The following is a 57671-nucleotide window of genomic DNA, read 5'->3' as shown; positions in this document are numbered from 1 at the left end:
AAAATTTTGTCCAAAAAGCTGAGTCAGCGCTCTATTCTGAGGGTCATTGGGTGTCCATCGGCGGGTTACTTTACCAATTCACTGGCACTTACTATGAGGAGCGGCCTGAAAAGTTAGAGAAGCGGCGTATCAGAGATTGGCTGAACACCTACTCGGAGAAGAATCGCAACGGTATCTATGTCTGCAACCGTGCCAAGTCGGGAAGTATTGACGAGATTTTTAATTGGGTGGTTTTGGGTCGCGCTGTAGACATTAAAGAAGTCAATCCACCGGGGTTAAATTGCTCCAACGGTGTAGTGCTCATTCACGATGACGGCTCTCACTCCCTTGTCCGCCACAGTCCCGACAAAATCTATACGTATGTAGGCTGCAAGTATGACCCGAACGTAAATCCGTCAGATTGCGATCGCCTTCTTGAATGTCTCGACCCAGTGGAGCGAGAAATTATTCTCCGAACCTTTGCCGCTTCCCTTTGCTTGTCACTGGTTCGTTTGAAGATGTCAAGAGTAAAAGGCTTGTTACTACATGGTGAAGGTCTGAACGGCAAAGATACTTTGCGGATTGTGCTTCTTGTGATTCTTGGGCGGGGGATGACGGGCAAAACTCTTAAGGATTTCCAGATTTACGACACCGGCCGGAAGTTTCCTCTTGCTGGTCTGGAGAATTCACTCTGTAACTGGTCGAGCGAAAATTCTGAAGCAGTGAGACTTGATAAGCTCCAAAGCCTCAAACAGTTCATCACGGGAGACGAGCTAACCATTGAACACAAGGGACGCGGGGAATATCCTTATGAACCTCAAGCTACGTTTTTAGCGAACTGCAACGCGGTGCCATCAATTACCAGTGATGCGGAAGCAATCAGGAGCCGATACTGCATTGTCAGTTTCAAAAAAACTTACGCGGTCAAGGCGGATGCAAGTCGAGGGCAGTTAGAGGCAGACCCTCGCTTCAAACAGGACAGAGATTTCGTCCTCAAGTTCGTTGCCCCTGCCATGCTCAACATGATGTTGGCTCGGATTCCTCTGATATTGACTGAGGGTATCGACTATAGTTCTGGCGAAGCTGCTTTACGGGAAGCTCAAGAAAAATCAAATCACCTGTGGCAATTCATGCGAGACAGGGGGTATGAGGCCGGCAAAGGCGATCGCCTTTACGCGAAAGATGCGTGGGCTGACTTGGTGGACTGGTACATAGAGACGGGGACTCTTGAGGTTGAATATGACCGCGACGGTAAGGAGAAACGAGTTTGGAATGAGCTACCAGGGCGGGATACTCCTGTAAAAGCTATCAACCAACTGTATGCCCGGTTGAGCGAGTTAGCCCCCAACTTGGAGAAGTATCGCCATAATGAACGGGGTTTTGATTGTGATAGGACGAAAGGAGATTTTTACTACATCGGCCTTACAAAACAAAAAACTGAAAAAAGTGGAAAAAGTGCTCCACCATCTCCTCCACTAGACACAGCAAGGAATTCGTCTCCTCCAGTGCTCCACCAAGAAATTACTGGAGGAGCAGTGGAGGAGCACACAATCCTTACGCAGAGCGTTGGAGGAGATGGTGGAGCACTAAACCCTACTATTTTGGAATTCTGCAATTCTTTCTCCAAACTCTCGGATTCCGACAAACAAAAACTGACAGAGTTACTCACAGGCGTCCCTTGCTCCGACCCGCTCAAAGCATTTAGAGTCGGAGACAAAGTGGCTGGCAACAAACCGGAGGCTTCCAGTTACAACTGGCACGGTCGCATCGTTGAGATTCACACAAGCATCAGTTGCAAGGTTGACTGGCAAGAGCGCGAAGGCATGAAGGGCGGACGGGTAATCTCAATGCTCTTCTGCGACCTGCGGAAAATTTAGCCACTGCCTGACAACTAACGGCTCAATCCCTATCCCCCTTAATTGGGGGATTTTCGTGTCTAGATACGTACTAGACACATACTAGACAAATGACGCTAATTTTCTAGAAATACTAGACAAATACTAGACATAATGCTAGTATTTAACTAGACAACCACTAGACAGGCACTAGATATGACAGATAGATGCCAGCTTAACTTGAGATTGGACGGCCGCCGAGACTTGCTCGAAACCATTAAAGATGTCGCAACAGCAGAGGGTTTGAGCGTTAATGCTTGGGTAGTGCGAACCTTAGAGCAAGCAGCCAACCAGGCGATAGCAGCGCCGCCAATCCAACCTCAGACACAAGTGTCCGAAATTTCGGACATTGAGCCAGTGCTAGACAAATTGCTAGACAGGAAGCTAGACACACTGCTAGCGGCTAAATTAGCAAGGATTGAAGAACGCTTGGGAAAATTGAGTGCCTGAGTGAGGGCAACGATGAATCACTCAGGCAGGAATTGAAAGCGGCCAACAAGCAGCTTGCAGAATGGGATGCAGAACTCAATCAGTTACACGAGCGCAACGGCGATTTGGGACTGAAGGTTCAGATGCTGGAGCAAGAACTCAAGGAAGTGCGGCGCGATCGGGAGGAAAGCAAAAACTCGGCTCCGACCGTCGCAGAATTTCCAGAGCCGGCAGACTTGCTCAACCAGTTGAAAGCCAGACGCAAAAAGTCGGGCGCAAACTTGGCAGATATGGAGGTGGTTTTGGAGATACTTGGAACAGATGGGAGCGAAATTTGAGCGGAAAGTAGGATTATCGGTAATACAATTAACCTGAAACCCTTACTCCGCAAAAGACATACAAAATGAGCACGGAGGGATTTGAACCCCCGACCCTCAGGACCGGAACCTGATGCTCTATCCACTGAGCTACGTGCCCTCGACTTTCTGAAGTATAACACGTCTTGCGGAAAATGGCGAGTGCCGATCGCAAATTTCCTAGCCGGCCTCCAAATCGCTTGGCCTACCGGGGTTGAACTCGGCCCCGCGATCGCGTTTATTAGGTAGTTCTCGAAGCCAGGGACTAAAAATTCTACCTAAATTATCAAAATAATACGACAATGGGGTAAAATAACAGCCTTTAATATAGCAAAAATTAGGTTCACATTCGATCGGGGTCGAGCATCTACCACAGCTAAAATAGCCCGCATCAATTCCCCCCAGCTAAGCGGCAGTAAATAAATGGTGCGACAGTTAAGACAGGTTGTGCAAATACGGTTCTAGGCTAAGTTCACCAAACCTCTGAATCTTATGGTTTCTAAAATTTTAGACAAATTACCGCTGCGAACTGTTCTCATAGTTCCATTTATACTGCAAATCCTGGGAGCCGTGGGACTCGTAGGATATCTGTCTTTTAGAAACGGACAAAAAGCAGTTAATAACCTTGCCAGTCAGTTAATGACCGAGGTGAGTTTGCGTGTCGAGCAAAACCTGCAAATTTACCTGACAACTCCCCATCAAATCAATCAAACCAAGCTGGATGCTGTCAAGCTCGGCTTGTTAAAGATGGAAAACTTATCAGCTTGGGAGAAATATCTTTGGCGGCAAGTACAATTATATCCCTATATCAATTTTACCTCGGTTGGCAACAATAAGGGAAATTATAGAGGCGGTCAACAACTTTCTAACGGCTCCCGAATGATTAATGTGATAGACCCCTCTACTGGGTTAAATTTTAATTCTTACAATACGAACGCTCTCGGCGATCGCACTACAGTTACCACCCTTGCCAAAAACTATGATCATCGGCAACATCCTGCGTACCAAAAAGCCGTAAAAGTCGGCAAACCTACTTGGAGTTCGGTTTTTGTTTCATTACTAGAACCGACATTACTTATCAGCGCTATCCAAGCCGTATACAGCGACAAAAATCAGCTAGAAGGAGTCTTATTTACTGCCTTGCGTCTCGACCATCTTGGGAGATTTCTCAATAGTCTCAAAGTTGGAAAATCCGGTCAAACATTTATTATCGATCGCCAGGGTACTTTGTTAGCAACTTCCACAACAGAAAAACCGTTTCGCACTAAAGGTAATGAAAGACAATTGTTTAAAGTGGAAGAAAGCAGCAACCCTTTTACTCAAGCGACAGCTAAATATTTGACTGCAAAGTTTAAAAAATTAGACCAAATTAAAAAATCCGAGTTATTGAGCTTTGAAATAGATGACAAGCGACAATTTTTAAAAGTCTTGCCGTTCCAAGACGGCAAAAGTTTAGACTGGCTGATAGTCGTAGTTGTTCCCGAAGCTGATTTCACCAAAGAAATCGATGCCAATACCCGCACAGCGGTTTTGCTTTGTTTCGCAGCTTTAGGAGTAGCGGTGGGGATCGGCATTCTGACTTCTCAGTGGGTGACAAATCCTATCTTGAGCTTAAATACAGCAGCCAAAAATATTGCTAAAGGTGAATGGGACAAAACAGTAGAAAGCGAACGATCAGACGAATTGGGGGAATTAGCCAAGTCATTTAACAGCATGGCTCAACAACTGCAACAATCTTTTGAAACTTTAGAACAGCGAGTGCAAGAGCGGACGGCAGAATTGCCTATAGCTAAAGACAAAGCGGAAGTAGCGAATCAAGCTAAAAGCACTTTTCTTGCTAATATGAGCCACGAATTGCGATCGCCTCTCTATGCAATTCTCGGCTTTTCCCAACTGATGACTCGCAGCCAAACTCTATCTCCAGAAAATCAAGAAAATATTAGCATAATTAGGAGCAGCGGAGAACACCTCCTTACCCTGATTAATAACGTGCTGGATTTCTCTAAAATTGAATCGGGGCGCACCACCCTCAATCCCCATAAAATCGACCTCTATCACCTGCTCAATGAATTAGAAGATATGTTTCAACTCAAAGCAGATGACAAGCACTTGCAGTTGGTTTTTGACCGCAGTCCCGATGTGCCACAATACATAGAAACTGACGAGTTAAAGTTGCGGCAAATCTTAATTAATCTGCTCAATAACTCTCTTAAGTTTACCCATGAGGGCGGTGTAGCGGTCAGAGTTAGGAAGCAGTCATTAGGCAGAAATCAGCAGGCAGAAGGGGGAAATATTGAGCACTCCGAAGTATCACCAAATACAGAACTTTCCGCCATTAATGGTCTTAAAATATCTCAATTCAGTCAGTCGAACAACCAGATCATTGCCACCCCAAATGACGATTCAGCTTCAACCTCTTCCTTCTTCCTTCATTTTGAAGTGGAGGATACTGGCCCCGGTATTGCTACCAAGGAATTAGACGTTCTTTTTGAACCTTTCGTGCAAACCAAGACAGGCAAAGATTCGCAAGAAAGTACCGGCTTGGGATTGCCAATCAGTCGCAAATTTGTAGAATTAATGGGCGGCGAAATGAGCGTCTGTTCTACTGTTGGTAAGGGAACTAATTTTAAGTTCGACATTCAAGTTATTGCGGTCAAGGCGGCTGATATTGAAAGCCCAAAACCGAGCCGGAATGTTATAGCCCTGGTTCCCAACCAACACACATATCGAATTTTGATAGTAGACGATAAACCGCTCAACCGCCACCTGTTAATTAAAATCCTCTCTCCTCTGGGTTTTGAACTAAAAGAAGCTACTAACGGTCAAGAAGCTATTGAGATTTGGGATAGTTGGGAACCCCATCTCATTTGGATGGACATGAGAATGCCTGTGATGGACGGCTACGAAGCTACGCAATACATTAAAGGTACTATTAAAGGTCAAGCTACTGCGATTATTGCGCTGACAGCGAGCGTTTTGGAGGAAGAACGGGCAGTTATTTTATCGGCGGGTTGCGATGCTTTTATGAGGAAGCCTTTCCGGGAAGCCGATATTTTTGATGCTATGCACAAACATATCGGAGTGCGCTATATTTATGAAGATCCGGCTCAAAGTGATTTATCGGCAATCAAAGAGGGCGATCGCGCTATGAGTGCGGCTGATTTCGTAAAATTGCCTGATTCACTGGTAGCTGATTTAAAGCTAGCGATACTGAATGCAGATATGGATTTAATTGATACCTTGAGCGAGCAAATTAGATTAAAGGATGCAGTAACTGCAGGTGCGATCGCAAATGGTATAGAAAATTTTGAGTACGACAAAGTTTTAAATTTAATCTCTGAAGCAATATCACATGAATAACGACCTTCTTAGCACCGATCGCGGTAATATTTTAGTAGTTGACGATACCCCAGCTAATTTGCGGCTGCTAGCCGGAATTTTGAACAGCAAGGGCTATAAAGTTCGCCCGGTACCTAGCGGTGAGTTAGCGCTTTCGGCGGCAAAAGGTATGCCTCCCGATTTGATTTTGCTGGATATTATGATGCCCGAAATGAATGGGTATGAAGTTTGCGAAAAGATCAAAGCTGATGAACGAACTTGCGAAATCCCGGTAATTTTTATTAGCGCGATTAATGACGTACTTGATAAGGTCAAAGCCTTTGCTGTGGGCGGGGTAGATTATATTACCAAGCCCTTTCAGGTGGAAGAGGTTCTAGTGAGGGTAGAAACCCATTTAGCAATGTGCCAGTTGCGAAAAAAACTCCAACAGAAAAACCATGAACTTACAGTTACTTTAGACCAACTGCAAGCTACTCAGAATCAATTAGTGCAATCGGAAAAAATGGCGGCATTAGGGCAACTGATTGCGGGAATTGCTCACGAAATTAATACGCCGTTGGGGGCGATTCGGTCGTCGATTGGAAATATTACCAGCTTTTTGGATAACAATCTCGAAAGTTTGCCAGTTTTTTTTAAAGAACTGTCAGCAGAACGCCAGCACGATTTCTTGCGTTTGATGTACAGTTCTAGTCAACAAAATTACTCTTTATCAACTCGAGAAAAACGGGTATTGAAAAAAGGAGTGAAGCAGCAACTAGAGTCGGAAGGCATTGACAATGCTGACAGCCTTGCTAGCATTTTATTCAATATCGGATTGCAAGGAAATCTGCAAGAATTCTTGTCGTTGCTCAAAGATCCTGACAGCGAAAATATTATAAAAACAGCCTACGAATTTGCTAGCATTCACAGAAGCGCCCGAACCATCGCTACCGCTACTGAACGCGCTGCAAAAGTCGTCTTTGCCCTGAAAAATTATGCGCGTTATGATGTAAATGGGGAAAAAATACAAGTAAATATTACGGAGGGAATTGAAACTGTATTAACTCTTTATCAAAACCAAATCAAGCAGGGTGTGGAAGTGATCAGAAACTATCAAGATAAATTGCCTGTGGTACTGTGTTATCCAGACGAACTCAATCAAGTTTGGACAAATTTAATTCACAATGCCTTACAAGCGATGGACAATCAAGGAACTTTAATAATTGACGCGGTACAACAAGATACCAGCCTCTTGGTAAAAATTATTGACAGCGGTAAGGGTATTCAACCAGAGATTATTCCGAAAATTTTTGAGCCTTTTTTTACTACCAAACCTGCCGGAGAAGGCAGCGGGTTGGGACTGGATATTGTCAAAAAAATAATTGAAAAACATCAGGGTAAAATTGATGTGGAGTCGAAGCCCGGTAAAACAGCATTTACCGTGTCTTTGCCGATTAATTTAACTGAGTAGGTACAGGGTCGGAGACTGAAGTCTGGGGCGAAAATTTGCAGTCTACCCGCGCAGAATGTAGAATTTGGAAAACGGTGTGCTGCCCATGAGGGTGCACCCTGCCACACTAAAGAAGGAAACTAGCGATGTCTAAATCAGCAATTTTGTGTGTGGACGATGAAGTAGGAGTGTTGGAAAGTCTGGAAATTGAACTGCAACAGGCATTTAACGGTAAATATCTTTGCGAATTTGCTGAAAGTGCTGCCGAGGCCCTGGAAATTATTGAAGAGCTCTGTGAAGCTGAGGTTAATATTTTAGTAATTGTCTCTGATTGGTTGATGCCCGGAATGAAAGGAGATGAGTTGCTGATTAAAATCCATCAAAAATATCCGAAAATTGTGACAGTGATGCTGACAGGACAAGCCGACAAAGAAGCAATCGAACGCACAAAAAATCAAGCTAATCTTCATGCTTTCATAGAAAAACCTTGGCGAAATCAAGAATTAATTGAAGCGATTAAGTCTGGTCTAGCAAATTTATGAAAAAACCAGTCATTATTTGTGTGGATGATGAGCAGACTATACTCGATAGTCTGGAAATAGACCTGCTAAAAGCCTTTGAAGATAAATATTTAATTGAAACGGCCCAAAGTGGCGAAGAAGCTTTAGAGTTGCTGTCAGAACTTTTAGCAGAACAGTATGAAGTTCCTTTGGTTATTTCGGATCATATTATGCCTAGTATGAAAGGAGACGAACTATTAAGGAGCGTTCATGCTATCTCGCCGAACAGTCTCAAGATTATGCTGACGGGGCAGGCAGATTTGGATGCGGTAGCCAATGCTATTAACTATGCTAAATTGTACCGATATATACCTAAACCTTGGCAATGTGATGACTTAAAATTAACTGTCACTGAGGCAATATATAGATATTTTCAAGATAAACAATTAGCGGAAAAACAAAAAGAACTTCAGGAAATGAATCAGGAGTTGGTAAAATTAAACCGCAAGCAGGCGATGCTGATTGCCAAACTCCATGAAAACGAAAGTCGCTTGACGCAATATCTAGAAGCTATGCCATTGGGCGTGTGTGTGCTTGATGCAAACGGGCAATCTTTCTACGCTAACCAGAAAGCGCGGGATGTATTTGGCAAAGGCACTGTGCCGCATATTAATTCCGAGCAAAAAGCAGCACTTTATCAATTCTATAAAGCCGGGACTAATCAAAGATGCCCCGTTGAAGAATTGCCAATTATGCGGGCGCTTAGGGGCGAAAATGTGCGGACTGAGGGTGTAGAAATTCGTACAGCTAATAAGATTATTCCTGTAGAGAGTTGGGCAACTCCAATTTATGATTCTACAGGAGACATTTCCTATGCGATTATTGCTTTTAGTGACATAAGTGAACGCAAGGAAGCTGAAGCGGCGCTAATTCAAGCTGAAGAGAAGTATCGCGGGATATTTGAAAATGCTCTCGAAGGTATTTTTCAGACGACGCCGGACGGACATTTTATCAGTGCGAATCCTGCTCTGGCGGAAATTTACGGCTACGATTCTGCGTCAGAATTGATAGAAAGTATTAATGATATTCAGCAGCAATTGTACGTGGAACCGAACCGCCGTCAAGAGTTTTTGGGGCTGATGAAACAGCACGGTACTCTGTGTGAGTTTGAGTCTCAGGTTTACTGTCGAGATGGCAGCATTATCTGGATTTCTGAGTATGCGCGCACAGTTTATGATGCTAACGGTGAAGTGCTTTACTATCAGGGTTTTGCTAAGGATATTAGTTTGCAAAGACAGGTGGAACTAGAACGAATTAGGTTTACTAATGATTTAGAAAAAGCTTTGGCAGCCGAAGAAAAGTTAAATGAGGCACTGTCAGAAAACGAAAGCCGATTGACTCAATTCCTGGAAGCGATGCCAGTGGGAATATTTGTTGTCGATGGTAAGGGTAAACCTTTTTACATGAATTCTTGGGGCGAAAGGATACTAGCCCAAGGTTTAATTTTTGATGGGGGTACTGAGCAATTTCCTGAAGCTTATCATTTTTACGACGCTGGAACTAATCAATTGTATCCGAGGGATAGCCAACCGATTGTTCGGGCGTTGCGGGGAGAATTTGTGCGTATGGACGATCTAGAAATTCATGGGTCGGATCGGATTGTGCCGATCGAGGTTTGGGCGACTCCAATCTACGACGAACGGAAAAACATAGTTTACGCCATCGCGGCTTTTCAAGACATCACGGAACGTCTAGAGGTAGAAACCGAGCGCCGCCAATTCACAGACGAGTTGCAAAAAGCTTTAGCAGCAGAAGAAAAATTAACAGATGCTTACGGGCGGTTTGTACCGCACCAATTTCTCCACTTTCTGGGATATGAAAGTATTCTGGAAGTCAAATTAGGCGATCAGGTGCAGAAAGAAATGTCGGTGCTGTTTTCAGATATCCGCGATTTCACTTCTCTTTCGGAAAGGATGAATCCCGCAGAAAATTTTCAATTTATTAATGCTTATTTGTCGCGGATGGAACCTGCAATTACTGACAATTTTGGTTTTATTGATAAATACATTGGCGATGCGATTATGGCGCTGTTTGATGGCAGTGCGGACGATGCTGTGAAAGCTGGAATTGCAATGCTAGAAGAGCTTAACGAGTATAATATTAGTCGCAATCGACCCGATCGCCCGCCGCTGCAAATTGGCATAGGAATCAATACGGGTTCTTTGATGTTAGGCACGGTGGGCGGCCAAAGTCGGATGGACAGCACGGTGATTAGCGATGCGGTAAACTTAGCCTCCCGCGTGGAAACTTTGACAAAAGAGTATGGAGTTTCGATGTTAATTACTCACCATACTTTTATACAGTTGAACGATATTTATGATTTTAGGTTGATCGATCGCGTAGCAGTTAAAGGCAAATCGCGAATGGTAACACTTTATGAAGTATTTGCGGCAGATCCGCCAGAGTTACGACAGAAAAAGTTAGAGACAAAGACAATTTTTGAGCAAGCTTTGGTACTCTATAATAGTGACAAGTGTGGCGAAGCTATAAAATTGTTTTCGGCCTGCTTGGAAATCAACCCTAATGATAAGGTAGCTCAAATTTATCTGCAGCGGTGTCTGAAAGGAGCGATCGCTCCTGCATAATATAGCCTTTCGAGCGAAAGATAAGGTACTATCCGGCATAGGCCTCCGTGGCCTCCGTGGCCTCCGTGGCCTCCGTGGGCATACCTCACTTTTTGGAGAACCGCTATACCATTTGAGAGTTGACATTTGAGAATTGGCAAGGACTTATGCCATAAGGGTGGGGATTTTGCCGACAATTGTATTCTTTTTGGAAACTGGAATAATCATGGTTTAGACAGGCAGGGAAACGCAAACTATGGTTTCTTGCTGCGGCAAACTTTCTATTTTAAATTCTCCTCCGTGCAATTCTACAAGGCGTTGAACGATGGCCAGGCCCAATCCCAAACCTGCTTGTTGGTAAAGTTTGCGATCGAACTGCCTGTAAGCTTCTAGCTGTGCAATCTGATCGGTAGTCATGCCGCGGCCTTGGTCTTTGACAGACAGAATAAAAGTCTGATTTTCGACGAAAGTGCTTAATAAAACAGGCGTTCCTTCTAAAGAAAATTTGAAGGCATTGTCCAATAGTTCTTCAACAATTTTTGCGAGTCTGACAGAATCAATAGCTACGGACGAATCTTGCAAGTTTAATTGTAAATCGTCGGTTCTATTCGCGTGTTTTGCTTGCTGCAGCGCTTTTTGACTCAGCAAAGATTTTACACAGCTAAATTCGCTGTTTCGCATCTCCTTGAGCAGTTCGGGATTTGTGGCTGCTATCTCCAGTTCTGCATACAGCAAAAAGTTTTGAATCAGCCGATACAAGCGATGACCGGAAGTGTGAATTTGACCGATCATCTCTAAGATATCAGATTCCTCTAAGACCTGATATTCTGACATAATTAGCTCAGAAAAACCCAGAATTGCATTCAAAGGAGTCCGCAATTCGTGGGGCAGCGACATACTAATATTAGTGCGTAATTCGTCAAGCGTCTTTTGAGATTTTCGGCTAATGGTTTTTTGTTTTTCAAGTCTAATAGCAATGGCTTTTAGCAGTTCTTGCGGCGTACACGGCTTAGTAATGTAATCGTCAGCTCCCAGTTCCATGCCCGTGCGAACGTCAACTTTATCGGCTTTGGCTGTGAGGAAAATAAACGGAATTGTGGCAGTCAAGGGTTCGGATCGCAAAGCTTTGATGACGCCGTGACCGTCTACTTCCGGCATCATCATGTCGCACAAAATTAAATCCGGGATTTTTTCGATCGCCAATTTGATGCCGACTTGGCCATTAATCGCTCCTATTCCTTCAAAATTCTCGGCTTCCAGCAACTCTAAAATATTCTCTCTAATCGCTTCTTCGTCTTCTATTACCAAAATCTTAGCCACGGTGATAGCTCCTTTTAGTTAGTAGTTTTTTGAACAAATTCTGGGTTTAGATACTTGATTAGTTTGTTTGTTAGGGGCTTGATTAATCGTTAAATCGCAGATATATATAGTTAATAATTCAGTGGTTATTGATGGGGAGTGCAAATTAAAGGCAAGGTAATAGTGAAAGTTGTGCCTTTTCCTTCTTGACTTTCGATCGCAAGTTGGCCACCGTGAAGTTCCACAGCTCTCTTCACAATTGCTAAACCGAGACCTGTTCCCGAAATAGTGCCGACATTTGGAGCTCGGTAAAAAGTTTCTAATATCCGCTCTCGATCGGCTTGGGGAATGCCGATGCCCTGGTCTTGAACTTGGAACACAGCTTCTTTGTTTTGACAGTTGAGGTGCAAGGAAACTGTACTGCCGATGGGGGAATATTTGATGGCATTTGAGAGGACATTTCCCAAGATTTGCGGCAGCAGTTTTTCATCCATTTGAGCCTCGCAGTTGTCGCCTTCATATTGAAAGGCGATCGGGTGTTGGTTGCTGTCGTTGAGCTGCTGCTCTTCTACCAGTTGACGGCAAAATTTTTCGAGGTTTAAGGAAACCGGTTGAAACTGCAAGGTATTGGCTTCGATTTTGCCAATTACGAGGATATCTTCTAATAACTCTGTCATGCGTTTAATTGCTAATTGAATCCGCACAAAATGAGTAGATTTTTTATCTTGGGCCCACTGAGAACTGTAATCTTGCAGCAATCCAGCGGAAAATTGGATGGTTGTCAAAGGTGTGCGGAACTCGTGGGAAACCATTGTGACAAATTTAGCTCGCAATTCTGAAAGTTCCTTTTCTCGTGCGAGGGCTTTGAGAATTTCCGCTTCTGCTCGTTTGCGATCGCTAATGTCACGGGCTTCCGCAATCAGCAGCAAAACTTGTCCTGTTTCATTTTTAACAGGTTTCAGTGAGAAATCAACTGTCATGATTTGGCCACTTTTGCCTAACAAGTCGATTTCGCTGCGGAAAAACTCGCCGCGACTTGCTTTGCCGATCGCCGATTGCAATTGTTCGGAAACCTGTGGCGACTGGGCCCAAATCGCCATTTCCCAAATCGGGCGGCCCACAATACCCTCCGATCGCAATCCGGCAAAATCGAGGGCTGTCTCGTTGACTTCCAGCACAATTCCTGCGGGAGTCAGCAGCTTGGTTAGCTGAAACGAAGAGTCAAAAATCGCCCGAAAGCGGCGTTCGCTTTCCCGCAGCATTTGAAATGTTTGAGATCGTTCGATCGCGTAGCGGATCGTCCGCACTAATAATTGAGTAGTAATTTGACCTTTAACAATATAGTCTTGAGCTCCCAAGCGAACGGATTCTAGGGCGATCGCCTCATCGTCCAAGCCTGTCATTACCACCATTGGCACATCAGGAGCCACTTCTCGCAGGCGAGTTAGGGTTTCCAAACCGCGGCTGTCGGGCAAAGAAAGGTCGAGCAAAACTACATCAAAGGGTTGTTTACACAGTTGTGAGATCGCCTCATGCAGGAACTCAACAGACACCAGTTCCCACTGGACGCCCACAGATAGTTCTAACAGTTCTGCAAGCAAATCAGCATCAGCAGGATTGTCTTCTACTAACAGAATCTTAATCCACATAGCTTAGACGTTTTTGACTGTAAAAATTTTACTCTACCAATCTTAGGTTAAACTTTTTTGCTTTCCCATGCCATTTTGCACTTGAAAATTATTATTTGGGAACTGTCACCACCACCAGCCACCAATCCTCAATCCATCTCACCAGCTTAGCCACTTGACTAAAATCGATAGGCTTAGTGATGTAGCACCGGGCTGACAGGGCATAAAACTTGAGCATCTCTTCATCGGCTGCTGAGGTTGTCATAATTACCACCGGAATCATTTTTAACTTGAGTGCTGAATTAATTTATATCAATATTTCTCACCGTTTTTTGAGGGGAACTTAAGTTAAGCCGGATTAAATCGGGACGGAAACGCGAACAGACAAGCCTTCTTTATTCACTACATTTATTGCTAATATAGCCATCCTCAATCATTTGTGTAATTCTTGTAGGGGCAAACCCCCCGTGGTTGCCCCCATGAGGCCGGGGTAGGCACGGGGAGTAGGGGTAGCACTACCCCTACATCTTTTTACGACTCCTGCAAGGATTGCTATACCATATCTTCTAGTCTTATGCAAATAGTTAAAAACTTGCTGGTCGCCAGCTTTTATAAAGTCCATTCAGCCTCGCTGAGCAAATCATCCACCAGCAGAATTTTTATAGGTTAAAAAATTTTAGAGCGTTCATAAGCAAAGCATCTGCTCGTTTAATTTAGAGGAAGTTTGACGACTGCCAGCCAGAATTCCTCAATTAACCTGACTACTTTAGTAAATTCAACGAAGTCTACCGGTTTTGTTATGTAACAGTTGGCGTGGAGGGAGTATGACTTAAAAATATCTTCGGGAGCTGCTGAAGTGCTGAGAATCACTACAGGAATTAATTTTAACTTTGGGTCATTTTTAATTTCTTCTAGCACTTCAATACCGCTTTTTTTCGGCAGATGCAAATCGAGCAAAATCAAATCGGGACGAGGTACCCTGAGATAGGGTTCTTTTCGGCGCAAAAACTTGATTGCTTCGACTCCATCCTCCACAAAATGCAAGTTATTCAATATTTTACCCTGACTGAGGACTTCTATTGCCAAATCGGCATCGCTGGGAGAATCCTCAATCAGCAGAATCTCTATAGGTCTAACAGTGCTTCGATCGCTCATAATAGGCGTATCCTTTAAAGTATAAAAACAAAATTGAATTTTGAGGCTTCAGGTACTAATTATAGGAATAGTGAAGTAAAAAGTCGCTCCTTTTCCCTCTTGAGATTCCACCCAGATTCGACCGCCGTGGCGTTCAACAATGCGCTTGCACATCGCCAAGCCTATACCAGTACCGGAATATTGGCGGCGGGAATGCAGGCGCGCAAAAATGATAAAAATGCGATCGGCATACTGCGGATCGATGCCAATGCCGTTATCGCGGACACTGAACACCCATTCGCTCTCTTGCCTGCGGGCAGCGATATGAATCAACGGGATATCTTGGCGACAAAATTTGATGCTGTTGGCGAGCAAATTTTGGAATAATTGCACCAGTTGAAATTCATCCGCCATCACGGTTGGCATCGCGTCGCAGGTGATTACAGCTTTTGTTTCGGCGATCGCAATTTGCAAATTACACAAACTTTGCTTCACAGCAGCGTTGCAGTCCGCCTCCTCAAACTCCTGACCCCTCGATCCCAGGCGCGAATACGCCAACAAATCGTTAATTAACTGTTGCATTCTGGTAGCGCCATCGACAATATAATTAATATATTTATTTGCGCGATCGTCCAAATTTCCTTGATAGCGCTGGGCCAGCAATTGAGTGTAACTGGTAACGGCTCGGAGCGGTTCTTGCAAATCGTGGGAAGCCACATAAGCAAATTGTTCTAATTCCTCATTGGAACGCTTCAAATCTTCTGTAAGTTGCAGCATTTGCTGCTCTGCTTCTTTGCGGTCTGTAATGTTGTAAACCAAGGCGCAACAAGACAGCAGATTCCCCTGGGAGTCCATGACTGGACTGGTAGACATATCAGTCCAAATATCTTTGCCGTCCTTGCTTTTGAATTTAAATTCGTGTTGTTCACCAATACCTTGCTTGCGCCGCTCGACATTATCAATAGCTTGTGGTTTTTCCTGTTCGTCCATGAAATCAAAAAGCGGCCTCCCGAACATTTCTAATTCGCTATAGCCGAGCATTCGCGCCATTGCGTGGTTCACGTAAGTCGTGAGGGAATTGCTGTCAATTACCCAAATACCTTCTTCTGCTAATTCAACTATTTGTCTGTACTTGAATTCACTTTCCTGCAACGCTCTTTCCGTTAGTTTGCGCTCGGTGATATCTTTCATAAAACAGTGGTGACCGTTAAATATCCCTTGTGCGTCCCAAGCTTTTACCATTGTTACTTGCTTGTAAAAAAACGAGCCATTTTTCCGCACGCCTCTAGTTTCAACTTCTACTTTGCCAGAAATTACCATTTCCTGATAAGCTGAAAGCATCATCTCAACATCGCCCGGATGTACGCTGATCTGCCATTTCATGCCGAGCATTTCTTCTGGTTCGTAACCGCATCTATGAGCGTAAGCTCGGTTAACATTCACGTAGCGTCCCTCAATATCTAGCCGTGAAATGCCTTCCATCGCATTTTGCATGGCTGCGGTGAGGTCGCGCAGCTCTTTTTCAGCTTGTTTGCGATCGCTAATATCCTGACCGATAGCCAAAAAACCAGTGATATTTCCTTCAGTATCGAATAAGACAGTCACGGACAATTGCACCGGAAACCGCGAACCGTCTTTGCGAATGTAAATCCATTCATTTTCGTCAGCTATTCCCCGGCGTGGCAAAGCAAAAAAAACTTCTATTCCCGGCTCTATTTTTACTCCCAATTCTTGAGAAATAATTTCAGCTCTTTTACCTATCTCCACAGGATCGTGAATTATTGCTAGCGTGACTTTCCCCACCACTTCTTCGGGGGAATAGCCTAAAAGTCGCTGTGCTGCGCGATTAAATATTTTAATTGTACCGTCGGGATCTGTAGAAATAATTGTGTAGTGAGCGCTGTTAAGAATTGCATTTTGCAGTTGCGTCAATTCCAACAAAGTTATCGCTATTCTTTGTCGGTAGGCTATTTCTTGTGGCAATGAGTGGTGAGAAATTTCGATTTGAGCAATCCGCTCCGCAACTCGATGTTCCAGAGTTTCATGGAGCAGTCGATTTTCCGCTTCTACCTGCTTGCGTTCTGTAATATCAGTAATAGTACCAACATAACTTTTAACCTCCCCATTTTCTCCGATTATACCGACAGCTTGACTGAAGACCCAACTGATTTTAGCGTGATTGATGCCTTGAAAGCGGTACTCACATTTAAACGGCAATTTCTCCTGCGCCGCGCTATACCATTGAGCAAAAACTCGCTGGCGGTCCTCTGGATGAATGGCTTGCCACCACCCTTTGCCCAAAGCTCTATCGCAGGCTATTCCCGAAATTTGACACCAGCGCTCGTTGACATACAAGCAGTCTCCTAAAGCGTCTGCATAAAATATTCCTACCGGCGAAGCTTCAGTTAAAGTTTGATAGCGAGCTTCTGTTTTTCGGCGTTCAATTATTTCTTTTTGCAGTATTCGAGCGAGCATCTCTAATTGAGTTGGAGTGACGAGAGTTAATGCTTGGGGAACTAAAGGAATTAATGAAAAAGCTGTGTAAGCAGAAATCGCGGCGGTAATAATTTTCAGACTGCCAGAAACCCAATAAACAGGATGCCAAAGCGTCCAAATTTCCATTATATGAGTAGTGCCACAGGAGATAATAAAGGCTGCGAACAGCCAAAAGATGTTGCGAAATGGCAAGTCTTTTCCCTGAGTGATAATATAAATTAGCGATAGCGGTATTGAATAGTAAGCCAGGGCAATTATAGAGTCTGACACTATGTGGAGCGCGACTAGCTCTCGCTGCCAAAGGTAACAGTGGCCGTGAGGAATATAATTTCCGGTGAATAACAGCTTATTTAAAAAGTTCCAAATCATAAATAGAATTGGGAATGTGGAAGGGGTAATGGGAAATTTAACCCAATAACTTATAACTTATCTCAAATTTCTGAAATATACAGTGCTGGACGCCGGAGGGCTACAAACCTCGTTTCTTCGTAGATGCCTCGTTGGCAGAACCGGGTTTCCTCAGAAAGCGTGCGTCTATGACTAATAAAATTTTAGATTTTAAGTTTTAGATTAAATAATTGGGAATGACTGATTATGTATGGATTTGGAGCTTGTCTACAGTTGCATTCTTTTTTAAACTTGTATAATCTTATAAAAAATGGGGCGAGCTCGAAGCCCGCCCCACCAAAAATTATGCTGCTGCTATTAACCCAACAGCGCCTGAGCCTTAGCTACCACATTATCAACGGTGTAGCCAAACTTTTCTAAAGCAACGGGGCCCGGTGCAGAAGCGCCGAATCTGTCAATACTGAGGCTATCGCCTTCAGAACCCAAATAACGTCCCCAGCCGAAGCTAGAACCTGCTTCAACTGCCAACCGCTTAGTAACAGCTTTCGGCAGTACAGATTCGCGGTAAGCGGCATCTTGTAAGTCGAACAATTCCCAGCAAGGCATCGAAACTACCCGCACTTTATTGCCTGCGGCGCGCAATTTTTCAGCGGCATCAACGCAGAGGTAGGTTTCGCCGCCGGTGCCGATTAAAATGATGTCGGGAGTGCCGCCGTCGTCGGACAAAATGTAAGCGCCTTTGGCCGTTCCTTCGATCGAACTTCCAGCCAAGTTAGGCAAGTTTTGGCGCGACAAAGCCATTAAAGTTGGGCGGGTGCGGCTTTCAACTGCCACTTTGTAAGCGCCGGATGTTTCATTACCATCCGCAGGGCGCATTACCAACAAATCGGGAATTACTCGCAGAGAAGCGATGGTTTCCACGGGTTGGTGAGTGGGGCCGTCTTCGCCCAATGCTACGGAGTCGTGAGTCATTACATAGATAACTCCAGCTTCCGAGAGTGCAGAGAGGCGAATTGCTCCCCGCATATAGTCAGCAAATACCAAGAAAGTAGCGCAGTAAGGAATTAAACCGCCATGCAACAGCATACCGTTGGCGATCGCACCCATGCCGTGTTCCCGCACACCAAACCGCAGGTTACGTCCTTCGTACTGGCCTTTTTGGAAGTCTTTTTCACCCTTGAGCAAAGTCATGTTAGAAGATGCCAAGTCAGCGGAACCGCCGATCAATTCAGGTAGCACACCTGCCAAAGCATTCAAACATTTTCCAGAATGATTCCGAGTCGAATCTGCTTTATCTTCTGCCTTGTATGTCGGCAAAACTTTATCCCAACCTTCAGGAAGTTTGCCGGCAACTGTGCGATCGTATTCTGCAGCTTCTGCAGGATATGCTGCTTTATAAGCATCAAAAGCTTTGTGCCATTCTTGCTCAGATTGAGCGCCTCGTTCGACTGCTTTGCGGAAGTGTGACAAAGCATCATCAGGAATCTCAAACGGTGCGTGTTCCCACTTCAAGAAATCGCGAGTTGCTTGCACTTCATCGGTACCCAAAGCAGCACCGTGAGCGCTGTAGGAATTGCGCTTGTTTGGAGAACCGTAACCAATGATGGTACGGACTTTAATCATGGACGGTTTGTCCGTGACTTTTTTGGCTTCTTCAATAGCTTTGTGAACTGCTTCTAGGTTAGTATCTTCGTCTAGAGCGGTATTGTCTACTGTAATAACGTGCCAATTGTAAGCTTCAAAACGCTTGCCGACATCTTCAGTAAAGGCCAAGCTTGTGTCGCCTTCAATAGAAATGTGATTGTCATCGTACAAGGCAATTAATTTGCCGAGTCCGAGGTGTCCGGCCAAAGAACAAGCTTCGCCAGAAACGCCTTCCATGTGGCAGCCGTCACCCATGATGACATAGGTGTAGTGGTCAACAATGGTGTGGTCGGGCTTGTTAAACTTAGCAGCGAGGTGAGCTTCTGCCATTGCCAAACCGACGGCATTAGCAATTCCTTGTCCGAGGGGGCCTGTGGTAACTTCTACGCCTTCGGTGACAAAGTTTTCGGGGTGTCCGGGGGTTTTGGATTCCCACTGACGAAATTGCTTGATGTCGTCGAGGGTGACGCTATCGTAGCCGGTCAAGTACATGAGGGCGTACTGTAGCATACAGCCGTGGCCGGCGGAGAGGACGAAGCGATCGCGATTAAACCACTTGGGGTTTTTGGGGTTGAACCGCATGAACCGATCCCACAGCACGAAGGCCATAGGGGCAGCGCCCATCGGCAGTCCCGGGTGTCCTGATTTTGCTTTTTCTACCGCATCGATGGCCAAAAAGCGGATAGAGTTGATGCAGAGTTCTTCGAGTGATTGGGTTGCAACAGCCATAATTCTGGTTTTTATATGTTAAGAGAGAGTGTGTGTGGTCGATTCTGACAGAGGTGCGATGAGCCGAGTTCGATCGCTCGCGTTTCTGCTGTTCAGTTTCTATGGAACTGCCGTGAGGCTGCACTACATATCATCTCACCTGTTGCGATCGACAGACAACTTAATTTTTTAATGTTTCGGTCGCTTTGTGCAGTCGATCGCAATTGTTGTCTGCTGACTGTTGACTGTTGACTGTTGGGGAGAGGGAGTAGGAGGGATGGAGAGGATAGAAGACTTCCGTCAGGATTAAAACCTTACTGACCTTCAGCATCTGTCGATCGCCAGTGTGTCTGGATTATCTGACAAATTGGTCTATGTTGACCAGTTATGATAGAGTTTGGTGTTTCTGACATTTTGCAGCTCGATCGCGAACAGGCAAGATGCCTGTTCCACAAAGAGTGAATTTTCTTGTGGGGGGTTGCTTTGAGCAACGCTCGATCGCACGATCGCCAGAATAGTGCAAGATGTCAGATATTTGTAATTTTAATCAGGCAATAACTAATGACTCTCAGTGAAGCCGAAGTCCGCAGTCAAAAAGTAGACGAACTGCGATCGCAAGGCATAGAACCGTATCCCAGTGAATCCTACGCGCGATCGCACACAGCCAAGCAAGTTCGCGAAATATTTAGTCAGCCGGGAAAAGAACTCGAAAACGGACAAAGTGACCCCGAAGAAATTACCCTGCGATTAGCCGGCCGCATCACTTCCAAGCGAGACAGCGGCAAAATTGGTTTCATCGATTTAAAAGACGCCACAGACAAGATTCAACTCAAAATCGAGAAAGCAATCGTCACCGGCGAAGTCGGTTTGAGCTTTGAACAAATTAAAAAATTGCTCGATGTCGGCGATTTTGTCGGCGTCGAAGGTATCGGCTGCCGCACCCCCAGGGGAGAACTTTCTATTTTAGTGAGGGAATTAAAGCTTTTATCAAAAGCTACCATTCAATTTCCCGATTCTTATTACGGAATTAACGACCCCGAAGTTTGCCGCCGTCACCGCGAAATGGATTTGGCAAGCAACCAAGATGCGCTCAACCGTTTTATGCTGCGAAGCCGCATCGTTCAAAGCATCCGTTCCTATCTCTGGCAAGCCAATTTTTACGAAATAGAAACCCCGACACTGCAAGCTATTTATGGTGGTGCTGCTGCTAAGCCATTCATCACTCACCACAATGCTTTAGAGGTAGATTTGTACTTGCGAGTGGCTCCAGAATTATTCTTGAAAAGAGCAATTTGCGGCGGTTTCGAGCGAGTATTTGAACTAGGGAAAGCATTTAGAAATGAGGGCATTGACAGCACCCACAATCCTGAGTTTACCTCTTTAGAAGTTTACCAAGCTTATGCTGATGTTTTCGACATTTTAGGAGTTGTCGAAGATGTGATTTGTTTCGCAGCGGCGGCGGTATTTGGGGATGTCAAAGAAATTGAAAATCAGGGGGAAACGATTAGTTTAGAACGCAAGTTCGACTACAGCGAAAAATATCCTGGTTTCAGCGGCAAACACTGGCAAGTGAAAACGATGGTAGAAGCTGTCAGAGACGAGTTTGGGCTGGATTTTGACAGTTTGGACTTGGAAAGTGCGAGATCCTCTGCAACCAAACTAGAATTGCACCTGTCTAAGTTAGAACAACAGAGTTTAGGCTACGTGCTCTATGCAGTTTTTGACAAATTAGTTGTTCCCAAACTAATTCAACCTACATTCATCATCGACTATCCTGTCGAAGTCAGTCCCTTAGCAAAAGGACATCGCAGCAAGCCCGGATTTGTAGAACGTTTCGAGCTATTTATCAACGGTACAGAATACTCGAACGGCTTCTCAGAATTAAACGATCCGAAAGAGCAAAGAAAGCGGTTTGAGGAACAGTTGGCGCAGAAAAATGCGGGCGATGACGAAGCGCATCCAATGGATGAAGACTTTATTCAAGCGCTATCTTTGGGAATGCCTAATTGTGCGGGAATGGGCATCGGTGTAGACAGATTAGTCATGCTTTTAACTAATACTCAAAGCATCCGCGATGCGGTGATGTTTCCGACAATGCGGCCTGTTAAAGATTGATTCGTAAAATTTTGTAGATACTGTCTTGACCTGTCAAGGGGTAGCAGTCAAATAATTGGGGTCGAAAGGCTTTTGGGATTTTAAAATCCCAAAAGCCAAATGCACCAGTTTCCTCATCAGCGCACCAATCACCTGCATTTTGACCTTTCCACGACCCAATAATCTCTCACTCATGGCTTTCAGCAAGGGGTTGTAACGCATTGCCACTACAGCCGGCAAATACAACGCTTTTCGCAGTCGGACATTGCCGGTGCATGACAAACGAGTTTTGCCTTTAACAGAAGTCCCAGAACTACGTTCACAGGGCGTCAAGCCTGCATAAGCGGCTAGTTGACGGGCATTGTTGTAATCGGAAACATCACGAATTTCAGCTAACAATACCGAGGCCGTCTGTTCACCAATTCCTGGAATTGAGGTCAAGAGGTCACGCTGTTGTTTTAAATGTGGATGTTGGTCAAAATGGTCGCTAATCAGTTTTTTGATTAGTTTTTGTTGCTCTTTTAGGTACTCCAAATGTGCAAGGGTAAGCCCAGCAACAGTTGGCGTAGCTGTCTCCAAACGGTTTTGTTCGCTCGTCATCATTTCTGTGACAGATTCGAGCCGTCGCAACAAAGCTTGTAATTCCTTGACTTCGGGCGCGGTTGGTGTCCACAGCTCCGGTTTCATCGCCGCACAAAAACGAGCAATCAGTGCCGCATCTACGGAGTCTGTTTTAGTTCGTAGAAGTTCGCTTTTGGCAAACCCTTTAATCCGAGCTGGATTGACAATACTAACCTGAAAGCCATTCCCATAGAGGAATTCGGCTAAAGCCTCCCCGTAGATGCTAGTAGCTTCCATACAAGCATGGAGCTCGACTACACTTTGTTGTTTGAGCCAGTTATGCAAACTCTCAAACCCTTGAATATTGTTAGTAAACTTTTTGGGTTTAGTCGCACGACCTTCTCTCAGTAATGAGACATGAAAGTCTCTTTTACTGATGTCTATGCCTAAGACTGTTGATGTCATTGTTTGCTCCCGATGTACTCCGATTTATAAAAGAACCGACAGGCAATAGAAGACTAACCTTGTCAATGCAGGCTTTCCCGATCAGAAGATCGAGAGCCTAAGATACTGTCCAGTGTTATGTGCGCCTGTCATCAGTAATGGGAGCTTATCTACGCAACAGACTTGTTTAGTCTAAGGGGCGGGCCAACTTCACCGATTTCTGATGTCCTTGAAGAACACTTTCTGCTGAAACTTGCACCAAGCGTCAGAAACTTTTCTTGTTTCTTTAGATTTACCAAGAAGAAGGTACGATCGCCCACTTGTCGGCTCGATAGCCCACTTGTCGGCTCGATCGCCTGATTATCGGTACGATCGAATCAATGACGTGGCAATCGCCTGACTCACTCTTTTAAGATACAAGGGGCGGGTTTTACCAACAATATCTAATTCCAACAAACAGTCTTTATAAACCCGCCCCACCACAGATAACCTACATCAACCTTGACTTGATCAAATACGAAAAATGTGCATTGCGATTTACCGTTGGGTGGGGGCGGGTTTATTTGTATCGTCAATTATTGGCTAATATTGTTGGTGAAACCCGCCCCTACAATTATGGGATTTACTGTTGGGCGGGGGCGGGTTTATAGAGATTGTCAATTATTGGCTAATATTGTTGGTGAACCCGCCCCTACAATTCTACGGACAATGTGCATTTTGATGGCTGGTAGGGTGGGGGCGGGTTTATTTAAATCGTGAATTATTGGCAGGTATTGTTGGTGAACCCGCCCCTACAAGCATCAGTTTCAAGAATTTAAGATCACCGCATAAACGAACCGACAACACCGTTCATATCCTCAGCCAAAGGATTTCCCAAAGCCTTAAATTTCCACTCGCCACCTTCTCGATAAACTTCTCCCATCAACATATTTAATTTTCCTTCATAAGAAGGGTCATTTGACAAGCGATAGCGAGCGATTTCTTTCCCAGTCGCATCTACAGCCCTCACAAAAGCATTTTCTACCAGGCCGAAATGCTGTTTTCTCTCTTTTCCATCGTAAATATTTACGCCCAAAATTATTTTGTGATATTCTGCTGGCAAAGAACTCAGTTTCACCACTATTTGTTCGTCGTCTCCCTCTCCCTCCCCCGTGAGATTGTCGCCTGAGTGAACAACTGTTTTGTCCTTTGACTCCAAATGAGAGTAATAAATCACATCCTCTTTGTAGTTCTTTATTTTGCCATTTTCTCCCAGCAGCATAGCGTAGGAATCTAAGTCAAAATTGGCACCGCTGCTTCGACCGAAAAGACCTTTTTTAGCTTGTGCTACATCCCAGCCCAAAGCCATTGTCAGTTTGGATAAGTCGTATTCGCTTTTACTGAGAACGATCGATTGTCCTTTTGTCAAATTGATAGCCATAGTTTTGTGATTTTGTATGGTTTATAGTGGAGATGTTTTAGAAAGATTAAATCTTTCGCCCTTCTTTAATTGAATTCCCATGTGGTTTATTACCTCATGAGTCTGATGGCTTAAAATCGAGGGAAACATTCCTGCTTCCGAATTTCCCCTCGATTTATTTAGCTAGGAGCGATCGACCTTTTATCCGGCATACTTATCTACAAAGCTTTGCAAGCCGGAATTGTAGCCTTGTCCGACGGCTTGGAACCTCCACTCGCCGTCTTTCTTGTAAAGTCTGCCAAATTCGATCGCAGTTTCCCGAGAAAAATCCTCATCCAAATCGTACTTCATGACTTCGGTGTTAGTAGTGGTATCGTAAATCCTGATAAAAGCATTCCGCACTTGACCGAAGTTTTGCCTTCTCGATTCTGCTTGGTCGATTGTTACCACAAACACAATTTCTTGCACCGCCGGATCGACTTTGGTTAAATCGACTGTAACGGTTTCATCATCACCAAATCCTTCTCCGGTTCTGCTATCTCCCAGATGTATTACAGAACCGTCCGGCGACTCCTTGTTGTTGTAGAAAACAAAGTATTTTTCGCCGGGAATTTTGCCAGTAGCCCCCAACATAAACACGGAAGCATCTAAGTCAAATGCTGCGCCTGTGTCTGTAGCATTGGTATCCCATCCCAAACCAATCCCGGCATTTTTCAACCCGGGTGCTTCTTTAGATAGATTGATTCTCCCGCCTTTTTCCAAATTGATAGACATTCGCCCTCCTATTCACAACATCACTGGCGTTACTACTAGCAATTATATCAAGTGTTATAGTAAGTTGACAATTTGCTTTTGGTACTCATCTATCGATTTTAGATTTTAGATTTTGGATTTTAGATTGGATAATTGAAGAAAGCGACCCTGCGGGTGAATTGGGGGCGTGTACGCTGGATGCTTTTGGTTAAAGTAGCTTGACAAATTGCTGCTGGTACTCATCTTCAGTCATCAGTTCGTGGGTATTTTCCACTCTGTCTAAAAACACGATTCCATCTAAATGGTCGTGTTCGTGTTGAAAAATTCGGGCCACAAAGTCTGTCAATTCTTGTCGGTGGAGTTTGCCGTCTCTACTGGTGTATTCTATCTCGATCGCCCTACTTCTCGGCACTAATCCCCGAATCCCCGGAATGCTCAAACAGCCTTCCCAGTCTTTGACTGTCTCTGTTGATGCAGCCACAATCCGGGGATTAATCATCGCTGTGGGTTCCATGTGGGGTGCTTGGGGATAGCGCAGGTTGGGGCGGGATGCGACGATGAACAGACGATCGGACTGAGCCGCTTGAGGGGCGGCAATCCCCACTCCGTTTGCCTGCTGTACTGTAAATATTAAGCTGTCAATCAACTGTTGAATGCGATCGTCCTTAATATTCTCGACAACTTGCGATCGGCGGCGCAGCACAGGATTTCCTAATTGTGAGATTTGTAAGAGTTCTACCATATTAATTAGTCATTGGTAATTGGTAACAACCGTCAACTGTCAACTGTCAACTGTCAACCGTCAACCGTCAACCGTCAACTGCCAACTGTCAACCATCAACAGATTATCCAACTTTTTGAACCGGCAAACTCCCCGGTTTAACAGTCAAATTAACTATTTGCCCGTTACGGTTGATTTCCATTTGCAATAGCCCGCCAACCTTAGCATTTTGCACGAACTCCTGAACAGCTTCCGACTGAATAATCGGCTGATTATTAATTTTTTGAATCACATCTCCAGCCCGCAAACCGGCTGCTGCTGCGGGAGAATTAGGAACTACACTAACAATAGCCACACCCCGATCGACTGCAACTCGCAGGCTGCTGTTAGCGTTGCTGTTAATTTGCTCCTTAACATCGGGAGTCAGCGTCGCCATTTCAATGCCTAAATAAGCGTGTTCGACTTTCCCCGTCGTAATCAGTTCCTTCGCCACCTGTTGCGCCGCCTGAATGGGAATAGCAAACCCCAATCCTTGAGCACCTTGAATAATCGCCGTATTCATGCCAATAACTTGGCCCGAAGCATTCAGCAGCGGGCCGCCGGAATTCCCCGGATTAATTGCAGCGTCTGTTTGAATAAAACCGATCCGCTTGTCGGGTACGCCCACATCAGTGCTCGATCGCCCCGTAGCGCTAATAATCCCCGCAGTTACGGAATTGTCCAAACCCAAAGGATTGCCAATGGCGATCGCCCATTCCCCAGACAACAGCTTATCCGAATTGCCGATCGTCACCACAGGCACATTATTCGCCTCAATCTTCACCACAGCCACATCCGTCACCTTATCCGCCCCCAACACCCGCCCCTGAAAGCTGCGGCCGTCCTTGAGAGTTACATTTACCGTATCGGCTCCCTCTACAACGTGAGCGTTAGTGAGAATCAAGCCGTCTGCACCGATGACAAAACCCGAACCAGTGCCCCGTTCGATCCCGCCCCGGCCGCCCGAATTCGGTTCTCTGCCAAAAAAATCTTCCGGCGACAGCCCTCTATTTCCCGGTTTCACCAGGCGCGAAGCATCGATCCGAACCACTGCCGGGCCAACTTTTGCCACCGCAGCCACAATAAAATTCACATTAGTCCCGTCGCCCGACAAGGAAACCGGCGGCAAGACTTTCCTAGCTTGATCCTTTGTATTAGGAGGCAGTTGCAATTTCGGTTCCAGCGCCCTTTGTCGCGAATCGCCAGAATTTGCACGAAATTGAGAAACCGTCAGACGATCGCCCAACATGGCGGCCCCGGCTCCCGTTACCAGCAGCAATATGTAAATTGCCGGTTGCTTCCAAAATTTGCCAGTAGAACTCTTCATTGCCATGTTTTAAGGCTTTCCTGCCAAATCTAAATATTTGCTGATCCGCTCCCCGATACCTGGCGCAGGACTGCAGAGCCGCCAAATTTTTGGGCGATGGCGTCGGGCCCTCGCCCGTGCTACGGCAGACTCCCTTAAACTTTAGCATCTGAGGACTAAACTCTCTAGACTGTAGAATTAATATCTTGAATGCCGATCGGCAGAGGTGAGCAGTGGACATTCCCCTCGAAAGTCTGTGGAATCAGATACTTGAACGTCTCCAGGTACAACTGAGCAGACCTAGCTTTGAGACGTGGATCAAAACTGCCAGGGCCGAACAACTCGAAAATAACTGTTTGATAGTCAGCGCCCCCAACCCCTTTGCTCGCAATTGGTTACAAAAATATTACAGAGAAATCCTTGCCGATGCAGTCGCAGAAATTCTCGGCTATCCCGTAGACATTTACTTGACAATTGCCGGGGGAAACGAAACAGGCGGCAGCAGCGACTCGGCCATAATTTGGCCCTCCCCCATCGCCGATGTCCCGGAAAGCCACTCGCTTCACCCCCCCAAACCCGCCAATTTAAACCCCAAATACCTCTTTTCCCGCTTTGTCGTCGGTTCCAACAACCGCATGGCTCACGCCGCTTCCCTCGCGGTAGCCGAGTCTCCGGGCCGAGAATTCAATCCCCTATTTTTGTGCGGTGGCGTCGGTTTGGGCAAAACTCATTTGATGCAGGCGATCGGTCATTATCGCTTGGAAATTGACCCCAACGCCAAGATTTTTTACGTTTCTACTGAGAAATTTACTAACGATTTAATCGCCGCCATTCGCAAAGACAGTATGCAAACTTTCCGCGACCATTATCGGGCCGCAGATGTTTTATTAATAGATGACATCCAATTTATTGAAGGCAAAGAATACACTCAAGAAGAATTTTTTCACACTTTTAATACCTTGCACGAATCGGGAAACCAAGTAGTTTTAGCTTCCGATCGTCCGCCACAGCAAATCCCCCGCCTGCAAGAGCGTTTGTGTTCCAGATTTTCGATGGGATTAATTGCCGACATTCAATTGCCCGACTTGGAAACTCGGATGGCAATTTTGCAGAAAAAAGCCGAGTATGAAAATATGCGGTTGCCGCGAGATGTGATTGAATACATTGCTTCTAGTTACACTTCCAACGTTCGGGAATTGGAAGGTGCTTTGATTCGGGCGGTAGCATATCTTTCAATTACTGGTTTGCCGATGACTGTGGAAAATATCGCCCCGGTTTTGAATCCGCAAACAGAAAGCGTAGAAGCAACGCCAGATGCAGTAATTGCAGTTGTGGCTGAGGAGTTTGATGTTTCTGTTGAAGATTTGAAAGGAATTTCCCGCAGGCGAGAAATTAGTCTCGCCCGTCAAATAGGGATGTATTTAATTCGGCAGCATACTGGTTTGAGTTTGCCGAAAGTTGGCGAAGTATTCGGTGGCAAAGATCACACGACTGTGCTTTACAGTTGCGAAAAAATTGCTCAGTTGCGGAACACTGACCCGAATTTGGCTCAAACTTTGCGTCAGTTGAGCGATCGAATTAATGTTGTCAGCCGCAAAACTTGAGAACAAGTCAGTTGTCCGTTGTCAGTTGTCAGTTGTCCGTTGTCAGTTGTCAGTTGTCATCACTCCACGCAGTCAACAGTCAACAGTCAACAGTCAACAGTCAACAGTCAACAGTCAACAGTTAACAGTCAACAGTCAACAGTCAACAGTCAACAATTCCCAATGCCCCATAATAGACAATCTTGCCTGTGGAAAAACCTGTGGAAAAGTGGCCTTCTGTTTGTGGAAAACTTTACTAGATCGCCCGAAACAGCTTTTGCACAAAAATGGGCGGGCGACCGCACCAGCTTTTCCACAAGTTTTCCACAGGTATTTATTACCTATAAGTGACGCCCAGCAAGCAGTTAGCTTTGTTTTCCACAGTTTCCACAGGGCGATCTATACAAAAATAATTCAATAAATTAAAAAAAACTGGTGATCCCTACACACCCTACACAAATAGTTCGCGACGCGCGCTGACTTCAGAAACCCGGTTTCTACGAAGCTTTCTCGTTTTTACAGGCAAAATTTTGCCTAGAAACCCGGTTTCTAGCCCCATGCTTAAGCCCTACACACAGAAAAACCGACCCGCCGGCTTTCTGTGATACGATTTGTTTCTGTTTCAAATCCGGTTAATTAACCTTCCTACCATGAAATTGGTTTGCACCCAAAGTGACCTCAACGCCAACCTCTCGTTGGTGAGTCGGGCCGTTCCCTCCCGCCCGACACATCCGGTACTCGCCAACGTGCTCTTAGTAGCGGATGAGGAAAATCAGCGGGTTAGCTTGACAGCTTTCGATCTCAGTTTAGGCATTCGTACCAGCTTCGCAGCAGAAGTAACAGGCGGCGGCAGTTTTACCATACCCGCTAAATTACTCAACGATATTGTTTCGAGACTCCCAGATGGAGAGATTACTTTAGAAGACGAAGCGGGGGAAACCGTAGCATATCTCACTTGCAGTTCTGGCAGCTACCAAGTTAGAGGCATGGGCCCGGAAGAATTCCCTGAATTGCCTGCAATAGAAGGCGGAACAATCCTCAAATTGCCACCGGAAGCCTTGATAGAAGGACTCAAAGGAACTTTATTTGCTACTAGCCCCGACGAGGCAAAACAGGTACTTGCAGGCGTGCATTTAAAGGTATTGCAAGATTGTCTGGAATTTGCAGCTACAGACGGCCACAGATTGGCAGTAGTTCAAACTGCCAATGAAAAAGCTGAAGGCGAAGAAACCGCAGAAGAATTTGAAGTGACTGTCCCCGCTAAAGCATTGCGCGAAGTAGAAAGAATGCTGGTGATGCGGCAGTGGACTGAACCTGTCACCCTGCATTTTGAACACGGTCAAGTAGTGTTTGAATGGGCAGACCAGCGGCTGACAACCCGCACCTTGGAAGGGCAATATCCCGCATACCGGCAGTTGATTCCGCCCTCCTTTGAGCGACAAATTACCTTAGAAAGGCGATCGTTCTTAGCAGCAGTAGAAAGAATAGCCGTTTTTGCAGACCAAAAAAACAATATTCTCAAATGCAGCATCGACGAGGAGAATCAGGAAATTACTTTGTCTGTAGATGCTAAAGATGTCGGCTGTGGCAAAGAGTCAATGCCCGCACAGATTTCGGGAGACAGCATAGATATTGCTTTCAACGTGAAATACTTAATTGACATTTTGAAAACTGCTCAATCCCCAGAAATTCAACTGCAATTAAACGGTGCTTTAGCCCCAGTGATTTTCCAGCCTTTAGGCGGAGTTAATGCTACCTTCTTGGTAATGCCCGTGCAGCTAAGAGCTTAAAAAGAGTCAGTAGTCATTACTCAATAATCATTAGTCAACAATCACCGCTGCTGCAACCGGAATTGATCTAATTCATCTGCGTTAATCGGTGTTAATCTGCCCTCATCTGCGGTCAAAAAAAGATAATTTATTAACCGCAGATGACAATGGATTGACGCTGATTCACGCAGACAAAGAGAAGAGAGATAGGAATAATTCCGATGCTAATAGATTTGATATGAGTTATTGCTTCAAGTCAATGGCAACAAAATTTCAAATTCAGTACCTGTACCGGGGGTTGAATGCAAATTCAACTTGCCTTTATGCTTTTCCGTAACAATTTGATGGGTAATTGCCAACCCCAAACCGGTACCTTTTCCCGCCGGTTTAGTGGTGAAAAAGGTCTCAAAAATCCGCCGCTGAATTTCGGGCGGAATTCCCGGCCCGTTATCGGCAATTCGGATGGCTATCCAAGCGTTATTTTGATTTGTTTCCGCTGCTTCTGGGCAGAAGTCGCCGTTTTGACTGGCGGATGATAGCTGTTTGGCATTTTGTCGTAGCTTGCGGGGCGGGACGCCATCGCCCCTAACATAATTTTGAATTAATTCCGAATTCACGCAGTCTCCGTCACAACTGTCTATTACCTCAGTTTCAATCGTAATCGCAGGCATAAAACCTTGTTCTGCTTTTACCTCTTCCAAAGCGTCGATCGCATTGCTGATGATATTCATAAATACCTGGCTCAACTGACCAGAGTAACACTTGACTAAAGGCAAATCCCCATAGTTTTTAACTACTTTAAACCCGTACTTCAGACGGTTTTTCATAATTAGCAGCGTACTGTCAATACATTCGTGGATGTTAGCTTGCTTCAAGTGGGCTTCGTCCATGTGAGAAAAGGTGTGCAGGCTGGTGACGAGTTCGGTCAGCCTCTGCGATGAAACTTTCATACTTTTGAGAATTTCCACCCAATCTTCTTGCAAAAAATCAAATTCTATGTGTTTTTTGAGTTGATCAATTTTTTCGCTGTCACCCACAATCTCTTCGTAAGCAGACAGCAACTCCATGATGTCTTTCGAGTAGTTGGACAAAAAGCCGATATTTCCGCTGATGCAGGTGACGGGATTTCTAATTTCGTGGGCGACTCCAGCTACCATCTGTCCCAAACTGGCTAGTTTTTCGGTTTGAATTAGTTGAGATTGAGTTTGCTGCCTCAGCAATTTTGTTGCTAGTTCATGAATGTTGGATTGGGCTACTAACACTTCGTGCACGTCTAGCAAACTATAAGTTTGAGGCGACACTTGAACCACAATCGGTTCGTAAAGCAGTTCTTTCGATCGCAACAGCGACTTCCTGGCTGCATCCACGATTAAAGTATTGCTGGGAAAAATTAAAGTCTCTGTTTGGGCAAAGCGGTACAAAGCCCTCACAGGTCGCTTTAAAAATAATTCTCGCCCAAAAGGACGGCTAATAAATTCTAAAAATCTCCGCCGGGAAATCATACCGGCAAATTCACCTTGATGGGTCACAATGACTCCCGGTAACAGCGGATTAGCTTCTAACATCTGAGAAATTCGCATTCCCCAATCCGTAGCTTCTACCTGAAAATCGTAAAGCGACAATTGTTGGAGAGTAGAGTCTAAACAAAGTTCTCCTAGGTCAGCCTCGGAGATGGGTTGGACGGGTCTTTCTACGCAGGAGGTATTCAACATAAATTCATCAGCACGCTTTTTGGGGTTCTATTTGCCAGCAGACATTCAGCTACCAAAGGTCAGCAGGTGAGTTGCTGAGTGCTTTGACCGGCATCCCCCTGGCAAACTGCTTTTTAAATTACACAAAAAACTGACTGTAGCAAGGAAAATTTTACCACTTAAAGTATTAGGCAAGATTGAGGATTACCGAGATAAATGCGCCCTGGTAATTATACCTGACTTTATTTTATACTGACTTGAGCGGTATTAACGCTTGTTTCCACTATTTAACTATTTATTAATCTTAAGTTATCGTCTTAACCTTATGTTAATAAATTATGAGGCTGAGAAATATAATTGATTGATAATAGAAGAAAATCGGAATTGCCCGATCGCCCCTGCGATACAACGCCATGAAACAAGTTAAAAGCACAAAGCCTGGGCGATCACATCCCTGAGTTTTAGCTCGCTAAGGGCGATGGCGTCGGGCCCTCGCCCGTGCTATGGCATTTGAGGCGATTTCATCCCATCTCCCCGATCGGGTACTCGCAACCCCCCGTAACGGCCAGCCAGCTACACACCTGCCAGTGCCTCCCCTATAGGTTTGTAGTGAGGACTTTAGTCCTCGCTACAAACTAATTTGATAGCGATCGTTATATAAAACAGTTAGCCTCGCCCGCCATCTGCAAAATCTGCCTTGGCATTTGTTCTAAAATCAATTATTTTTACCCGAAATATCTATCAAATCGGCGACGGTTCGCAGAGTCAATTATTGATAGCCTGTACGCGAAGCGGAGCCGAATAAAAAATCAGTCAAACCCCACAGTTTTAACCAGTCCAAATCATTCAAGGTATCAGCATTGATTAAATTAGAATTTATACAAATCCCCGAAAAAAACACAAAAAAAAATTAACTCTATCTTAACTTAGTGCTATGCTTTGGTATGATCTACAAGGAGTTCTACCAAAGACGTATAGCTAAATAGCAATCTACCAGTAGGTGATCGATGCAACCCGCCCTGACAAATCAGTTAAATAATGCTTTCACCCTGTTTCTCAGCTTGTTAGTAGAGGCAATACCTTTTCTGCTGCTCGGAGTTTTATTTTCAGGTTTGCTGCTGGGGTTTGTAGACGAACGCAAACTCGTATCGCGCATCCCGCGAAACCCGCTGCTGGCGGCTTTGATGGGCAGTTCGATCGGCTTTTTGTTTCCCGTGTGCGAGTGCGGTAACGTGCCCGTAGCCCGCAGGTTACTGATGCAGGGAGTACCCGCACCAGCCGCGATCGGCTTTTTGCTCGCGGCCCCCACCATCAACCCCGTGGTAATTTGGGCTACTTGGACGGCATTTCGCGATCAGCCAGAAATTGTAGTTTTGCGGGTGGTATTTTCTCTGTCTATAGCCACAATTATCGGCTGGGTGTTCAGCGCCCAAAAAGACTTGCGGCCTCTGCTGCAACCCTCTGTAGCCCGCGCAATCCCCTTGCCAAAACCAGAGTTTTCCGAAAAAGAACTCGTCCAAGCTAACACTCCGCTGCTGTTGCAGTCGGGAACATTTATGCTCGGTCAGCCGGGGGGGGTGGTGCCGATCGAATCTTTGCTACAAGACGACTGGAAGCGATTACAAACAAGCAAAACAGAAAAAACCTCGAAACGTTCCTCAATGTTCCACCGCGTTTCTAAAGAGCGTTTGCGCCTGCTTTTAGATACTATGGTACAGGAGTTGCGCGAATTGGGAGGAGTGTTGGTAATCGGAAGTGCGATCGCAGCCATCATTCAAGTTGGCGCCCCCCGCGAACTAATTCTCAACCTCGGCCAAGGCCCCGTTTCTTCGATTATAGCAATGCTGCTATTAGCTGCAGTCGTATCGATTTGTTCTACAGTAGATGCCTTTTTTGCCCTGTCTTTTGCTTCGACATTTACCAGCGGTTCGCTGTTAGCCTTTCTCGTTTTCGGCCCGATGATTGACCTCAAAGGCATCGGTTTAATGCTGTCAATTTTTAAAGGTCGAGCAGTAGTTTACTTAATTGTCTTGGCCGCTCAGTTAACCTTTTTAATGACCCTCGCTGTCAACTTGCATTTAGGTTAAAAATAAATTAGCCCGGACTGACAACTAACGATAGATTCCCCATCCCAATGACTAATGACTAATGACCAATCACTATTAAAAAATGAATCTTAAAAAAATTAGCCCCTGGCTGGACGCCCTAGCTATCTTAGCCTGGGGAATACTGCTTCTTAAATATTGGCTCACCGGCAAATTAAGCATTCTCATTCACCCCAATTACTTTGGCTTGACTCTAGCAGGAGGAATCGGCTTAATGGTTATTGGCGGTTTAAAAACTTGGGAACTCTTAAAACTCGATCGCACCACAAAGCTATCGCGGACATCAACAGCAAATAACTCTCTCAGAACCACAGAAGTTGAACACGTTACTTTGTTTCCCCCCAGTATCGGCAGCACCTTAATGTTGGGCGTCGCATTAATAGGTTTACTAACAACGCCACGCACATTTACCAGCCAGACAGCATTAGAACGAGGCCTCACCGAATCCCTGCCCATCACCAGACTGCAACCCCAAGAATTTCGCAATACTACAAAACCCGAACAGCGATCGCTCGTCGAATGGGTGCGGCTGTTAAATTTTAACCCCGAACCCGATACATACAGAGATCAAAAAGTCAAGGTTCAAGGATTTGTAATTCATCCGCCCAATATAGCAGAACAATATATGTGGATCGGGCGTTTTATCATTACCTGCTGCGCGGCAGACGCCTATCCGATCGGGTTGCCAGTAAAATTACTTATCGGTCAAAGCCGCACCGCCTTTGCCCCAGACAGTTGGCTAGAAATAGAAGGAGAAACGATCGTAGAAGAACTTCAAGGCAAGCGCAAATTAATCATTCAAGCATCCTCCCTCAAACCAATTCCCGAACCCAAAAACCCTTATGATTATTGATGTGGAGTAAGTATGAGATTAAATTTTACCTTTATTGTGAGAGGGACACCTCAGACCCGTCCTCCCTATGCAAATTAAGACAAGGTACAGTCAGCTATAAAAGTGGCAACACCATCCTCTAGGAGTTGCCAAAAACAAATTCAGCAACTACACTCGTCATTAGTAAATAAACTCTGAGTATATGTCATCACAAAAAAAATTAGCAATCAAAGGTGCAGCCTGGACGATCGCCAGCTATGGAAGCAGTCAAATTATCCGATTTTGCAGTAACCTAATCCTGACGCGTCTGCTTGTGCCAGAACTATTTGGTCTGATGGGTCTAGCCTACGTTTTCATCACAGGGCTCCACTTATTCTCAGACATAGGTCTAGGCCCAAGCATCATCCAGAACAAGCGCGGGGAAGATCGTGAATTTCTCAATACCGCTTGGACACTGCAAGTCATTCGCAGCTTTTTCATTTTCATTTGTTTGATTATAATTACTTACCCAGTTGCTAGTTTTTATGGAGATCCCCGTCTTCGGTGGTTGATTCCAATAATAGGTATAAATTCCCTAATAGGAGGGTTTAAATCCACCGCCACATCCAGCCTAGAACGCAAAATGGCAGTGAAGAAAGTAGTAATTTTTCAGTTGGGCATACAGATTGTTTCTACTACAGTGATGATTGTCTGGGCCTGGTTCGATCGCAGCATCTGGGCGATCCTTGCAGGCGGCTTGAGTGGAGCTTTAATAGAGTTAGTATGGAGCCATTTTTTGATTCCCGGCAATTCAAACCGCTTTGCTTGGGATAAAGAAGCAGCTAAAGAAATATTTTCTTATGGTAAATGGATATTTTTGTCTACGGCTTTGTTTTTCTTGTGTTCTCAAGCTGATAGACTCATCCTCGGTAAAATATTTACTTTAACAATGTTGGGCATTTACGGCATCGCTTTTACTCTCGGCGATATGCCACGCCAAGTCATCATCGCCCTTAGCGGCAGGGTTATTTTTCCCTCGATTTCTATGCTGGCAGAGTTGCCGCGGGAGGAGTTGCGCGCGAAGATACTTAACAACCGCAAGCTAATTCTAATACCGTTAGCCGTAGGTTTAGCAATTTTTGTGAACTTCGGAGATCAGTTAATTTTAATACTGTACAGAAAAGAGTATGCGGCGGCATCTTGGATGATGCCTATCTTGGCTTTAGGTATGTGGCACACCACCCTCTCCAGTATGATGGGTGGTTGTCTGTTAGCCGTAGGAAAGTCTCAGTACGCAGCTATGGGCAATCTGCTGACTTTTGTGAATCTATGTATAAGTATACCGCTGGGATATCACTTAAAAGGTAATTTAGGTGCGGTGATTGCTGTAGCTCTCGGCGACCTTCCTACCTATGCAGTAATTAACTACGGTTTGTGGCGAGAAGGACTAACTTGTTTTTGGCAGGATATTCAATTAACAGCAATGTTTGTAGGGGTGCTGGCAAGTCTACTTTGGTGTAGAGTCACTTTTGGTTTGGGTCTGCCGATCGATAAAATATCACCGATGGATTTAATTCCCATCAATCAACTGTTTCAGTAAACAAACCTGTTGAAAGTGCAGCGTGTCCCACCTAATTAATATCTTAAGTTTCATTCAGTCCTGGAGGCCCCCCAAGTTTCAAAAACTAGGTTTGTTACGGAAAATAACTCGTTGCAGCCATTTACTGTGGTAAAAAAATGGCTTGGTGAGTGTTAGGAATGGGCCAATAAGTGTAAAATTTGACAGGGAAAATTTGGCAGTTAATTTTCAGCAGAAAGTAGGAGAGAAAGATTGGTGAGTATTTTTAAGAAAAAAATTAATCCTTCACCCTTCGCTATTGGGCCCTTCAAACAGCCGATCGACCGCACGGCGATCGTCCTCATCCTAGTGCTGAGCGTCTTAATCGGACTGCTGCTGCTGAGCGGCGATCGCACAGCACCCAGAGTGCGAGAATTTACCTGGGAAAACAAACAAATCGGCGCTGAAGATACCGGCTTTATCCTCACATTCTTTCGGCCCATGAACCAGCCCACCGTCGAGGAAAACTTAAAGTTAGAACCCCCCCTCCCCGGTAAATTTAGTTGGGCTGGAAGACGCATGGCTTACACCCTCAAAGATCCAGCACCCTACGGCGTTACCTACACATTAAAACTCGCTGGAGCAACCGATAAGTATTTCGGAGAAAAAAACCAAAATAAAGGAACGCCAATGCAACCGTTTAGCAGTTCGTTTCGCAGCCGCGATCGAGCTTTTGCTTACATCGGCGTCCAAGGCGAAACAGAAAGCAGATTAATGCTAGTCAATCTCACCAGCAGCGACTCGAAACCGATACCGCTGACTCCCAAAGATTTAGTCGTTACCGATTTTAAACCGTATCCTGACAGCGATCGCATTTTATTCTCAGCCACAGATCGATCGATCGCCCGTACTCGCGGCACCCTAAATCAAGAACTATTCACCGTCACCACCGGCCTCAACCCCCAATCTGGCTCAGGAAATCAACCAAAATACCCAGCCGGTAGAATCGACAAACTATTAGATGCCAAAGATTACCAAAACCTCAAATTCGACCTCTCAGCCGACGGAAAAATCATAGTTGTCCAGCGCGTCAACCGTCGCAATCCCGGCGATTTCAGTCCTTGGATTGTGGAAGAAAAAGTGCCGCCCAGACCATTGGAAAATGAACAAGGCGGAGATTTTATGATTCGCCCCGACAGCAAATCGATGGTAATATCTCAAAAACAAGGATTAGCGATCGTCCCCCTCAAACCCGAAGCAGACCCAGTAGAATTTTTACCAAAATACGAACAAGTATTGGGGATGGCCCGCGACAACTCAGCCGCCGCCTATGTTAAATACAACAGCGACTTTACTCGATCGCTTTTCATCTTAGATAACCAAGGTGTAGAACAAGAAATATTGCGTATTCCCGGCAGCATCATAGCCGTTTATTTCGACCCCCGCAAAAACCAAGACAACCAAGTTCAGCGTCTCTACTGTTTGTTAGCCCAACGCCTCAAAACAGAAAGCTACAAAGAACAGCCTTTCATCGCCACCATCGACCTCAAAAAAGAGGGTACTCGTTTGGTAGGAACCATCAAACCGCTGCTAATTTTGCCCAACCAATTAGATACCCAAATCAGTTTATCTCCCGACGGGCTGGCATTAATTTTCGACCAATCAGTCACAGCAGCAACTCCCTCAGCAGCAGACAATCCCCGCAACGATAGTGGACAGTCGATCGCCACCAGCCGCCTCTGGCTGCTACCCTTAGTAGAAATACCGACAGACGGTTCTCCCGCAAAACTACAGCCCGAAGAACTTCCCTTTGCCGGCTATCACCCCCGCTGGCTACCATAAACCAATTTGAGATTTAAGATCGCACTGCTGACTAATGACTGGTGACTAACCTAAAATCTAAAATCTAAAATCTAAAATCATTATGACTCCCGAAGAAATTAGCAATAGCCTTAAAGACTTATTTGGTGACAGTGTTGAGATGCCTGCTGCCACTTCTTGGCAAGTAGAAACCCCCAATTTTCGCCTGTTAGTCCTCCTTTCAGAAGACGGGAGTTGGCTGCGGATTTTGCTGCCGATCGCCGATGCCCAGGAAGCTCAACCATTTCTTGATAAACTGCTACAAGCTAACTTTGACACCACCCTGGAAACTCGCTACGCCTTACATCAAAACGTTTTGTGGGGAGTATTTCAGCACAGTTGTGCCACACTCGCGGCTGCCGATTTCTCAGCCGCCGTCGCCAGACTGCTGGCTTTGCAAGAGAGAGGTTTCTCTGACTTTTTCGACGGTTTGATAGAAAGCCGCATCCGTCAAATCATCAAAGCTGCGAAGATGCAAGGACAGTCTGTGGAAACAACCCTTCAGACTTTAGACCGTTTCTACGCAGAGGGATTGATGGGTGAAATGGAACTAGGCCGAGAGTCTCGCGAAAATACTCTCGCCGCTTGGCGGTATCAGCTAGAACGCCTCTGGCCGGAGGTGGAACCCTAAGACGATTGCAGATTGCAGATTGCAGATTGTAGATTGCAGATTGCAGATTGCAAAAAACTGATGACTATCGAGGTTCGGAAGTTGCCTAAAGTTGCATTTCTTTTGAGTGGTATAGCAACCGCGGCCGACGCTTAGGATGTTCTTAATTCCACAAACCCTTGGGGAACATTGCTTCTTCCTTCTCTCCTAGATAACTAAAGCCTTCCATCCGTTACATTCGGTTACATCCGAAGAAAGCGAATCTGTTACCGAACTTCTTTTGACCTGGCCCCTAGTCTTGACAATTGGAGTCTGCAAGCCCCTTGGACAATGGCTAATCCGGGCCCTCAAACCCTCCAAGGATGCCCTTATATTCACTGATAACTCGCTCGCGGTTCTCCAATTCCCTTCAATTACCAAAAAAATGGTATAATTGATTACAAAAATTCCTTATAAATGTTAAAAATTTTCGGAAAATACCCGATCGCAGGTATATCATGGTAAAAAGTTTAAAGCGCCTACTCCGTAAGTTCGACAAAAGCTTCGATCGTTTAATATTGACTTAGAAACAAAATCTTGAGCAGACAATGCTACTGCGATCGGGTTTTCCCATCGGGTGCTGTTGTAATTTGACAAATTAGCAACTAACAGCTACGAATTACCAGTTACAAATTAATAGCAACTTAAGTTGTGAATTAATACAATATTTAACAGGGGTTTCATCTATGTTTGCTGTGCGTGAGACTAGCTCGGAGTTATCAGTGTTGCATATACCTGAATTTTGTACTTGGAACATCTCCTTAGAATCAACTCTCCTAGACCTGCCACTCTCCAACTGCCAAATTGAAATAACTCAACAGGCAAAAGAAGTAGCCCAGGCTTTTGAAGAAAATTCCATGCTTCCAGGCGTCATTTTGACAAATGGGGGTAATTTTGTCGGCATCATATCCAGGCGTCTATTTTTTGAAAAAGTTAACTGCCGCTACGGAGTAGAAATGTTTTTCAAGCGACCAATAGAGGTGCTGTACAAGTTTGCCAAGCCAGAGGAACTCGTACTTCCCGCCAGTAAATTAATAGTAGAAGCCGCCCAGGAATGTCTTTACAGATCAGCCGAATTAATTTACGAACCCGTAGTAGTGGAAATAGCCCCCCAGACCTACAAGCTGTTAGACGTACACCAATTAATGGTCGCTCAATCAAGAATTCACGAATTAACAAATAAGTTACTCCACACACAAACCCAAGCCAAACTCATCCAAACAGAAAAAATGGCGAGTTTGGGGAGGATTGTAGCAGAAGTAGCCCACGAAATCAGAAATCCGCTGAACTGTATTTGGGGAAATTTAACTTTTCTGCTGTCCTATTTTGAACACTTGCTTCAGCTAATGTCGGTTTATGAAGAAGAATATTCGGCACCCTGTCCCCGAATTGATGCCCTTAAAAAAGAAATTGAATTTGATTTTTTACAAGAAGATTTGCCGATCACCTTAGAAGGGATGGAGTTGGGAGCCTCGCAATTGCTAAAAATAGTTAACGGGCTGCACCACTTCTCTCACATGGACGAGACAAAACCAGCCGAGACAGACATTCACGAATGCGTGGAGATGACGCTGTTAATTTTGAAAAACCGCTTTAAAAACAGCATAGAAGTGGTTAAAAATTACGGCGAACTGCCGCTAGTTAGCGGCTACTCCGGTCAGTTGAGTCAGGTATTTTTGAATTTGTTAGTTAATGCTCTAGACGCCCTGACAGAGTACGCAGCCGATCGAGAAATACACACCCCGTGCCGGGACAACTGGCAGCCCCAAATCGAAATTACCACTAAAGTTATAGAAACCGAACACGGCAAGCGGGTGGCAATTTGCATTGCCGATAACGGGCCCGGCATTCCCCCAGAAAATCACCAGCAGATATTTGACACCTTTTTTACCACTAAACCAGCAGGCAAAGGCAGCGGTATGGGGCTGGCTATCTGCAATCAAATCGTCACAGAAAAGCACGGTGGCCAACTGAGAATGCGATCGCAACCAGGTAAGAATACTGAATTTGAAATTCTCCTGCCTATAGTTGGCACAACATGATTAACTCCAGAATATTCTCGGTTGTTCGCTCAGAAAAGTGAAATGATAGGGTAGCTTAGTAGTAGGTTCTCATTTCACTTTCCCAGCGTTTCGGCAACTAAAAGTTCCAGTGGCAAATAAATTCAGTTCCAAACTCATTGGCCCTTCACTCTCCGAAGGCAGCCATCAAGACCTTTCCCTAGAATCTACCCTCTGGGATTTGCCCCTGTATGAATTTCAGGTTAAATCGAGCTGCTTGGCGGTGGCAGTTGCTGAAATGTTTGAACAGCATCCCCTAGTGCCGGGAGTCGTCTTGATGGAAGCAGAAGAGTTTGCTGGCATGATATCCCGCAGGCAACTGCTGGAATATTTGCTCAAACCCCAAGGCCCAGAGCTATTTTTGCACCTGCCACTAAAAGTTCTCTACAGTTACGCTCGCCTCGAAATATTATTGCTCGCAGAGAGTACAACCATTTTGGCAGCAGCCCCACAAGCTCTGCGTCGATCGCCCGAATTGCAGCCAGAACCGATCGTCGTCCAAATAGACTCCCAATCTTACCGACTCTTAGACCCTAACGCACTAAACATCGCGTACTGGCAAATTCGTGGCATAGAAACTCAAGTCCGCTACGAAAGAGCCCAAACTCAAATGATTCAAAGCGAAAAAATGGCTAGTTTAGGGCGTTTAGTCAACGGAGTTGCCCACGAAATTTTAGATCCGGTAGGCTTTATTTGGGGGAATTTAACCTACGTCAGCGACTACAGCAAAAACTTGATGGAATTGCTCTCAGTTTACGACGCGCACTGTACCAACCCCCCGCCGGAAATAGCACGGCTCAAAGAAGAGATCGACTATGACTTTTTGCAAAACGATTTTCTCCGAACTGTTGCCAGCATCAAATCAGGAGCAGAACGTTTGAGCAAGTTGGCAACCAGTTTGCAAAACTTCTGCCACATCGACGATATTTATCCCAAACCCACCGACTTGCACGCCAACATAGACAGCATACTTTTGCTGCTCAAAAGTCGTTTGACTAGGGAAATCCAAGTAGTGAAAAACTACGGCTACCTGCCACCAGTGCCATGCTATGCAGGACAGCTAAACCAAGTATTTATGAATATATTGACGAATGCTATTCATACATTAATTAACGAAGCAGTCGGTCAAGAATTGGCGAAAGAGTTCAAAGGTGGAGGACTCAAAGAGTTCGATCGCCAGCCTAAAATTGAAATCACCACTCAAGTCTGCTGTCCCGAACCTGCGCCGGATTTAGACAAGCTTCATGTTCGCTGGGTGTCGATTTGCATAGCAGATAACGGGCCAGGAATGTCACCTAGCAAGTACAAAAAAATCATAGAATCATTCTCTACGGAAAAACGCGCCCTCAAAGAAACCAGTTTAGCAGTTAGCTATCAAATCGTGACAGGCAAACACGGCGGTGCATTCAGAATGCGATCGGAGTTGGGAATTGGCACCGAGTTTGAAATTTTGTTGCCCTTATGATCCCGCAGTGCGAGCGCCCAGATGCCGGGCTTCAGGTGCGATCGAGCAGATATTTATATTGAGCGTAAAGCACAGACAACCATCTGTCTATTTCAATAGCTTGCTGCTATAGCTAAATACTATTTGTAAGTCTATACTAAGATCAGCTAAGACTAGCTGTGACTGTTGCTGGTCTATGACCTAGGAAAAACAGCACTTGCCGATCGAATAGCGTTGCTGTAGCCAATGATTAAGGTGAAGTAATGAATCAATCTATTTTTAACAATCTTACCTTCTGCACTTTCAGTACCAGTCAGATTATGGTGCGCGAAGTGCTTGAAGACTGGCTATCTTTTCTGGGGGGGCGGCCAAAACAAGTAATTTTCGCTGTGTCGCCTGCTGATAAACCGCCCCCGATTTATCAGGAACTTTTGGCTGAAGGGCTGATTGACGAGCTCGTGTATGTAGACTTGCGCGGGAGATCGGTGGGCGAGACAGATGCAGAGGGTATACGCGTGGCGATCGAGGCGGCTAAAACAGATTGGGTTTTACTCGCTAAACTCGATACTCTGCCCTATCGCAAGGGTCACGAGAATTGGCTGGATGAGGTAATGCAAAGAGTTCAAAAATATAACTGCTTTGGGTTTACAGGTTCTTTTCCTTCGCCAGATATGCAGTCGCTAGAGCCTGGTTACTCAAAAACTCAGAAGTTCAGCAACAATTTTTCAATTTTTCGAGGGACTGAATGGATAGAGGTAATTGATAGCTATGTGGGTAAAAAATTCGACGGGGCAGTAGCAAAAAATGCTCTGTACACTAAAGAAAGTCTTCGATTTGCTAATGAGGCCGCGATCGAGAGTTTTTTGGAAAAGAATCAGCGATATATGTTAGTTCGTTGGGAAACGCCGGAATGGACTGTTTTTCATGTTAATGTATGGGGAGAGCAACTGCGACAGATTCGCGATCGCTACCTCGCCAGAAAGGACATTAGTTCATTCCTAAATACTGGTAGACCCCAACAGATTGGCTTTCACCCTTGGGATCTGTATTACGGCTATCCCAAACCGCCACTGATCGAGCGTTTCAAAATCTTTGTGGGACGATGGCGCCGGATAATCTTCAGAAACCAGTAAAGGGAAGGCGACTCGTTTAATTAGCAATCGCCAAATTCCACAGCCACAAAATCACTGGAATATTGATACCACCTGGGGTATTTTTTGGCGAGTGCAAAGTTAGTTAGCAATTTTTTCTACAGTCTTCTCCTAGTTGATATTTTTTTATCTACCTTCAGTAATTACGCAAAAGTAACGTATTTTTATCGCCAAGCGTTGGTCGTGCAGCAATCTCAAAATCTTGCTACATCCTGATAATGCGTAATTCCTGTACCTTTCTAAAATCGGAGGTAAAACATTAATTATGCAACTTAGATATCTAACTGAGTACCGCACATTTTACAAAATCTAGCATTAGCATCGTGTACAGACCAACCGCAACCTTGACAAACAGCTTCTCCGTGATTAGCACTTTTAACTAATTGTTTAATCAAATCCCCCAATTGCCAAGGAATCAGAGCAATTCCCGTCAAAATCATCAAAATAGTCAGAAAACGACCGGATTCCGAAATCGGAGTAACATCGCCAAATCCCACCGTAGTCATGGTGACAACCGAGAAATAAACAGCATCCAAAAAAGTTCCAAAACTTTCGGGATTTGCCGGATGTTCGACTTGATAAATCAAACCAGAATAAACAAAAATTATTGCCAGCAAAGTAAACAAAATCCGAGCAAAAATCACCCCATCTTCGCTGCTGATGCGGAAAATAGAAATTTTCAATTCCAGAAAGCGGATGAGTCGGAGAATTCTAAACCAGCGAAAAATTCGGATAAAACTAACGTTGACAAATCCCAGTAAAAATGGTAAGATTGCCAGCAAATCAATAATTGAAAAAAAACTAAAAATAAATTTAACTCGATTGTCGGCACACCACAGTCGCAATAAATACTCAACTGCAAAAACGATTAAAAGGACGGTATCGAGAGTTTGCAAATTAATTCTAACAGTTTCCGAAATCGGGTAAGTTTCGGCGATGAAGCTGGTCGAAGATAGGAGAATTAGTCCGGTAAGAGTTAAATTGACGGTTCGGCCAATGGGGGTTTCGATGTCTTCGAGATAAAATCCAATTTGCGATCGGGTTAACATAGATGAGATAATTAATACCATTTATGAGGTAAGGGAATTATCGCATATGAGTATCGAATTAACTAAGGGTGAAAGGTTCAATCTTTCTAAAGAAACTCCTAATTTCAGTAAAATTGCGATCGCCCTGGGTTGGCAAGTCAGCCAGACAGCACAAAACTGCGACATTGACGCATCTGTTTTTATGTTAGCGGCGGACGGTCGCATTCCTGATGAAAAGTATTTTGTATTTTACAACAATCTGACCTCCCCCGACGGTGCGGTGCGACATTCGGGAGACAACAGGAATGGACAAATAGACGGAGATGATGAGACTGTTTATGTCGATTTGAGTAAAATCAATTCGGCTATTGAGGAAATTGTGTTTGTGGTGACTCTTCACGAGGGACAGGAAAAAAATCAAAGTTTTAGTCAAGTTACAAATGCTTTTATCCGGCTTTACAATTCAGAAACTCTTAGCGAATTGGTTCGGTACAATTTAAATCAGATATTTTCCCAAGAAACGGCTTTAGAATTTGGACGCTTGTATAAGAAGAATGGCGAATGGAGATTTCAGGCGGTAGGACAGGGATATAATGCTGGGTTGCAAAGTTTTGTAGAGAAGTATTATGTTGAGAATGCGGTTGATAAAAGCTCGAATGCTGGTGAGAAGGTTGATGATGCTGAGGTTGTGAGGCGGTTTAGCGATCGGGTGGATAAGCTATTGCGCGAAGAGGCGATCGAGGAGACACCGATTCCAGTATCTAGCGCAGCAGTAGAACAGCCAGTTGCTACTTCTGTGAATGCGGATACTGTGGAATCTGATGCTGACAAAATAACTGATGATTCTAGTCAAAAAAGTCAAGAATCTGCTGTTACTGCTGAGGAATTTTGGAAACGGTATAAAGACGGAGAACGCGACTTTACAGGGATTAACCTAGCGGGAGTGGATCTAAGTGGCAAAACTCTCGACTCTAATGTCAGTTTAAGTCAAGCAAACCTGAGCAGTGCCAATCTAGCAAATGCCAAATTGACTGGCGTAAATTTGATTGGAGCTAACTTGCAATGTGCAAATTTGAACTCAACAAATTTGCAAAATGCTGATTTGATTGAAGTTAATTTAAGTGGCGCTAACTTAACCAAGGTAATATTGTATTCCGCAAGACTAATTCAGGCAAATTTTAGTCAAGCCAACTTAAGCGAAGCAAAGTTAGATAGCGCCAACCTGACTACAGCAAACTTCAGTAGAGCTAACTTAACTCAGGCAAGTCTAGGTGGCGCTAACTTAACAGGAGCCGATTTAAGTCAATCGAAGGTAACTAAAGTTAACCTTAGTGGTGCAAACCTTAGTGGTGTTAACTTAACAGGGGTAAGTTTGACTGGGGTAAACCTTCAAGGAGTGAACCTTAGTGGCATGAATTTGAGTGGGGTAAATTTGACAGGTACAAATCTAAGTTATGCCAAGTTGATTGGGATTAACTTAAGTGGAGCAAGTTTGAGTGGGGCAAACTGTTTAGGCGCTAACTTGGATGGTGCTAACCTCACAGGGGTAAATTTGATTGGGGTAAACTTACAGAGCGTCAATCTGAGCGGGCAAAACTTGAGTGGCTTTAATCTGTCTGGGGTTAACCTACACCGAGCAAACTTAAGTGAAGCAGACTTAAATTCTGCAAACTTGTGTGGGGCAAATTTGAGCTATGCAAACTTAGAGAAAACTAACCTCAAGGAAGCTAAACTGCTTGGAGCAAATCTGGACAAGGCAACACTCACAGGTGCAATTATGCCAGACGGCACAATTCACAAATAAATTCGATCGCCAATAGTAAACAGCAAGGTGGGCAATGTATTGGTGTGAGTTGAACCGAAAGTCCGCCAGGGAATGAATTCCCTGTCTAATAGCAAAAGTCCTCTGAAGAGGACTAATGAGTTGAGTTCTTCAGTCCTCTTCAGAGGACTTTTGCTATGAGGCAGGGGTTTAAACCCCTGCCGTACTGAGGGAAATAGCGTTAAATTGACACCAATGGTGTGCATCGCCCTCCATACAAATAAAGTATAATTAGTATTAAAACTCAAATACATAGATTGTCGATGAATGAATCTGACACAGAAATTATAGAATCTACCCTCAGATGGATGACCGAGTTTGTCGAGTTACCGCATCCCGTTTTCAGCGAGTTACCGATTTGTCCCTTCGCTAAAAAGGCACGCTTGGCTAATCAAATTTTATTCAAAATCGAGCGGTTTTCAGCGCTGACTGAGTTCGATCGCAATTCTGCCATAATGAAATCTATTTATGAATTTTACAATTCGGAATTTGAAATAATGGTAGTAATTAATCCCGAAAAAACTGCAATTAGTGCGCCAGAAACTAAAGAATTGATAGACAAATTGAATAATCAGATTTCAGAGTTGGGCTTGCTGGCTTTTCACATCCATCCCGAAGAAGATTTTAATATTGACGGGCTTCATACTAGGAGGATGCCCTATCCGGGCTTCACTGTTCAAGTAAATTCTAAGCTGAAGCCAGCTTCCGATGCTTTAGAGAAAACTGAATATTACAAAAATTGGACTGCCGAACAACTAAAAAATTTCGGGATTCCGAGAAATTGACGATCGCCCGCCCTCTCCGCGCATCTCTGTGCCATTACAATTAATTCAGCAAAAAATCTTTACACATAAGAAGTCATGCAGCTTAAGTCAACAACCCGCCATATTCGCATATACACCGCCATCCTCGAAGATAACGAACTCGTACCCAGCAACGACCTTTTGACCCTCGACATTGACCCAGATAACGAACTTAACTGGAACGACGAGTCAATCAAACAGGTATATGCCAAGTTCGACCAACTCGTAGACGCTTACGAGGGCGAAGATTTGACCGAGTACAACCTCCGCCGTATCGGTTCGGAGTTGGAACACTTGGTACGATCGTTCCTCCAAAAAGGCCAAATCAGCTACAACCTCAACAGCCGCGCTGTTAACTACAGCATGGGATTGCCTCAAGTTGATTCCAAAGTTCACCTGTAAGGGCGATCGGGCGCTCGGCATTTATGTCAACTTAAGATTGAAACCCATAATAAATGTCGCTTGTAGCTGAGTTTTGATCGCTCCTACTGCTCTTAATCAGGGGAGTACGGGGGAAAAGAGGGTTCTGTTTCGTCTCTCGCTTTGGGGATTGAGGGGGATTTAGACTTGGATACAGAGGAAAGGTGGAGATGGGGAGAATTGGGAAAATCTGCTTTTATTCTTCTTCCTGGTTCTTTCTGACTCCTGACTCCTGACTCCCGGCTTCTTCCTTCTTCCGACTTTGATCGGACTTCTCCCCCGCCTCCCCAGCATCAACCGGAGGACTTGGAACGCGATCGCGTTCCAAAAACTGTTTAACTGCTAATTGGCGGTTGGTCATAAACTGACCCCAAGCGCCGGGAAACAGCCCGTCCAAGGTTTCCACCAGCGCCCAAACCTCAAGATTCATCACTTTGTAATAAAAACTGTGAGAATGTTGAATGCTAGTGAGTATTTCGTCTATTTCAACAGCAGGCAGCAGCTTCGGATCGGGCAAATTCTTAGGAAAGGCGCTGGGTTCATGTGGGGGCATGGTTAAATACTCAACAGCTTGCAGAGGCCGGTCAGTCGATTTTAGATTTTAGATGGACTCCACAGATGAATCTGCGGGCTTGAACTAATATCTAATTTTTTTTGCTCTCCACGACTCCTGTCGGGGGCTGGCAGCGGTCACTAAATGTGAGATGTGAGATTGTCGATTTTATACTTTAGATGGACTCCACAGATGAATCTGCGGGCTTTTATCCGTCTTTGGGCGAGGTTAAATTTAACTTTACTTGCGAAACTATGTCACGAGGCAATTAACACCCTTGGCGAGAAAACCGACAATTGATATTTATTTATACCTGTCGGCTCAGGTGATTTCTACCTAGCTGCATCATACCATTAGAGTTAGTATAAAATCTCAATTCCCTTGAGTGCTGCGATTTCTTCGGAAATTGCCGCTATCAGGAATATGCTGAAAACAGCGTGATTTCAAGCCGATGACGGGGGTGTCGCGCGATCGTCTAACTCTGAAAGCTCCTAGCAAAATTCATCCGGCAGTCAACAAAATGGTAAACTGTTCGTGTCAGTACAAGACATTAAAATCTACCCCTAGACTGGGGGAAAGTCAGATATCACTACGCACACAACAGTGGCAACGTGGTGAGCCCGGGAACCTGAAAAATCAGGAGATTAGGACTGCAAAGTCTTAAGAATCTCCGTCTGTTGAGAAAGCGGGGGTGTCAAATAATCGCCACGTATCAACCCGTCGAGGTTCAATCGCTAAAATAGTTCAGATCAGCACGCTTGCCCAAAGGCGTCAGGAACCCTTATGCAAAACTCTGTGGCAAAACACTACTTATGGGCTTTAGGTGAAGGGATCAAAGGGTGTAAGCCAGGCGATCTGATCGCTGGTCGCTACTTGGTCAAGCGCGATCGACTTCTTGTCGATACTCAACCCGAACACTTGCCGGAACTGCCCGATGAGATTCCGAGTGTTGTCACTCCTTATCTGAGACTGTTTGCCTATCAGTTGCACGTACCTCAAGTATACGGCCTGGTATCGTCCAAGATGAGCAAGCTATCGGGAGATATCTGGCTACTGGAAAACGTGCCTATTTTGAAGGTGACGGAATCTTTAATGCCGGAATTGGCGGACTCCTGGAAAGGAGCTGCAGCGATGCGCCAGCTCAATTGGCTGTGGCAAATGGCCCAGTTGTGGCAGCCTTGTATCGCTCAGGGCGTGGCTTCGACGCTGCTGACTCCGGAACTGCTACGGGTGGAAGGGCAATTGGTGCGGTTTCTGGAATTGCAGCCCGATCGCAAACCGCCTCATTTGTCGCAGTTGGGCAAATTGTGGCAGCAGTGGCTCGAAGATGCTCACCCAACTATTGCCAATTTTTTGAGGCAACTTTGCCAGCAAATGGTTGCCGGTCAAGTCCGCCACGGCGAACAACTGATGGGCCAGTTGGATAAAGCTTTGGCAAAGTGCGGCCGATTTTACGATCGTCACGTTGAAATTGCCACGGGCACGGATGTAGGCAGATCCAGGGCTCACAACGAAGATGCTTGCTATCCGCCCAGCGGTACGCTGTTGGCAGGAAGCCCGGGTGCGGAAGCTTGCGCGATCGTCTGCGACGGTATCGGTGGACAAGACGGCGGCGAAGTCGCTTCGGAAGAAGCAATTGGTGTGCTGCGCGACAAGTTGCAGCAAATGCCCCTACATCAAGCTAATTGGGACCCGTTGAGCCTGACTTCCAAGCTGGAACGGGCGGCTTGTGCTGCTAATGACAAGATAGCCAGTCGCAACGACAGCGAACACCGCCAAGGCCGCCAGCGGATGGGAACTACGCTAGTTATGGGTTTAGCCCACATTCACGAGCTCTATGTCGCCCACGTCGGAGACAGTCGGGCTTACTGGATTACCCGCACCGGATGCTATCAAGTTACTCTCGATGATAATGTGGCTTGCCGCGAGGTGCGTTTGGGCTACTCTCTCTACCGGGATGCTTTGGAACAAGTGGCCGCCGGAGCTCTGATTCAAGCTTTGGGGATTACTTCGTCCAACACTCTGCACCCGACTGTGCAGCGTTTTCCGGTGGATGAAGACTGCGTTTTGCTGCTGTGTTCCGACGGTTTGAGTGATAAAGACCGGGTTGAGGAATGTTGGGAAGCGGAGATTTTGCCAATTCTCGACGGTAGCATTAGTTTGGGTAAGGCGCGCGATCGACTGATTGAGATTGCTAATACTAGAAACGGTCACGATAACGTCACTGTTGCTTTAATTCACTGTCAAGCACATTTGAGGGAAGACGGCAATACTTTTACAGAACTGTCTGTCGCACCTTTAGATACGCCGATCGAACTAATTTCCGATAGCGAGGATTTGCCAACGGATTTGACCGAAAGCACAAGCTTTGGCGAGGGCAATTCTCAAGGAAAAACGCAGTTGTTACGGCAGGAAAAAAGCAAAAGTTTATTTTCGCTGCTGCTGAAAATTTTATTTTTATTAGGGTTGGGGGGTGTATTTGCTTATTTTTTCATCCCTCCGGTGGGTCGCGCGATCGATACTGCCGGGGAGTCGATTTTCGGGAAACGCGGTTTAATTAATGCTGGAAGCACGCCGGAGAAAACAGTTGAATCTGTAGCTTCTCCGGTCAAATCTTTAGAAACCGGCTCGTTTATAGAGATTAAAAGTTCTGCGGCTGGGGAATTGGGAAAAGAGGGCGATCGCTTGGATTTGCGAGGCGCAATCGGTGAGTTGACTGTCAAAGGAACAGTCCCAGCCGGCAGCGTTTTGCAGGTGACAAACAAACAGCTTACGCCTCAAGGCAATTGGCTGGAATTGAAAGTTTGTTCGATTCCTGAAATAGTGCGATCGAACTCTCCCAAACCCGAGTCAAATAAAGATTTTTCTACAGTTTCAAAACCGACACTGAATCCATCTCCCGCTGTGGCAACTCCCACTCCCTCGCCTTCCCCGGTAGTTAAGCCAACAGTTGAAGTAGAAAGCGCCAAGCTGCAACCGGGGGAAATCGGATGGATTCAAGAACAAGCTGCTGTTGATAAGGTACTCTCCAACCCAGCCCCAAACCCTAATCAACAGGGAAAATGCGTTTATCCTGACTCAAATCCCAATGCTAATTAAACTCTCACTGCTAGATTTTGCCGAGGGGATTTGAGTAAGTTTGAGAAAAAGGAAGATACATCTTACTAAAGATAGAGGGATTTCAGGCAGACAGAGACTTGAATAGAAATCAAAGTCCAGCGAGCTGAAGATTTCTCCACTTCTTGATGCGATATCGAACTATGACGAACATCACAGACTATTTCCAGGGAGTTTATGCCGTAAATCTGCCTGAGAGGGAAGACCGACGCCAGCTCATAGTCCAGGAATTAGAAGAAGCAGGAATGCCCCTCACGCCCAATAAGGTTGAGATATTTCCCGCAATCCGCCCCGACGAAGCAGGAGGTTTCCCCAGCATTGGGGCGAGGGGATGCTTTTCCAGTCATGTAGCTATCCTCAAGCAGGCAAAACAGCAGGGGTTGAGCAATGTCCTGATTGTAGAAGACGACCTAGAAATTTCACCAAAGTTAAGAGCACACCAAGCGGTTATCCTCGAACAACTGTGTCAGCAAGAGTGGGATTTCGTCTACTTCGGACACGTCGAAGAGGTTGAAAAAAAGTCTCCTGTCGCCCTCGTGCCCTTTTCTAAGGGCGTGATGACCACTCATTTTTACGCTGTAAATGGCAGGATTTTCGATCGCCTCCTGCGGTTTCTGGAAGAACTGCAACAGCGACCTCCGGGACATCCCGACGGCGGCCCGATGCACATCGACGGAGCTTATTCTACTTTCCGATCTCAAAATCCCGATGTTGTCACCTTGATTGCTTCTCCAAACCTGGGGTGGCAAAGGAGTTCCCGTAGCGACATCTCTCCTAATGCCTGGTTTGACCGTGTACCTGGGGTCTGGCAATTGGCAGGTGCAGCAAGAACAACCAAAGCATGGCTGAAGCGTAGCCTTTCTACTGAATTGAGTTCGAGTTTAAAATAGTTTACTCAACTCGAATCTGTGAGCACAATTGCCCGGAAAATAATTAATACCAAATCCGGGCTTATTACTCCCTTTATGAAGGAGGGGGTTGAAACCTTTTGACCTCAAATTATACACAAATAAAGTCTGCCGCAGTCCGGTGTCAGGGTTCGGGGTGAGGATGTTGGAATTGGCTGGTTTTAGTGTGTTTTGACTTTCAACAGGCTTAATTTTTGTTAATTAACCGCAGAGGACGCAGAGAACTCAGAGAAATAGAGGAAGAGTTTAATAAAGGTTTCAATCGTTTATAGGGATTTAGGAATTTTCTAGCCCCCAAATCTAATATCTCTGTACTGTATGTAACGCCGGCAAAAAACCGCACAGCAATCCCCAATACCTCCTACGCCCCAGATTCGATAAAACCCATCAACCAATTAGCCATCGTCGCCCTGCGAGTCTGTCTGGGCCCGAATTCCCCAATTTTATAGCCTTTAAAGCCCAATTTTTCCTTCAGCAACTGCTTGTTTTCTGGAGGGGTCGATCGAGTCAATTTCACCGTCGCCGGCCTAGAATCGATAAAATCCGGCGGTTCCGGGTACTCTTGCCGCCACTCGGTAGCAACACCTGCACTATTCCACTTACCAGTCTCGGCATCCCAGCGGTAGCCCAGATACTGCCAAACTAGCTGGTTGACGGCAGCATCGTCGATTTCTTCGTTGAGGATAGCCCAAATAGTTTCGTTATTCAGCGGTGGTAATTCAGACATGAGCGCGATCGAATCGGAAATAAAAAAAGTTTAACTCACATTAGATAACATTATCAGGAACGGGCTCTCCGGCCCGTTCCACAAAAAATCATAGGAATTTGTTTGTGGGGAGTAGGGGTTGGGCACGCGAGCCCGCCCAAAATGCCACCCCAAAAAATTAATTATTCAAAATTCCGTCTTTCTCGGCCATCGACAGCATTAAGTCAATCACCCGGCTAGAATAACCCCACTCGTTGTCGTACCAGGAAACAACTTTGAAAAACTTAGAATTCAGTTCAATTCCCGCACCTGCATCGAAAATGCTCGATCGCGCGTCGCCCTGAAAATCTGTCGAAACCACTGCATCCTCAGTATATCCAAGAATGCCTTTGAGTTCGCCGCCCTCGGAAGCTTTTTTCATTGCCTCGCAAATTTCTTTATAGCTAGTTTCCTTGGCCGTTTTGAAAGTAAGGTCAACTACAGACACGTCGGGAGTTGGCACGCGCAAAGCCATTCCCGTCAATTTTCCTTTCAATTCTGGCAATACCAAAGTAACAGCTTTCGCTGCACCGGTCGAAGATGGAATAATATTTTGAGCCGCACCGCGTCCTCCCCGCCAATCTTTTTGGCTGGGGCCGTCTACAGTTGGTTGAGTAGCTGTCATTGCGTGAACTGTAGTCATTAAACCTTCTTCCAATCCGAAGTTATCGTTGATAACTTTGGCAATTGGTGCTAAACAATTTGTCGTACAGCTAGCATTAGAAACAACCGTATCTTTTGCCGGGTCAAATTTGTGGTGGTTGACGCCTACTAGAAAAGTTGGAACTTTTTCCGGGTCTTTTGTCGGTGCTGAAAGTATTACTCGTTTTGCTCCTGCCGTCAAGTGTTTTGATGCGCCTTCAAAATCTGTAAACAATCCGGTAGATTCTACAACATAATCTGCGCCGGATTTACCCCAGGGCAATTCGGCAGGATTTCTAATCGCTGTACAGGGGATAAAATTTCCGTCAACGACAATCCCGTCTGGTTTGCTTTCAACTTCGCCGTCGTAAATGCCGTGGGTGGAGTCGTATTTGAAAAGATAAGCCAGGTTGTCTGGCGAAACTAAGTCGTTAATGCCGACAAATTCGATGTTGGGGTTTTTGATGCCGGCACGCATGACTAGCCGTCCGATGCGACCAAATCCGTTGATGCCAACTTTTAATGCAGCCATGTTTAAACTCCTCTTGAAAATCTCGCTAGTTGATCGGGCGATCGTCTGTGGTGGCTTAGAATTTACCACGCTAACGGATTTTGGCAACTGATTCTTTTCTATCTCTTAAGAATTCTGAATTCTGCCCCGGCTGGGAAGGGCAATTAATGCTGAAATGACCGCTGACTAATGGCTAATGGCTGATTTTTGTCAACTTGTAAAAGTGCTATAATAGACAGAAATTATTTTCAAAATCGCTTTTTTTAAATCAGGCTAAAGTAATAATAAAAAACTTATCCAAAAGCCGAAACGGATTGGCATTCTCACCAGTGGCGATTGTCGGAACCAAAGCCTAGGATGAAAGTCGCAGATACGCGCAAGGACACAGCAATGCCGTGTCCATACACATATGGCGTAGAATCTATAGCAATCCTTGCAGGAGTCGTAAATTTTTTACCCCACCCCAACCCTCCCCTTACTAAGGGGAGGGAGTAAGAAATTCACAAATGATTTAGGATTGCTATATGTGTAGCTCAATTTTTCCTAAGTGGTATAATCACCAATAACTAATCACTACCCGACGCACCTAGTAATTAGCAATTCCACCGCATCTGAAATAAAACACGACCCACCAAATTTATTGAGCACGGGTCTAATGTTTTCTGCAACTGCTGAAACTTGAGCTGGTGAACAAAAAGCAAGCACATAAATGTTATCCAGCGCCGTCATTGATGAATCACGGGAAACGTGATCCCTAGTGCTTTTTCCAGCGACATCACGAATCACCGAATAACCGGGTACGCCAGCTTTGTCTAAACCGTCTAAAATCTTGCCGAGTTCTACTGAGTGGGCTATGATTTCTACTCTTTTGACTGACTCCATCATCTCACCTCCAAAACATATTGATTCCGTATAGATACAGGGGAATGCCTACAATGATATTAAATGGAAATGTCACTGCTAAGGCCGTTGAAATGTAAAGACTTGGATTCGCTTCGGGAACAGTTAGGCGCATGGCTGCTGGTACTGCTATATAAGAAGCACTCGCGCACAATACGGCAAACAGCAAAGTGTCTCCCTGCGGCATTCCGATTACTTTGGCTATTACCAAAGCAATTACTGCGTTGACTATGGGAATTAGGATTGCAAAGCAGATCAGAAAAATTCCTGCTTCTTGCAAATCTTTAATTCTGCTGGCTGCAACCAGCCCCATGTCTAGCAAGAAAAAAGTTAGAACTCCGTAAAACAAGTCTTGAGTAAACGGACTCATAACTTCCCAACCATGTTCTCCTGTCAGTACGCCCATAATTAGGCTGCCAATCAGCAGAAAAACTGAACTGTTTAGGAATGCTTCTTGCAACACTTCTGGCCAAACTATTTCGCGTTTTCCTTCTTCCCCGCCAAATACACTGACTAGAATCAGACCAACTATAATGGCTGGGGATTCCATTAATGCTAGCGCGGCTACCATGTAACCGTCAAAGTCGATCCCCTGTGCTGTGAGGAAGGAGGTTGCGGTGATAAATGTGACGGCGCTGATGGAACCGTAGGTGGCTGCGATCGCGGCGGCATTGTAGGAGTCGAGTTTTACCCTCAGTATGAAAAAAGTATAAATTGGTACTAGCATTGACATCAGCATCGCTGCCAAAATTGTCAGGGCAACTTGCTGGTCAATTCCGCTTTTGGACAGTTCGACGCCGCCTTTAAATCCGATCGCAAACAGCAGGTACAGCGAAAACAGTTTGGGGATGGGCGCTGGAATTTCTAAATCAGATTTGAGAAAAATTGCCAGCATTCCCATGAAAAAAGCTAATATGGGTGGATTTAAGATATTTGACGCGACTAAACTCAAATCCACGATCGTTCACTCCCATTTCTTGCGTTTTTAATATTACTTCCCCAGTAATTGTGGCACGAGAATGGATAAAAAGACCGATCAAACTTTTGACGCGAAATCTCGATCGGGCTAAATACCGCCAAATACCCCAAAGGCGCACAGTGCACACCTTACTCGTTGTAAGGTGTGCACGCGGGCACCCGCAAGCTAAGTATTGTGGTTTAACTAAGCAACTGCCAAATAAGACTCTAGGGCTTCGGAACCACCGATCAACTTGCCGTCGATAAATACTTGCGGCACAGTTGTAGCCCCAGTCATAGCCCGGAGCGATCGAGTTGTGATCTCCCGACCCAAGACGATTTCTTCATAATCCAAGCCATGTTTACTCAGCAGTGCCTTAGCCTTAGCGCAGAAGGGACAGCCCATTTTTGTAAACAGCGAAACTAGCTTCGGCTTGGCTGCTGCGGAGTTGATGTAGTTGAGCATCGTCTCGGCATCGGACACTTTGAAAGGATCGCCCGGTTCATCAGGCTCAATAAACATTTTTTCAACCAAGCCATCTTTTACCAGCATCGAATAACGCCAAGACCGCTTGCCAAAGCCTAAATCTGTTTTGTCTACCAGCATTCCCATGCCTTCGGTAAATTCGCCGTTACCGTCGGGAATTAACGTCACATTGTCTGATTCTTGGTCTTTGGCCCACTCATTCATCACAAAGGTGTCGTTGACGGAAATACAAACGATTTCATCTACGCCGTTTTCTTTAAAAACTTTGGCCAATTCGTTGTAACCGGGGAGGTGCGTTGACGAACAAGTGGGAGTAAAAGCTCCTGGCAGCGAGAACACTACTACGGTTTTACCTGCAAATATATCATCGGTGGTGACATCCACCCACTCGTTGTCTTTGCGAGTGCGAAAGGTGACTTTAGGTACTCTTTGACCTTCTTGGTTCGTCAGCATGATTTTAAATTTTTGGGTACTTGGGTTCAATTCCTTTGCTTTTTATAGCGTACTCATAACGAGTATGAGTTGTCAAGGGCAGGCGAGTTTTTTTCTCGGACTTGGGCGCGCGCGAGATCAGTTCATTGTCTTTGCGACAGCTAGCAGATTTAACTGCCAGCCGGGAAGTCCCTCGGTATATTCAGAGGGGACATATCTGAGCGCTGCGCCCCGTACCCCTTGGGAATTACGCCCGCGTGATGGAAAGAAGCGTCGGATGTCGCGGACGGAAGCCGACAATTATTCTTTTATGTCCCTTGATAATCTGGAAATACTCTGGTAATATATTAGTAAGTGGGGGTGGAACTACCTCACTATAAAAAGCCTTTGTAAAAAAGCAAACAAGAAGCCTGCGGTCTAACGGTACTCCGTTGACCGTCAGGTTTGTTCACAACTTGCTGTTTAAGGATCGCGAATTAAATAACTTACAATTTTAATTGTTATTGTGGGATGGGCGTCCCGCCCGTCCTTTTTGGACGG

The 57671-nt window shown here is 45.2% G+C and carries 44 protein-coding genes and 1 tRNA gene (1 of these 45 running past the window's edge); 25 read left to right on the top strand and 20 right to left on the bottom strand.

Translation table 11 applies throughout. The features are described from left to right. The 3 genes from QUB24_RS23475 to QUB24_RS23465 all read left to right on the top strand — a co-directional run. A protein-coding gene (locus QUB24_RS23475) for a DUF5906 domain-containing protein (RefSeq protein ID WP_333155886.1) crosses the window boundary here: on the top strand, window positions 1–1856 show its 3' portion. The gene continues 874 nt to the left of window position 1, outside the view; the window shows 1856 of its 2730 coding nt (coding positions 875–2730); its start codon lies beyond the left edge, outside the window; it ends in the stop codon at window positions 1854–1856. Between the two features lie 174 nt (window positions 1857–2030). Beyond that, window positions 2031–2324, top strand: a complete 294-nt coding sequence (locus QUB24_RS23470; protein ID WP_333155884.1) for a hypothetical protein — start codon at window positions 2031–2033, stop codon at window positions 2322–2324. A gap of 32 nt (window positions 2325–2356) precedes the next feature. Next, window positions 2357–2641 (top strand): flagellar alpha dynein, encoded by a 285-nt coding sequence (locus QUB24_RS23465; RefSeq protein WP_333155883.1) that lies wholly within the window; start codon window positions 2357–2359, stop codon window positions 2639–2641. A gap of 66 nt (window positions 2642–2707) precedes the next feature. Here the strand turns inward: QUB24_RS23465 and QUB24_RS23460 are convergent. After that, a tRNA-Arg gene (locus QUB24_RS23460) sits at window positions 2708–2780 on the bottom strand. Window positions 2781–3151: 371 nt separating this feature from the next. Between QUB24_RS23460 and QUB24_RS23455 the strand changes: the two genes are divergently transcribed. The 4 genes from QUB24_RS23455 to QUB24_RS23440 all read left to right on the top strand — a co-directional run bounded on the left by QUB24_RS23455 (window position 3152) and on the right by QUB24_RS23440 (window position 10572). Beyond that, window positions 3152–6019, top strand: coding sequence for an ATP-binding protein (locus QUB24_RS23455; RefSeq protein ID WP_333155882.1), 2868 nt, complete (start codon window positions 3152–3154; stop codon window positions 6017–6019). Next, window positions 6012–7448, top strand: coding sequence for a response regulator (locus QUB24_RS23450; RefSeq protein ID WP_333155881.1), 1437 nt, complete (start codon window positions 6012–6014; stop codon window positions 7446–7448). The genes QUB24_RS23455 and QUB24_RS23450 overlap by 8 nt, the downstream gene beginning before the upstream one ends. A 125-nt stretch (window positions 7449–7573) precedes the next feature. Continuing rightward, entirely contained in the window at window positions 7574–7969 is a 396-nt protein-coding gene (locus QUB24_RS23445) for a response regulator (protein ID WP_333155880.1), read from the top strand. Beyond that, on the top strand, window positions 7966–10572 hold the full coding sequence (locus tag QUB24_RS23440) for a PAS domain S-box protein (RefSeq protein WP_333155879.1): 2607 nt from the start codon (window positions 7966–7968) through the stop codon (window positions 10570–10572). The genes QUB24_RS23445 and QUB24_RS23440 overlap by 4 nt, the downstream gene beginning before the upstream one ends. Window positions 10573–10782: 210 nt before the next feature. Here QUB24_RS23440 and QUB24_RS23435 read toward each other — a convergent pair whose 3' ends face one another. The 6 genes from QUB24_RS23435 to tkt form a co-directional block, all read right to left on the bottom strand. Further along, complete coding sequence (locus QUB24_RS23435; RefSeq protein ID WP_333155878.1) at window positions 10783–11871, bottom strand: response regulator; 1089 nt, start codon at window positions 11869–11871, stop codon at window positions 10783–10785. 125 nt (window positions 11872–11996) lie between these two features. Then, window positions 11997–13499, bottom strand: a complete 1503-nt coding sequence (locus QUB24_RS23430) for an ATP-binding protein (protein ID WP_333155877.1) — start codon at window positions 13497–13499, stop codon at window positions 11997–11999. Window positions 13500–13590: 91 nt separating this feature from the next. Next, window positions 13591–13743: a hypothetical protein gene (locus QUB24_RS23425; protein ID WP_333155876.1), complete on the bottom strand. Its 153-nt coding sequence runs from the start codon at window positions 13741–13743 to the stop codon at window positions 13591–13593. Between the two features lie 443 nt (window positions 13744–14186). Beyond that, window positions 14187–14633: a response regulator gene (locus QUB24_RS23420; RefSeq protein ID WP_333068300.1), complete on the bottom strand. Its 447-nt coding sequence runs from the start codon at window positions 14631–14633 to the stop codon at window positions 14187–14189. 48 nt (window positions 14634–14681) lie between these two features. After that, the gene (locus QUB24_RS23415; protein ID WP_333155874.1) at window positions 14682–17477 is read right to left on the bottom strand and encodes a PAS domain S-box protein; all 2796 of its coding nucleotides are present in this window, start codon (window positions 17475–17477) and stop codon (window positions 14682–14684) included. 336 nt (window positions 17478–17813) lie between these two features. Beyond that, a complete protein-coding gene (gene tkt, locus QUB24_RS23410) occupies window positions 17814–19829 on the bottom strand; it encodes a transketolase (RefSeq protein ID WP_333155873.1) in 2016 nt (671 codons plus the stop codon). Window positions 19830–19863: 34 nt separating this feature from the next. Here tkt and QUB24_RS23405 point away from each other — a divergent pair, with 34 nt between their 5' ends. Further along, window positions 19864–20001: a hypothetical protein gene (locus QUB24_RS23405; protein WP_190734883.1), complete on the top strand. Its 138-nt coding sequence runs from the start codon at window positions 19864–19866 to the stop codon at window positions 19999–20001. A gap of 368 nt (window positions 20002–20369) precedes the next feature. Next, on the top strand, window positions 20370–21923 hold the full coding sequence (gene lysS / locus QUB24_RS23400; RefSeq protein WP_333155872.1) for a lysine--tRNA ligase: 1554 nt from the start codon (window positions 20370–20372) through the stop codon (window positions 21921–21923). A gap of 33 nt (window positions 21924–21956) precedes the next feature. Here lysS and QUB24_RS23395 read toward each other — a convergent pair whose 3' ends face one another. The 5 genes from QUB24_RS23395 to QUB24_RS23375 form a co-directional block, all read right to left on the bottom strand. After that, entirely contained in the window at window positions 21957–22928 is a 972-nt protein-coding gene (locus QUB24_RS23395; RefSeq protein WP_333155871.1) for a transposase, read from the bottom strand. A 799-nt stretch (window positions 22929–23727) separates the two neighbouring features. Continuing rightward, window positions 23728–24327, bottom strand: coding sequence for a TerD family protein (locus QUB24_RS23390; RefSeq protein WP_333155870.1), 600 nt, complete (start codon window positions 24325–24327; stop codon window positions 23728–23730). A gap of 180 nt (window positions 24328–24507) precedes the next feature. Beyond that, window positions 24508–25080 carry a TerD family protein gene (locus QUB24_RS23385; protein ID WP_333155868.1) on the bottom strand — a complete coding sequence of 191 codons (573 nt, stop codon included), beginning with the start codon at window positions 25078–25080 and terminating at the stop codon, window positions 24508–24510. A 187-nt stretch (window positions 25081–25267) separates the two neighbouring features. After that, window positions 25268–25801, bottom strand: a complete 534-nt coding sequence (gene def, locus QUB24_RS23380; protein WP_333155867.1) for a peptide deformylase — start codon at window positions 25799–25801, stop codon at window positions 25268–25270. Between the two features lie 103 nt (window positions 25802–25904). Next, entirely contained in the window at window positions 25905–27146 is a 1242-nt protein-coding gene (locus QUB24_RS23375; protein WP_333155888.1) for an HhoA/HhoB/HtrA family serine endopeptidase, read from the bottom strand. 212 nt (window positions 27147–27358) lie between these two features. Here QUB24_RS23375 and dnaA point away from each other — a divergent pair, with 212 nt between their 5' ends. The 3 genes from dnaA to dnaN all read left to right on the top strand — a co-directional run bounded on the left by dnaA (window position 27359) and on the right by dnaN (window position 30498). Then, window positions 27359–28729: a chromosomal replication initiator protein DnaA gene (gene dnaA, locus QUB24_RS23370; RefSeq protein WP_333155865.1), complete on the top strand. Its 1371-nt coding sequence runs from the start codon at window positions 27359–27361 to the stop codon at window positions 28727–28729. After that, complete coding sequence (locus QUB24_RS23365; protein WP_333155864.1) at window positions 28707–29129, top strand: hypothetical protein; 423 nt, start codon at window positions 28707–28709, stop codon at window positions 29127–29129. The genes dnaA and QUB24_RS23365 overlap by 23 nt, the downstream gene beginning before the upstream one ends. A 229-nt stretch (window positions 29130–29358) precedes the next feature. After that, a complete protein-coding gene (gene dnaN, locus QUB24_RS23360) occupies window positions 29359–30498 on the top strand; it encodes a DNA polymerase III subunit beta (RefSeq protein WP_333155863.1) in 1140 nt (379 codons plus the stop codon). A 230-nt stretch (window positions 30499–30728) separates the two neighbouring features. Here the strand turns inward: dnaN and QUB24_RS23355 are convergent, their stop codons facing one another. Then, entirely contained in the window at window positions 30729–32189 is a 1461-nt protein-coding gene (locus tag QUB24_RS23355) for an ATP-binding protein (RefSeq protein ID WP_333155862.1), read from the bottom strand. Between the two features lie 986 nt (window positions 32190–33175). Between QUB24_RS23355 and QUB24_RS23350 the strand changes: the two genes are divergently transcribed. The 8 genes from QUB24_RS23350 to QUB24_RS23315 all read left to right on the top strand — a co-directional run bounded on the left by QUB24_RS23350 (window position 33176) and on the right by QUB24_RS23315 (window position 43788). Beyond that, window positions 33176–34255 (top strand): permease, encoded by a 1080-nt coding sequence (locus tag QUB24_RS23350; protein ID WP_333155861.1) that lies wholly within the window; start codon window positions 33176–33178, stop codon window positions 34253–34255. 82 nt (window positions 34256–34337) lie between these two features. Continuing rightward, a complete protein-coding gene (locus tag QUB24_RS23345; RefSeq protein ID WP_333155860.1) occupies window positions 34338–35126 on the top strand; it encodes a TIGR03943 family putative permease subunit in 789 nt (262 codons plus the stop codon). Window positions 35127–35307: 181 nt separating this feature from the next. After that, window positions 35308–36684: an oligosaccharide flippase family protein gene (locus QUB24_RS23340; protein ID WP_333155859.1), complete on the top strand. Its 1377-nt coding sequence runs from the start codon at window positions 35308–35310 to the stop codon at window positions 36682–36684. Between the two features lie 234 nt (window positions 36685–36918). Continuing rightward, entirely contained in the window at window positions 36919–38484 is a 1566-nt protein-coding gene (locus QUB24_RS23335; protein ID WP_333155858.1) for a hypothetical protein, read from the top strand. Between the two features lie 82 nt (window positions 38485–38566). Beyond that, entirely contained in the window at window positions 38567–39133 is a 567-nt protein-coding gene (locus QUB24_RS23330; RefSeq protein ID WP_333155856.1) for a hypothetical protein, read from the top strand. A gap of 704 nt (window positions 39134–39837) precedes the next feature. Then, window positions 39838–41193, top strand: a complete 1356-nt coding sequence (locus QUB24_RS23325) for an ATP-binding protein (RefSeq protein ID WP_445300432.1) — start codon at window positions 39838–39840, stop codon at window positions 41191–41193. A gap of 109 nt (window positions 41194–41302) precedes the next feature. Beyond that, window positions 41303–42676, top strand: coding sequence for an ATP-binding protein (locus tag QUB24_RS23320; protein WP_333155852.1), 1374 nt, complete (start codon window positions 41303–41305; stop codon window positions 42674–42676). Window positions 42677–42918: 242 nt separating this feature from the next. Continuing rightward, window positions 42919–43788 carry a hypothetical protein gene (locus QUB24_RS23315; protein ID WP_333155850.1) on the top strand — a complete coding sequence of 290 codons (870 nt, stop codon included), beginning with the start codon at window positions 42919–42921 and terminating at the stop codon, window positions 43786–43788. A gap of 290 nt (window positions 43789–44078) precedes the next feature. On the opposite strand, the gene QUB24_RS23310 is transcribed toward QUB24_RS23315, so the two are convergent. After that, entirely contained in the window at window positions 44079–44876 is a 798-nt protein-coding gene (locus QUB24_RS23310; protein ID WP_333155849.1) for an ion transporter, read from the bottom strand. 25 nt (window positions 44877–44901) lie between these two features. On the opposite strand from QUB24_RS23310, the gene QUB24_RS23305 reads away from it, so the two are divergent. The 3 genes from QUB24_RS23305 (at window position 44902) to QUB24_RS23295 (ending at window position 47861) form a co-directional block, all read left to right on the top strand. Next, on the top strand, window positions 44902–46638 hold the full coding sequence (locus tag QUB24_RS23305) for a pentapeptide repeat-containing protein (RefSeq protein ID WP_333155847.1): 1737 nt from the start codon (window positions 44902–44904) through the stop codon (window positions 46636–46638). Between the two features lie 281 nt (window positions 46639–46919). Beyond that, window positions 46920–47441 carry a hypothetical protein gene (locus QUB24_RS23300; protein ID WP_333155845.1) on the top strand — a complete coding sequence of 174 codons (522 nt, stop codon included), beginning with the start codon at window positions 46920–46922 and terminating at the stop codon, window positions 47439–47441. A gap of 75 nt (window positions 47442–47516) precedes the next feature. After that, on the top strand, window positions 47517–47861 hold the full coding sequence (locus tag QUB24_RS23295; protein WP_333155843.1) for an NAD(P)H-quinone oxidoreductase subunit M: 345 nt from the start codon (window positions 47517–47519) through the stop codon (window positions 47859–47861). A 214-nt stretch (window positions 47862–48075) separates the two neighbouring features. Here QUB24_RS23295 and QUB24_RS23290 read toward each other — a convergent pair whose 3' ends face one another. Next, window positions 48076–48432: a hypothetical protein gene (locus tag QUB24_RS23290; RefSeq protein ID WP_333155841.1), complete on the bottom strand. Its 357-nt coding sequence runs from the start codon at window positions 48430–48432 to the stop codon at window positions 48076–48078. Window positions 48433–49215: 783 nt separating this feature from the next. Here QUB24_RS23290 and QUB24_RS23285 point away from each other — a divergent pair. Beyond that, window positions 49216–51531: a protein phosphatase 2C domain-containing protein gene (locus QUB24_RS23285; RefSeq protein WP_333155839.1), complete on the top strand. Its 2316-nt coding sequence runs from the start codon at window positions 49216–49218 to the stop codon at window positions 51529–51531. A gap of 161 nt (window positions 51532–51692) precedes the next feature. Further along, window positions 51693–52439: a glycosyltransferase family 25 protein gene (locus tag QUB24_RS23280; protein ID WP_333155836.1), complete on the top strand. Its 747-nt coding sequence runs from the start codon at window positions 51693–51695 to the stop codon at window positions 52437–52439. Window positions 52440–52818: 379 nt separating this feature from the next. Here QUB24_RS23280 and QUB24_RS23275 read toward each other — a convergent pair whose 3' ends face one another. The 5 genes from QUB24_RS23275 to QUB24_RS23255 all read right to left on the bottom strand — a co-directional run bounded on the left by QUB24_RS23275 (window position 52819) and on the right by QUB24_RS23255 (window position 57152). After that, window positions 52819–53184 (bottom strand): DUF1823 family protein, encoded by a 366-nt coding sequence (locus QUB24_RS23275; protein ID WP_333155834.1) that lies wholly within the window; start codon window positions 53182–53184, stop codon window positions 52819–52821. Between the two features lie 157 nt (window positions 53185–53341). Continuing rightward, complete coding sequence (gap, locus tag QUB24_RS23270) at window positions 53342–54376, bottom strand: type I glyceraldehyde-3-phosphate dehydrogenase (protein WP_333155832.1); 1035 nt, start codon at window positions 54374–54376, stop codon at window positions 53342–53344. Between the two features lie 552 nt (window positions 54377–54928). Next, entirely contained in the window at window positions 54929–55240 is a 312-nt protein-coding gene (locus QUB24_RS23265; RefSeq protein WP_223300725.1) for a P-II family nitrogen regulator, read from the bottom strand. A gap of 1 nt (window position 55241) precedes the next feature. Continuing rightward, window positions 55242–56213: a sodium-dependent bicarbonate transport family permease gene (locus QUB24_RS23260; protein ID WP_333155829.1), complete on the bottom strand. Its 972-nt coding sequence runs from the start codon at window positions 56211–56213 to the stop codon at window positions 55242–55244. A 204-nt stretch (window positions 56214–56417) separates the two neighbouring features. Then, the gene (locus QUB24_RS23255) at window positions 56418–57152 is read right to left on the bottom strand and encodes a glutathione peroxidase (RefSeq protein WP_333155827.1); all 735 of its coding nucleotides are present in this window, start codon (window positions 57150–57152) and stop codon (window positions 56418–56420) included. Between the last annotated feature and the right edge of the window lie 519 nt (window positions 57153–57671).

The organism is Microcoleus sp. B9-D4 (genome assembly GCF_036705105.1).
Classification (GTDB): domain Bacteria; phylum Cyanobacteriota; class Cyanobacteriia; order Cyanobacteriales; family Microcoleaceae; genus Microcoleus.
This window is presented reverse-complemented; position numbering and strand designations above follow the sequence as displayed.

Excerpts from the sequence above, each read along its gene's own strand:
- QUB24_RS23265 (WP_223300725.1), bottom strand. The coding sequence starts at position 55,240 with ATGATGGAGTCAGTCAAAAGAGTAGAAATCATAGCCCACTCAGTAGAA.
- QUB24_RS23425 (WP_333155876.1), bottom strand. The coding sequence starts at position 13,743 with ATGACAACCTCAGCAGCCGATGAAGAGATGCTCAAGTTTTATGCCCTG.
- QUB24_RS23415 (WP_333155874.1), bottom strand. The coding sequence starts at position 17,477 with ATGATTTGGAACTTTTTAAATAAGCTGTTATTCACCGGAAATTATATT.
- dnaN (WP_333155863.1), top strand. The coding sequence starts at position 29,359 with ATGAAATTGGTTTGCACCCAAAGTGACCTCAACGCCAACCTCTCGTTG.
- QUB24_RS23355 (WP_333155862.1), bottom strand. The coding sequence starts at position 32,189 with ATGTTGAATACCTCCTGCGTAGAAAGACCCGTCCAACCCATCTCCGAG.
- QUB24_RS23280 (WP_333155836.1), top strand. The coding sequence starts at position 51,693 with ATGACGAACATCACAGACTATTTCCAGGGAGTTTATGCCGTAAATCTG.
- QUB24_RS23450 (WP_333155881.1), top strand. The coding sequence starts at position 6,012 with ATGAATAACGACCTTCTTAGCACCGATCGCGGTAATATTTTAGTAGTT.
- QUB24_RS23285 (WP_333155839.1), top strand. The coding sequence starts at position 49,216 with ATGCAAAACTCTGTGGCAAAACACTACTTATGGGCTTTAGGTGAAGGG.
- QUB24_RS23365 (WP_333155864.1), top strand. The coding sequence starts at position 28,707 with ATGTTGTCAGCCGCAAAACTTGAGAACAAGTCAGTTGTCCGTTGTCAG.
- QUB24_RS23375 (WP_333155888.1), bottom strand. The coding sequence starts at position 27,146 with ATGAAGAGTTCTACTGGCAAATTTTGGAAGCAACCGGCAATTTACATA.
- lysS (WP_333155872.1), top strand. The coding sequence starts at position 20,370 with ATGACTCTCAGTGAAGCCGAAGTCCGCAGTCAAAAAGTAGACGAACTG.
- QUB24_RS23430 (WP_333155877.1), bottom strand. The coding sequence starts at position 13,499 with ATGTGGATTAAGATTCTGTTAGTAGAAGACAATCCTGCTGATGCTGAT.
- QUB24_RS23255 (WP_333155827.1), bottom strand. The coding sequence starts at position 57,152 with ATGCTGACGAACCAAGAAGGTCAAAGAGTACCTAAAGTCACCTTTCGC.
- tkt (WP_333155873.1), bottom strand. The coding sequence starts at position 19,829 with ATGGCTGTTGCAACCCAATCACTCGAAGAACTCTGCATCAACTCTATC.
- QUB24_RS23330 (WP_333155856.1), top strand. The coding sequence starts at position 38,567 with ATGACTCCCGAAGAAATTAGCAATAGCCTTAAAGACTTATTTGGTGAC.
- QUB24_RS23385 (WP_333155868.1), bottom strand. The coding sequence starts at position 25,080 with ATGTCTATCAATTTGGAAAAAGGCGGGAGAATCAATCTATCTAAAGAA.
- QUB24_RS23310 (WP_333155849.1), bottom strand. The coding sequence starts at position 44,876 with ATGGTATTAATTATCTCATCTATGTTAACCCGATCGCAAATTGGATTT.
- QUB24_RS23445 (WP_333155880.1), top strand. The coding sequence starts at position 7,574 with ATGTCTAAATCAGCAATTTTGTGTGTGGACGATGAAGTAGGAGTGTTG.
- def (WP_333155867.1), bottom strand. The coding sequence starts at position 25,801 with ATGGTAGAACTCTTACAAATCTCACAATTAGGAAATCCTGTGCTGCGC.
- gap (WP_333155832.1), bottom strand. The coding sequence starts at position 54,376 with ATGGCTGCATTAAAAGTTGGCATCAACGGATTTGGTCGCATCGGACGG.
- QUB24_RS23440 (WP_333155879.1), top strand. The coding sequence starts at position 7,966 with ATGAAAAAACCAGTCATTATTTGTGTGGATGATGAGCAGACTATACTC.
- QUB24_RS23350 (WP_333155861.1), top strand. The coding sequence starts at position 33,176 with ATGCAACCCGCCCTGACAAATCAGTTAAATAATGCTTTCACCCTGTTT.
- QUB24_RS23305 (WP_333155847.1), top strand. The coding sequence starts at position 44,902 with ATGAGTATCGAATTAACTAAGGGTGAAAGGTTCAATCTTTCTAAAGAA.
- QUB24_RS23325 (WP_445300432.1), top strand. The coding sequence starts at position 39,838 with ATGTTTGCTGTGCGTGAGACTAGCTCGGAGTTATCAGTGTTGCATATA.
- QUB24_RS23470 (WP_333155884.1), top strand. The coding sequence starts at position 2,031 with ATGACAGATAGATGCCAGCTTAACTTGAGATTGGACGGCCGCCGAGAC.
- QUB24_RS23290 (WP_333155841.1), bottom strand. The coding sequence starts at position 48,432 with ATGCCCCCACATGAACCCAGCGCCTTTCCTAAGAATTTGCCCGATCCG.
- QUB24_RS23420 (WP_333068300.1), bottom strand. The coding sequence starts at position 14,633 with ATGAGCGATCGAAGCACTGTTAGACCTATAGAGATTCTGCTGATTGAG.
- QUB24_RS23390 (WP_333155870.1), bottom strand. The coding sequence starts at position 24,327 with ATGGCTATCAATTTGACAAAAGGACAATCGATCGTTCTCAGTAAAAGC.
- QUB24_RS23455 (WP_333155882.1), top strand. The coding sequence starts at position 3,152 with ATGGTTTCTAAAATTTTAGACAAATTACCGCTGCGAACTGTTCTCATA.
- QUB24_RS23315 (WP_333155850.1), top strand. The coding sequence starts at position 42,919 with ATGAATCAATCTATTTTTAACAATCTTACCTTCTGCACTTTCAGTACC.
- QUB24_RS23275 (WP_333155834.1), bottom strand. The coding sequence starts at position 53,184 with ATGTCTGAATTACCACCGCTGAATAACGAAACTATTTGGGCTATCCTC.
- QUB24_RS23340 (WP_333155859.1), top strand. The coding sequence starts at position 35,308 with ATGTCATCACAAAAAAAATTAGCAATCAAAGGTGCAGCCTGGACGATC.
- QUB24_RS23295 (WP_333155843.1), top strand. The coding sequence starts at position 47,517 with ATGCAGCTTAAGTCAACAACCCGCCATATTCGCATATACACCGCCATC.
- QUB24_RS23395 (WP_333155871.1), bottom strand. The coding sequence starts at position 22,928 with ATGACATCAACAGTCTTAGGCATAGACATCAGTAAAAGAGACTTTCAT.
- QUB24_RS23345 (WP_333155860.1), top strand. The coding sequence starts at position 34,338 with ATGAATCTTAAAAAAATTAGCCCCTGGCTGGACGCCCTAGCTATCTTA.
- QUB24_RS23300 (WP_333155845.1), top strand. The coding sequence starts at position 46,920 with ATGAATGAATCTGACACAGAAATTATAGAATCTACCCTCAGATGGATG.